Source organism: Spirillospora sp. NPDC052242, assembly GCF_040679555.1.
Taxonomy (GTDB): domain Bacteria; phylum Actinomycetota; class Actinomycetes; order Streptosporangiales; family Streptosporangiaceae; genus Spirillospora.
In genome coordinates, this window is the sequence record NZ_JBFAUZ010000063.1 from 1 (window position 1) to 53401 (window position 53401).

The window sequence follows — 53401 nt, forward strand, 5'->3', positions numbered from 1 at the left end:
TGGGCGCTCAATTTATCCCACTCCTGGTCTCCTTTTTTTTGGTGGGCGGCCAAATCTATAACTCCCCCCGCGGGCCCCCGGGGCCCCGCGCCCCCCCCGCCCCCCCGGGGCTCGCTCGCCGACTCCTACCCAGGGCCTACCCGGCCTCCGGGCGCAGAGCGCCCTACGGCCGCGCGGGGTTCGCCCGCCGCCCCCACCCGCGCGTACCAAGCCGGACGACGCAACCAACACTCGGCCCTCGGGAAGCACGAGCCGGGATCGGGCCGGCGGTCGTCCGGTTGGGAGCCGCCCTCCGGGTCAGGCGCGGGAGGCGCCGTGGCGGTGGTCCTCCTCGTCGTCGGGGCCGCCGGGGACGCGGCACGCGTACTCCAGGAAGAAGGCGGCGCCCACCAGGACGGCCGCGGCCAGGAAGGTCGCGCCGCTGGCGAAGAAGTCGTGCCGGGGGGTCGGCTTGTCGAGGGCGTCGACGACGCTGATCGCGAACCCGCCGAACACGCCCGCGATCACCGCGGCGGCGTGCGCGCTGGCCTTGCCGAGGGCGGCGAGACGCGCGACGGCGAGCGGCTCGACCGGGCGCGTGCCGGGCTTGCGGCGGATGCGGCGCATGACGTTGAAGCCGCTGATCCCCTCGGCGAGGGCCAGCAGCAGCAGCGTCGGCACCGTCGTCCACGGCAGCGGCGGCAGCGCCAGGTAGGCCGTGCGCAGCACCGCCCAGGTGATCACCGCGACGACGACCAGCAGGCCGACGAGGAAGAGCGGGCGCGACGGCTTCATGCAGGCTGCTGCAGGGTCAGGTCCGTCCGGCGGCGCACGGCCGACGGGCCGCCCTCCGCGAGTTTCGCCTCGGCGAGGTCGCCGACGCGGCCGTGCCCGGGCAGCAGCACGTCCGGTTCGATGTCGGCCCAGGGGACGAGGACGAACGCGCGCTCGTGCGCGCGCGGGTGCGGGAGCGTCAGGTCGGGGTCGTCGGAGGCGATGTCACCGAAGACCACGATGTCGATGTCGAGGGTGCGCGGCCCCCACCGGACCTCCCTGACCCGCTGCATGGAGTTCTCGATGTTGAGGACGCGTTCCAGCAGGTTCTCCGGGGGGAGCCGGGTGTCGGCCACGAGGATGATGTTGAGGTAGTCGTCCTGGGGCGGGATCGACTCGCCGGGGGCCGCGTAGGGCGCCGTCTCGTAGACCGGGGAGCACGCGACGAAGTCGAGGCCGGGGGCGTCGAACAGGGCGTCGACGGCCTCCTGGAGGTTGTCCAGGCGGTCGCCGAGGTTGCTGCCGAGGGAGAACACGACCCGGTGGTGGACGAGCATGTGCCCGCCGGTCGCGGTGCGGTCGGGCATGCGGTCGTGCGCGGTCATGGGCGACTCCTCTGGATCGTCACGGCCACGTCCGTGAAGGGGTGCGGCACCGGGGCGTTCGGCTTGTGGACGGTGATCTCGACCTCGGAGACCGCCGCGTCTTCCAGACATATCTTCGCCAGCCGCTCGGCCAGCGTTTCGATCAGGTCGACGGGCTCGCCCCCGACCGCGGCGACCAGCCGGTCGGCCAGCGACCCGTAGTCGACGGTGAGCGACAGGTCGTCGTCCGCCGCCGCCGGGCGGGTGTCCAGGCCGAGGACGGCGTCCACGACGAACTCCTGGCCGAGTTCGCGTTCCGCCGGGAGGCAGCCGTGCCTGCCCCTGGCCCGCAGGCCGCGCAGTTCGATGCGGTCGAGACTCATTCTTCCTCTGTATCAGCGACGTTCAGCACGGGCGAACCATGATGAAGCAGGAGCCGCCATTCTTCTCCGACCCGAACGAACACGTTCGTGGCGACAATGCTTCCCCCCGCGAGGAAACCGGCCTCCGTGTCCTCGTCGGCGGTCAGGACGTTCTCCTTGCACGTGACCACCGCGTGGTCGCCGTACACGTCCGTCTCGACGTCGGTCAGCACGAACTGGATGTAGGTGGTGTTGGCCATGATGAGCGCCCACGACCGCAGCACCTCCTCGCGTCCGCGCAGCATGGTCCAGCCGGGGTGGACGCAGGAGACGCCCGAGGCGTACGGGCCGTCGGCCCAGACGGCCGCCATGCGGTCGTAGTCGCCGGCCTCGAACGCGGCGTAGAACTCGGCGTGCACCTCGCCGACGTCCGCGCGGTTCACCGCAGGGTTCATGGGCGGTCGCTCCCGTGGTCGGCGCCGGGACGGTCGTCGCGCTCGGCGCCCGCGGCCCCGGCGGCCCGCACGGCGGCCGCGACGCGCACGGCGTCGGCGTTCGGACGGACGCGGTGCACCCGCACGCACCAGCCGCCGGCGGCCGCGACGAGCGACGTGATCGCGACCGTGGCGTCGTCGCATTCGCCGAACGGGCGCGGCGTGCCGTCCGCGTCGGTGAGGAGCCGGCCGAGAAAGCTCTTGCGGGACGCTCCGACCAGTACGGGATAGCCCGTGCTCGTAAAGGCGTCCAGGTGCGCCAGTAGCGACCAGTTGTGCCCGGCCGTCGGGTTCTTCGCGAAACCGAGGCCCGGATCCAGGATCACCTTGGCGGGGTCCAAGCCTTCCTGCAGGACGACCTCCACGCGCTGCAGCAGCTCGTCGCGCACTTCGCGGACGACGTCCTGGTACACGGCGCGGGTCTGCATGTCGTGGCTGTGCCCGCGCCAGTGCATCACGACGTACGGGACGTCGGCGCGCGCGACCGCGCGGGGCATGTCGGGGTCGGCGAGGCCGCCGCTCACGTCGTTGACGAGCCGGGCGCCCGCCTCGATCGCGGCCTCCGCGACCTCGGCGCGCATGGTGTCGACGCTGACCGGGACGCCCTCGGCGGTGAGCGCCTCGATGACGGGCACGACGCGGCGCAGCTCCTCCTCGCGGGACACGCGCTGCGCGCCCGGACGCGTCGACTCGCCGCCCACGTCGACGATGTCGGCGCCCTCGGCGACCAGGTTCAGCCCGTGGTGGATCGCCTTCTCGTGGTCGAACCAGGCGCCGCCGTCCGAGAAGGAGTCGGGGGTCACGTTGACCACGCCCATGACGAGGCACCGCCCCGGCGCGGGCAGGCCTGGAACGTCGGCAGTGGTCATGGCATCAACCCTATGTCGTGGTCTCGGTGTTTCGATCTCGCGCCCCGCCCGCCGTCCCGCGCGGCGCACCCGTCACGCCCGTCCCCGCGCCGGGCGGCCTCCGCGCGCTCCCCGAAAGCGCCGGAACGGGCCTCAGCTCGTCGCTGAGACCCGTTCCGGCGTTGAGGTGCACTCGGTATGGGGTCGGGGTCAGGAGCGGCCCAGAATCAGGCTCATCGCCTCGGCCCGCGTCTCGGGGTGATCGCGGAAGTCGCCGCGGACGGCGGACGTCACGGTCCGCGCGCCCGGCTTGCGGACGCCGCGCATCGTCATGCACAGATGCTCGGCCTCGATCACCACGATCGCGCCGCGGGGCTCCAGGACGTTCATGAGCGCGTCCGCGACCTGGCTCGTCAGACGCTCTTGCACCTGCGGGCGCCGCGCGTACACGTCCACGAGCCGGGCCAGCTTCGACAGACCGGTGATCTGCCCCTTCTGGTTCGGCGTGTAGCCCACGTGGGCCACACCGTGGAACGGGACGAGGTGGTGCTCGCACACGCTGTACACCCCGATGTCCTTCACCAGGACCATTTCCTCATGGCCGGCGTCGAACACCGTCGTGAGCGCCTCTTCGGGACGCTGCCGCAGGCCGGCGAACTGCTCGGCGTACGCGCGCGCGACCCGCGCGGGGGTGTCGCGGAGCCCGTCGCGATCGGGGTCCTCCCCGATCGCGAACAGGATCTCGCGGACGGCCTTCTCGATCCTGCCCTGATCGAACCCGGGGGGCGCGTCGGGCAGGGGGGTGTCGTCGAAGGGATCGGTCAACGGGTTCAGCCTTCGCCCTTGAGCGGGTCGGTCGTCTCCGGGCTCGGCACACCGCTCTGCCCGTTGCCCTGGCCGTTCCCCTTGGTGAGGTCGGTGACCTCCTGGGGACCCATCAGGGCGAGCTCCTTCGCCGTCAGCACCGGCGGGCGGTCCGACGGGAGGCGCTTGCCGTACCCGGTGTAGGAGTTCTGGTGCGGCCGCTTCTGGATCGGGGCGAAGATCTGGAGGACCTGCTCCTTGGAGAGGGTCTCCTTCTCCATCAGGTTCACGACGAGCTCGTCCAGGACGTCCCGGTACTCGGTGAGGATCTCCCAGGCGGTGTCGTGCGCCGACTCGATGTAGCGGCGGACCTCGTCGTCGATCGCGGACGCGATGTCCTCCGAGTAGTCGCGCTCGTGGCCCATGTCGCGGCCGAGGAACACCTCGCCCTGGCCCGAGCCGAACTTGCGGGCGCCCAGACGCTCGCTCATCCCGTACTCGGTCACCATGTTGCGCGCGATCGCGCTGGCCTTCTCGATGTCGTTCGCCGCGCCGGTCGTCGGCTCGTGGAAGACGAGCTCCTCCGCCGTCCGGCCGCCCAGCAGCATGGCGAGCTGGTCGGTCATCTCCGAGCGCGTCGTGAGGAACTTGTCCTCCATCGGCAGGGTCATGGTGTAGCCCAGGGCCCGGCCGCGCGGCAGGATCGTCACCTTGTGCACGGGGTCGGAGTTCGGCAGCGCGTGCGCCACCAGCGCGTGCCCGCCCTCGTGGTAGGCGATGATCTTCTTTTCCTTCTCCGACATCACGCGGGTCTTGCGCTCCGGCCCGGCCATGACGCGGTCGATGGACTCCTCGAGGGTGTCCATGTCGATCAGCTTGCGGTCGAACCGCGCGGTCAGCAGCGCCGCCTCGTTGATCACGTTGGACAGGTCGGCGCCGGTGAACCCGGGGGTGCGCCGCGCGATGACGTCCAGGTCGACGTCCGGGGCGAACGGCTTGCCGCGCCCGTGCACCCGCAGGATGCCCTTGCGGCCCTCCAGGTCCGGACGGTCGACGGTGACCTGGCGGTCGAACCGGCCGGGACGCAGCAGCGCCGGGTCGAGGATGTCGGGACGGTTCGTCGCGGCGATCAGGATGACGCCGCCCTTGACGTCGAAGCCGTCCATCTCGACGAGCAGCTGGTTGAGGGTCTGCTCCCGCTCGTCGTGGCCGCCGCCGAGGCCCGCGCCGCGGTGCCGTCCGACGGCGTCGATCTCGTCGATGAAGATGATGGACGGGGCGTTCGTCTTCGCCTGCTCGAACAGGTCGCGGACGCGCGAGGCGCCGACGCCGACGAACATCTCGACGAAGTCCGAACCGGAGATCGAGTAGAAGGGCACGCCCGCCTCGCCGGCCACGGCGCGCGCCAGCAGCGTCTTGCCGGTGCCGGGCGGGCCGTACAGCAGGACGCCCTTGGGGATCTTCGCGCCGATCGACTGGAACTTCGCCGGGTTCTGCAGGAAGTCCTTGATCTCCTCGAGTTCCTCGAGGGCCTCTTCGGCTCCCGCCACGTCGGCGAACGTGGTCTTCGGAGTGTCCTTGGTGATGAGCTTGGCCTTCGACTTGCCGAAGTTCATCACCCGCGAGCCGCCGCCCTGCATCTGGTTCATGATGAACAGGAAGATCAGCACGATGATGACGATCGGCAAAAGGCTGAACAGCAGGCTGACGAACATGCTCTGCTGCGGGACCTCGATGTCGTAACCGCCGGGCAGGTTGCCCGCCCCGGCCTGCTTCTGCAGCTGGTTCTGGAGCTCGAGCCCCTGGCCGCTGACCCAGGAAGCCTGCTGCTGCTCACCGCTCTTGAGCGTAATCTCGATCCGCTGATCCTTGTCGATGATCTTTGCGGACTTCACCTTGCCCTGGGCGATCTCCTGGACCACCTTGGAGGTGTCGACCTTCTCGTACGAGCGGCCGGGGTTGACGCCCCACATGACGAGGGCGACCAAGAGGCCGAACAGCAGGATCCACAGCAGCGGCCCGCGAAAATAGCGCTTCACGTCCATTTATCCGGTTACCCCTTCGGGGCCCGTCCCTCCTGACCAACGTCTGTGTGCGATCCTCGCCCGCCCCGGAGGACGGACGCCACTGCGACCAACGACGGTCCCGCCGTGGCTCCGGACCACCGGTGGCGGTCCCCCTTCTACGGCTCCCCGGCCCTGGGGCCCGGGACATCGACGGTACACCGCTGGGCGCAGAAGACGCAGCCAGCGCTGTCTCCCGGCCCTTTCCCTATACCCGTCAACGACCCTTGCAACGATCCGTCACGGCCACTTGTTCCCTGACGGGCCGTTCCTGCCGGTTCAGGAGCCGTCGCCGCCGTAGACATGGGGCGCGAGGGTCCCCACGAAGGGAAGGTTCCGGTACTTCTCCGCGTAGTCGAGCCCGTACCCGATGACGAACTCGTTGGGGATGTCGAAGCCGATGTACTTCGGGTCCAGTTCCGCCTGGACCGCCTCCGGCTTGCGCAGCAGCGCGCAGATCTCCAGGGACGCCGGCTTGCGCGAGCGCAGGTTGCTGACCAGCCACGACAGCGTCAGCCCCGAGTCGACGATGTCCTCCACGATCAGGACGTGCCGGTCGAGGATGTCGGTGTCGAGGTCCTTCAGGATCCGCACGACCCCGGACGACTTCGTGCCCGACCCGTAGGACGAGACGGCCATCCAGTCCATCGACGCCGGGGTGTGCAGCGCCCGCGCCAGGTCCGCCATGATCATGACGGCGCCCTTGAGGACGCCGACGAGGAGCAGGTCGCGGCCCGCGTAGTCGGCGTCGATCTGCCCGGCGAGCTCCCGCACCTTGGCCTGCAGGTCGTCCTCCGGGATCAGCACCTTCGCCAGGTCGTCGCCCAGGTCCTTCTCGTCCACAACCCCACCCTCGTCATCGTGATCGCGCATCGGTCGTGATCGCGCCCGCCCGGCGGCACGGGCCGACGCCGCGGCGCACCGGACGTCAGCCGGGTCGGACCGGGCCGAACAGCAGCTTCCCATATCGCCTGAAGGCCCTCAGACTCCCGGGCAGGTCCACGTGCCGCTGGCCGCGCCAGGCCGTGACCAGCCGATCCACCGCATCGACATGGACGGCCGCGAGCGTACCCGGTGGACTGCCCGCTTCGACCGCGGCCGTCCGAAGTACGCGCGTCCGGACGGCTCTCGGCAGCTCCGCGAGCCCGTCCAGGCGCACGGCGACGGGGTACCCGTCCTCGGGGGCCCGCAGGTCCGCGTAGGCGCGTGCGGCCAGATCGTCCAGGACGTCCGCGTCTTCGCGCAGCATTCGCGCGGTGCGCGCCAGCGCTTCCGTTACCCCGGGGCCGAGCGCCTTCTCCAGCGAAGGCAAAGCCTCGTTGCGCACTCGCACGCGCGCGTAGGCGGGGTCGTCGTTGTGGGGGTCGTCCCAGGGTTCCAGTCCCATCGCCAGGCAGGCCCGGCGCGTGGTGACGCGATCGAGTTCGAGCAGGGGGCGCAGGTAGCGGACGCCTGCGCGGCGCGTGAAGGCGGGCGGCATGCCGGACAGCGAACGCGTCCCGGATCCGCGCGCGAGGCCGAGCAGGACGGTCTCGGCCTGGTCGTTCAGGGTGTGCCCCAGGAGAACCGCGGCGGCGTCCAGACGGCGTGCGGCATCGTCCAGCGCCGCGTACCGGGCGTCGCGGGCCGCGTTCTCCATCCCGCCCCGTGTTCCCACGGTGACGGCGACGGAACCCACCGGGTCCAGCCCCAGGTCGGCGAGGGTGCGCACCACGGCGTCAGCGCGCGCGCCCGATCCTTCCTGCAGCCCGTGGTCGATCGTCACGGCCCCCGCCGGGACGCCGAGCCTCGGGGCGACGAACGCGAGCGCCCCCGCGAGGGCGAGCGAGTCCGCGCCGCCGCTGCACGCGGCGAGCACCATGCCCGCCGGCCGTCCCGGGGCGCCTTCCGCCGCCCCTCCCGGCGGCGGCAGGCCGGCCAGCACGCGGCGCACCGCGAGGCGGACCGCCGCCACGGCCGGATCAGGACCCACTCAAGCCTCGTTCGCCTCCGGCGGGACGGCGTCGATGGCGCGCGGGCCCACGACGCGTTCCATCCACAGTTCGGGTTCCTTGATCTCCAGGTGGGTGGGCAGGCTCTCCGGAGAGTCCCACACCTTGTTGAAGCCGCTCATGCCGGCCTCGGTGACGACCCGGCGGACGAACCGCGAACCCTCCGCGTACTGCTTCATCTTCAGGTCGATGCCGAGGAGCCGCCGGATCGTCTTGTCCATGCGGCCGCCGCCCTCGCGCCGCCCCTGGAAGCGCGACCGGATCTGCTGCACCGACGGGACGACCTCGGGCCCGACGGCGTCCATCACGTAGTCGCCGTGCCCCTCGACGAGCGTCATCACGGCGGTCAGCCGGTCGAGGATCTCGCGCTGCTCCGGGCTCTGGATGGCGTCGATGAGGTTCGAGTCCCCGCCCCGGACGGCGTCCGCGACGGCCTCGGCCGCGTCCTTGATCCGGTCGAGCATGGCCCCCGGATCGAGATCGGACGCCAAGAGGAACTGGGTCATCTGGCTCTGCACGTACTCGCGCAGCCACGGGACGCCCGTGAACTGGGCGCGGTGCGTCTCCTCGTGCAGGCACACCCACAGGCGGAAGTCGCGCGCGTCCACGCGCAGTTCCTGCTCCACGTGGACGATGTTGGGCGCGACCAGCGTGAGCCGCCCCGTCGGCGCGCGTCCGTCCGGGTCGGGCGGGAGGAACAGCTCGTACTGGCCCAGGACACGGCTCGCCATGTAGGCGAGGATCGCGCCGACCTGCATTCCGGTGACGCGCGACCCGACCGCGTCCACGACCAGGTTCCCGGCGCCGCCGAGCGGCCCCGGCCCGCGCTTCTCGGTCATCTGCTCCATGAGCGGCTCGAGCACCACCCGGAAGCCGTCCACGTTCGCCCGGATCCAGCCGGGCCGGTCCACGATCGTCGCGGGGTCGGGATCGAGTTCGGAGGCCATGCCGGTGAACTCGCGCACGTGCCCGTGCGCCAGCTTGGACAGTTCGCGCAGTTCCGCGACGACCTCACGGGCCTCCGCGTGGCTGACCTGCGGTCCCGGACGGACTAGCCGGGTCCCCGCCTGGACCGCCACATTCCAGTCGATCATTGAGGCGCTCATGTACTCCACCGTACGTTTCGACGCGGCGCCGCAGCGCCTCTCCACGATCGTTCAACGAACAACCGTTCTGGTTATCTCCCGTGGCGCACTCCCCACACGCTCGCGCCCGCACACACCGCTCGGACGGACGTCCTGAAGGCAGCGGACGGGCGCGGATTCAGCAGCCGCAGCGCGCGACCTCGGCGGCCAGCCGGTCGAGCGTCAGCGGGTCCACCCACCCCTTCCCGTCGCCGAGCATGAACGCGAACGCGAGCAGCCGGCCGTCCGCGGCCCGCACCATGCCCGCGAGCGTGCTGACGCCCGCGAGCGTCCCGGTCTTGGCCCGGACGACCCCGGCGCCCGCGCGGCTGGCCTGCCCGGAGTACCGGGGCGGGCCGAGGGTGCCGGAGAAACCGGCCACGGGCATGCCCGTGACGGCGGCGCGCAGGTCAGGGTGCTCCGCGTCGGCGGCGAGCGAGACGATCCGGGCGAGCGCGACCGGCGTGATGCGGTTCGCCGGCGACAGTCCGCTCCCGTCGTTGACCGCGACGCCCTGCCCGACACCGAGTTCGGTCAAGACCTGGATCACCGCCTGCGCGGCGCCCTGGAACGACGCAGGAAGTCCCTTGTTCATCGCCACCTGGCGCGCGACGGCCTCGGCGACGTCGTTGTCGCTCTCCGTCAGCAGGTACTCCACGAGCACCGACATCGGGGGCGACTGCACGGCGCCCAGTTGCTCCGCCTCGCCCGTCCCGGTGACCTTGCGCCCGGCCTTGGCGGAGACCCCGTTCTTGGTGAGCAGTTCCGCGAACTTCGCCGCGGCCACGGCGGCCGGGTCGGCGACCCTGGTCCGCTTGGTCGGGTCCTGCGGCGCGGCCTTCCCCTTGTCCACGGCCAAGGCGGACACGGGAGCGACCTCCCCGTCGGGTATGTAGTTGGGCTTCCAGGTGGGCGCCGCCCCCGGCCCCTGGTAAACGGACGCGTCATAGTCCACCCGGACCTGACCGGTCCCGGCCTTCTTCAGTGCCGCGGCGGTCTGCTTCGCCAGGTCGTCCAGTGACGCGAACTGCGGAGAACCGCCCTCCTGCCTCGCCGGGAGCGCCGTCAGGGTAGGATCCCCGCCTCCGACCAGTACGATGCCGCCTCCGGCGCCCCGCACGACCCGCGTCGTGATCCGGTGCTCCGGGCCGACCGAGGCCAGCGCCGCCACCGACGTCGCCAGCTTCGTCGTCGAGGCGGGCGTGGCCGGCCGGTCACCGCGATGCCCGAACAGCGTCCGTCCGGTGGCGACGTCGACCACGACGGCGCTGATCTCGGTGCCGGCGCCGCGGATCGCCCCGGACAGCCGTCCCGCCAGGACGGACGCGTCCGGCATCGGGCCCGTGCCCGGCTCGGCGGCGGTCGCCCCGGCGGAGGATCCGGCCGACACCCGGACGACGTCCCGCACCGCCACGCTCGGCGGCTGCGGGGACAGATGCCTGGCCGGTGTGAGTTTCACCACTGCGAACGCCGCTGCGACGGCGAAAACGTTAAGGAGGGACAGTGACAACAAGACGAGGGCACGGCCCCGTCCGGGCACGTCGCCGCCCCTCTCCCACTCAGCACTCACCAACGTGCGACATCCTTATATAAGGGAACACCCACACCGTGGGGGCCGGCCTCGCCCGCACAGACCCCCGAAAGACTATTCACTGCGACGCGCAGGGAGCGGAGGACACCTTGGATTTCGACGTCACCATTGAGATCCCGAAGGGTCAGCGGAACAAGTACGAGATCGACCACGAGACCGGTCGCATCCGTCTCGACCGCATGCTCTTCACCTCGACGCAGTATCCCGCCGACTACGGGTTCATCGACCACACGCTCGGTGAGGACGGCGACCCCCTGGACGCGCTCGTCCTGCTGCAGGAGCCGACCTTCCCAGGCTGCCTCATCCGGTGCCGCGCCGTCGGCATGTTCCGGATGACCGACGAGGCCGGTGGTGACGACAAGGTCCTGTGCGTCCCCGCGACCGACCCCCGCATGGAGCACCTGCGCGACATCCACCACGTCCCCGAGTTCGACCGCCTCGAGATCCAGCACTTCTTCGAGGTCTACAAGGATTTGGAGCCCGGCAAGTCCGTCGAGGGCGCCAGCTGGGTGGGCCGCGTCGAGGCCGAGGCCGAGATCGAGCGCTCCCGCAAGCGCGCGGTGGAGCAGGGCGGGCACTGAGCTCCGCCGGGGCCGGCCGCCCCGCCCGCGGTACCGCTCGTCGCAGGCGATCGAGGACCCTTCCGTACGGGACACGCCCTACGGGAGGGTCCTCGGCCGTTCAGTGGGACGGACGGGTCGCGCCGATCAGGTCGCCCCGGTGGATGCCCGCCACGCGCACCCGCGCCCCCGTGTACGGCGCCTCCACCATTCGCCCCTCGCCGATGTAGATGCCGACGTGGTGGATGGTGTCCGGGTCGGACGTGTCGTGGGCGAAGAACACGAGGTCGCCGCGGCGCAGCTCGTCCAGGGGGATGTGAGGACCGGACGTCCACTGCGTGCCCGTCCAGTGGTCGAGGCGTACACCGGCCTTGTCCCACGCGTACATCGCGAGACCCGAGCAGTCGAACCCGCGGATGCCGGAGCCGTGCTCGATGCCGTAGCTGGGGCCGTCCACGGTGCCGCCGCCCCAGGAGTAGGGCGTCCCGAGCCACCTGAGCGCGGCCCGCGCCACGACGTCCCCGCGTGCGGCGGAGGACGGGACGGCTTCGTCCGAACCGGCGGGCGCGGAGTTCGCCTTCTGCACGGCCGACTCGGCCAACGCGAGTTCCCGCGCGCGCTTGAGTTCGGCGGCGCGCGCTTCGGCCGCCCCTAGACGACGTTCGAGTTCTCGCTTACGGGCCTCGATGCGCTCAACGGACGCCTGTTGCCGTTCCACGGCGTCCTCTGCACGGCGCCTCGCCTCGTCCGCACGGTGGGCCGCCTCGCTCTGCCTGGTCAGAGCGTCCTCTGCCTGGCGGCGGAACAGGTCCTCCACGTTCCTGGACGCCTCGACCCGGCGCACCATCCCGGCCCGCTGCTCGGCCAGCATCTCGGCCATGACGGCCCGGTCCATGAACCCCTGCGGGCCGCCGTCTCCCGCCACCACCGACGCCAGCCTGTCGTGGCCGCTGCCGTCCCGGTACATCCGCGCCGCGTACGACGCGAGGTCGGCGCGCGCCTCGGCGACGCGCCGCCCGGCGTCCGCCAGCCGCCGCTGCGCGTCCTGATGGGCCAGGCGCGCGCGCTCCAGCATCACCCGTTCACCGTGGTACCGCTCCACGGCGGCCTGCGCGCCCGCGACGAGCCGATGCAGTTCGCCGTCCGCCGCGGCCAGCTCGGCCTTCGTCCGGCCGACCGCCGCGGCGCGCTCCCGCACGTCCCGCCGGCTCTGCTCGACGTCCCGCGCGCTGGGCGGCGGCTCCGCCGGAGGCCGCGCGGCCGAGGCCGGGACCAGCCAGGTCAGGCCGATCGCGATGCCGGACGACAGAGCGGCCAGGCGCAGTCCAGTACCGCTGGTCCGGAACGTGCGGCCGCGAAACTCCGTCGCGCTCATGATCACGTCCTCCCCCCGACGCGTGATGCGCAGCGCGAGCAATCGATCACGAAGCGTAGTTCAGATGATCAACGGGAGGAACTTTCTGCGCCGCGTTGCGGCGGACCGTTACCCGGACGGGGTCGGACTCTGCCCGGTCGGCGGCGGGGACGTGGGCTCGTCCGTCGGCGACGGCGGCGGGGACGTGACGGGCGGGCTGTTCCCGGACGGCGGCGGCTTCGTCGGCGGCGACGGCGCGGACGGCGACGTGCGAGGCGGCGTCCCGGGAGGACTCCCCGGATGACGCGTCGACGTCCCCTGGACGGACCCCGAAGACCCGGGAGCCCCGCTCTCCGTCAACGATCGGGGAACCGTCCCCGGCGTCTGCCCCGGGACGGGAGCGCCCGATGACGCGCGCCCCGGGTCTGGGACGTCCCCGGACACGGCGTCCGGAGGCGGCGACCCACGATTGTGTCCTGGCCGGGGGCTGGGGTTCGGGCCCACGATCGTCTCGACCCTCTCCGCCTTCCGCCCGTCCGCGTCGAAGGACGCCCAGGCGAAACCCCCGCCACCGATTACGGCGACCGTAGCGACCGCCAGAACGGCGCGCTTCCGCCTCGCGCCCGAAGAAGCGGCACGCGGTCGGGCCGAACGCTCGCCCTGGAGCGGGAAGCCCGCCGCCGTGAAACCCGAAAGGCCCGTGGCGACGAACAGCCGGTACCCGACCAGTTCGGGATCCGTGAAGCAGCTCACCACGCGGAGACGCAGTTCGTCCGGTGGAAGGACGACCGGCAGCAACCCGAACACCTTCGACGCCGACACCGCACGCGGACAGAACGGCTCGCACTGCGCGCACACTTCCGCGTGCCTCAACAAGCGGCCGTCCACGTCCGCACCCGTACTTCTCTGCCTCAGCAGGGCGGCGCGTTCTGCACATCCGTAGGGACCTTGACCTTCGAGCATCTCCGCCGTCAGCGTCTGCTCGAGTTCCATATGCGCGCGATCGAGCGTCTCCTGCACGTTGCCGGGTGCGAGCCCCAGCACCGCGCCCAGTTCCGGGATCGACAGCCCATGCCGCAGGTGCAGGTCCAGAACGTCCTGCGAGAGCGGCGAGAGCGCCTGCACGGCCTTCCAGGAGACGAGCCGCTCATCGACGTCCTCCTGCTCGTGGCTCGCCACCGGCGGGTCCGGCGCGCGGTCCTCCGAAGGCGGACGACGCGCGCACTGCATGCGCGCAATGGCGTACAGCCACGGGCCGAACAGTTCGGGGTCGCGAAGTTTGTCGATGTGCGCTTCCGCCGCGATGAAAGTGTCGCGCAGGGCGACCTGAGCGTCGTCCCGCGCCTGCGTCCGGAACCAGCAGTAGGCGTACAGCCGGTCGCCATAGGCCCGGTATACCGAGGCCGGCGCGTCCGGCTCCCGCACCCGCAGCGCCTCGACCAGTTCTTGGTCGTCCATGACAGAAAGGTAGGGGCTCCAAGACCGCTTTACCGGCAAATTCACAAGATCGGACACGTTACCGAACTCAATTCGACGACCATCATTCCTCCGTTTGGCTTTTACGAAGAAAAGAAACAATCACCCCGCTTTGTCTGCTTACTCGGCTCGATTTGACAGTGTCACGATGACAGTGTCATTATCGGGCCATGGACGGCACCTGGACGATCGGCGAGCTGGCGGACCGCGCCGCCGCGGCCCTCGCGGCCGGCGGCGAGACGCCGGCCAACGGCCGGGTGCGCGACCTGCCCAACGAACGCCTGATCCGCTGGTACACCACGATCGGCCTCGTCGACCCGCCGCTGGGCCGCCGTGGCCGCACCGCCCTCTACGGCCGCCGGCACCTGCTCCAGCTCGTCGCGGTGAAGCGCCGCCAGGCGGCGGGCCGCTCGATCGCCGAGATCCAGGTCGAACTGGCCGCCGCCACCGACGAGTCCCTCGAACGCATCGCCGACCTGCCCACCACGACAGGCAAAGAGCGAGAGCGCTTCTGGCGCGACCGCCCCGACATCTCCCACCGCCCCGCGACCGTCACCGGATACGACACGCCCCGCCCGCCGGTCGTCCAAGGCGTCCGCCTCGGCCCCGACGTCACCCTCCTGCTGGAGGCGTCCCACCTGACCGACGACGACCTCACCGCCATCGCGTCGGCCGCCCGCCCGCTGCTGGAAGAACTGCACCGCCGAGGTCTCACCCGATCCGCCGCCCCTCCACGGAGGTCCCAGTGACAGTGCGCATCCACGAACTGCCCGATCCCCCCGCGCGAGACCCCGAAGGCGGGCTCGGCGCGCTCACCACCGAGAAGGGCAACCTGCCGCTCGACAGTGTCGGCGTCCACGCGACCATCACCGGCCACGTCGCCGGCATCGACCTCGTCCAGGGGTTCCACAACCCGTTCGACGTGCCGCTCGAGGCGACGTACATCTTCCCGCTCCCCGACCGCGCGGCCGTTACCGCGCTCCGCATGGAGGCCGCCGACCGGGTCGTCGAGGGCACCCTCAAGGAACGCGGGCGCGCCCGACGCGACTACGACGCCGCGATCGCCTCCGGCCGGCGGGCCGCGATCGCCGAAGAGGACCGCCCCGACGTCTTCGCCATGCGCGTCGGCAACATCCAGCCGGGCGAGCGCGTCACCCTCCGACTCCGCCTGGTCCAGCCGCTCTCCCGCGACTCCGCCACCGAGGCGACCTTCCGCTTCCCCCTCGTCGTCGCGCCCCGCTACATCCCCGGCGTCCCGCTGGACGACGAGCGCGCCGGGCCCGGCACGTCCGACGACACCGACGCCGTCCCCGACGCGTCCCGGATCAGCCCGCCGGTCCTCCTGCCCGGCTTCCCCAACCCCGTCCGCCTGTCGATCGACGTCGACATCGACCCCGCCGGGCTGCCGCTCACCGACATCGCCTCGACCCTGCACGTCGTCGCCGAGGAGAACGGCCGCGTCAGCCTGCGCCCCGGCGAACGCCTCGACCGCGACTTCGTCCTCCGCCTCCGCCACGCCGAACACGAGAGCGCGTCCCTCGCCCTCGCCCCGGACGAGACCGGCGACGAGGGCACCTTCACCCTCACCGTCCTCCCCTCCGGGGAGACCCGGCCCCGCCCCCGCGACCTCGTGCTCATCCTCGACCGCTCCGGCAGCATGCAGGGTTGGAAGATGGTCGCCGCCCGCCGCGCCGCCGCCCGCATCATCGACACCCTCCGCACCGAGGACCGATTCACCGTCCTCTCCTTCGACAACGTCATCGACACCCCCCGCGGCCTCGACCTCGACCTCGCCCCGGGCACCGACCGCAACCGGTTCCGCGCCGTCGAACACCTCGCCGGGCTCGAGGCCCGCGGCGGCACCGAGATGCTCACGCCGCTCCTCAAGGCGGGACGGCTGCTCGACGACCCGTCCCGCGACCGGGTCCTCGTCCTCATCACCGACGGCCAGATCGGCAACGAGGACCAGATCCTCGCCCGCCTCGGCCCGCAGCTCCATGACGTCCGCGTCCACACCATCGGCATCGACCGCGCGGTCAACGCCGGCTTCCTCAACCGCCTCGCCGCCCTCGGCGGCGGCCACTGCGAGCTCGTCGAATCCGAAGACCGCCTCGACGCGGCGATGCGCGACCTCCACCACCGCATCGCCGCCCCCATCGCGACGAACCTCACCCTCGACGCCGAACTCGACATCGTCCCCGACTCGGTGGCCCCCCGCCTCGGCGCCCTGTTCCCGGGCGTCCCCCTCGTGGTCTCGGGCCGCTACCGGGGCCGCCCCGGCCCCGTCACCCTCAACGGCACGAAACCCGACGGCACCGCATGGACCCGGCACGCTCCCCCGGTCCACACCACCGACCGCGCCGCCACGGCCCTCTGGGCCCGCGCCCACCTCCGCGACCTCGAAGACCGCTACACCGTCGGCGAAGACCTCGAAAAGCGCATCATCGACACGTCCCTCCGCTTCGGCGTCCTGTGCCGCTTCACCGCATTCGTCGCCGTCGACTCCGAGGTCACCGCCGACGTCCGCACCCCCCACCGGGTCGTCCAGCCGGTAGAGCGCCCCTCCGGCTGGGGCGCCCCGGCACCTCGCCGAGCCGCCCGCCCCCTGGCGGCCGACTACGGCCGAACCGACGACCTCGACCTCCCCGACTTCCTCCACGCCGGCCCGCCCCGCGCCGCTCCGCCGCCCGCCCCCGTCGCCCCGGCGTCCATGCCCGCCCCGGCCTACGGCGCCGCACCCGCCGCACCCCGACGCGCCGCGCCCCGCCCCTCCGGCACGACCTTCAAGGACGAGATCGCCCGCGCCCTGGAACGGCTCCGCGCCGTCCCCGACACCCCCCACGACCGCCGCGCCCACCTCCTCAACGACCTGCTCCCCGCACTCGAGTCGATCGTCCGGCGCATGGAGGCCCAGTCCCAGGACGCCACCGCCCTCGCCGCACTCCGCGACGACCTCCGCACCCTGACGACGACACCCGACGCGGACGTCCAGGCCCTCTGGACCCGCGCCCTCGAAACCCTCGCCGACCACACCCCCCGCCGCCCGTTTTGGAAACGCGGCAGATGACCACCCCCGTCGCGACGGTCGCCCACCCCCGACCGTCGCGACGGAACCACCCGCACCGTCCCCACACGAAACCTGCACCCCCGCCCCAGGCCCGTGGAGGCAGGAACCGCTGGGCCAGGTGAGCACGGCACGACCGCGCAGCGCGGCACCACACACCCAGCAACGACCTGCCCACCGCCCCGCCGAGCGCCCACGAGGTCGCACGTCCGAGCAGGGACCGGCAGGGCGACTCCAGGACCGCGCGGAGGCTGCCGGTCCCGGTGTGGACGAGCGCGATACCGCGGATCCCGGCGGCGGATGCCGGGCACGACACGAACCAGAGCCTTGAAAGCCGGGGCACGTGGGGGCCGGTGCGGCCGCACGCGTGACGGCTGGCGGCAGCGCCGGCGGGCGCCGCGCCGGAACTGTGCAAGGCGAGCCCGATCGCAGCCGCTATGCAGATCGGACGCCCAGCCCTACGTGGGTAGGCCACCGAGGGCAAGTCCATGTGGCCGGCGCTGATGAACGCGATCGGCGCCGCGCGCGCCTGACCGGCCTCACCCGTCCCGCAGTCCGGCCCCTCCCCCGGATACGCCGCCGGGCCCCTCGCCGGGACGGTCTGCGGGACGGTCCGTGGCGTGGTCGGTGGGCAGGTCGCCGCATCCGCGGCGGCGCCACCGAAACCCACGACGGCGGGCGGGCGGCTCGATGAGGACGGTGACGCCCGAACGGTGACGCCGGGACGGTACAGCGCTCACGGGCCTCCACGACCTACGTCCACCCGGAGATCGTCACCGGACGACCTCACAGGGTTCATGTCAACAGACACCACAACACGACGTCGCTAGCGCATGTACGCGCCATCAGAGAGCGGTCTGCCATGAACCGCGACAGCCGTCCTCACCGGCACTTCCCGTGCAGCAATCAACGCCTCGGAGAGTTCCGAGAGGCGGACGAGAGGCGGACCAGACGGTCACGGGAGGGGCCACGGGAAGGGGAGGCGGTCCCCGCGGGGACCGCCTCCCCCTCCCGGTCAGGGACGGGTGGTTCGGGCGGGTTCAAGTGGTTCAGGCGGTTCGGGTCCGGCGGGTCATGCGGAGTAGCGGGATCAGGTTGAGGGCGAGGCCGATGACGGCGACGGCGCTGACGAGGTTGACGCCCGGGTGGAAGCCGCCGAAGTCGCCGCCCTCGTGGGCGGCGCCGGCGACGAGGGCGGTGACGACGGCGAGGACGAGCGCGGCGCCGACCTGCCCGGACGTCTGCACGAGGCCGGACGCGAGGCCCTGCTCGGAGTCGTCGATCCCGTCCGTGGCCTGGGCCATGATCGAGCTGAAGCCGAACGCGAAACCGCCGCCCAGCAGGATCATCGTCGGCAGCACGGTGACGGTGTAGTGCGGGGCGTTCCCGGCGGTCGCGAGGAACCAGACGTAGCCGAGGCTCAGCGACGTCATCGAGCTGATGATCAGCGGCGGGGTGCCGTACCGGTCGATCAGGCGGCCGACGAACGGGGAGCCGAAGGCGACGATGAGGCCCGCCGGGAGGAGGCCGAGCGCCATCTCGAGGGGGGACCAGCCCAGGACGTCCTGCAGGTACAGCGTCATCATGAACTGGAAGCTCAGGTACGACCCGAACAGCGCGACGATGCTGAGGTTCGCGCGGACGATCGTGCCGATGCGCAGGATCCCGAGGCGGATCAGCGGGTGCCGCACGCGGTTCTCGGTGACGACGAACCCGACCAGGAGCGCCGCGGCCGCGACGATGGACACGACGGTGAGCGGGTCCAGCCAGCCGCGTTCGGGCGCCGACACCACGGTGTAGACGGCGAGCAGCATCCCGCCGGTCAGCGTCACCGCGCCGACGAGGTCGTGGCCGCCGCCCGCGGCGGGGCGGTCGCGGGGAATCAGCGCGATGCCCGCGACGAGGGCCAGCAGGGCCAGCGGCACGGGGGTCAGGAACGTCCAGCGCCAGCCGAAGCTGGTCAGCAGGCCGCCGAGGATCAGCCCGGACGAGTACCCGCTGGCGCCGAACACGGAGAACACCGAGAGCGCCCGGTTGCGCGCGGGCCCCTCGTGGAACGTGGTGGTCAAAATGGACAGGGCGGTCGGGGCGGTGAACGCCGCCGCGAGGCCCTTGACGAAACGGGTGACGATGAGCAGCGCGCCATTGTCGACCAGGCCTCCCACCAGTGACGCGACGGCGAAGACGGCCAGCGCGATGAGGAAGACCCGGCGGCGGCCGAGGAGGTCGGCGGTGCGGCCGCCGAGCAGCAGAAGGCCCCCGTATCCGAGGACGTAGCCGTTCACGATCCACTGCAGTGACGTGGTCGAAAGCCCGAGTTCGGCACCGATCGACGGCAGCGCCACGCCCACCATGGACACGTCGAGCCCGTCGAGGAACAACACGGCGCACAGCACCGCGAGGACGCCCCACAGCCGGGGCGTCCAGGTCTGTTCGGCCGGAGCGCGAACGGCTGAGGCAGGTGAGGTGTCGGTGATAGTCACGTCGCAGGAGAGTACATGCACGTGCATCCAATGTCCACGCATAAAATGCAGATGCATCTAATGCGCATGCATGGTACGATCCGCGCCATGGAGTCGGAGGCCGCTCTCGTCAGCCGCTGGCGCACGCTGGCGACCTGCTACAACACCGTGGCGTGCAACCTCGATCGCGCCCTGCAGGACGCGCACGGCCTCAGCATGAGCGAGTACGAGACGCTGGACCGGCTCGTCGAGGCGAACTGCGAGAAGCGCCGGATGCAGGACATCGCCGCCGACATGTACCTCAGCCAGAGCGCCCTCTCGCGGACGGTCGCCCGGCTCGAGAAGCACGGCCTGGTCGAGCGCGCGATCTGCCCGGACGACCGCCGCGGCGTCTTCGTCCACCTCACCGACGAGGGCCGCGAGCGGCACGCCGCCGCCCGCGACACCCACCTGAAGATCCTCGCCGAGCATCTCGAACCGGCCCGCTGACCCGGCGCGTAGGCCCTCGACATGACGGACGAAATCGCCCACTGGAACTGGGTGTACGACTACGACGAGGACTCGTCGCGCGGCTTCGGGTTCGGACGGTTCGTCCTCCGCGCCGACGGCGTACTCCTACGGTCCCACGGCGACCACGGCGAGACCTGGCGGGAGGTGTCCTGGTGGCCCGGCGAAACCGACCCCCACCGCGCCGCCCGCCTACTGTGGCAGCGCGGCTACGAACTCAAGAACGGCCCCGAGCCCTCTCCCTGAAAACCCACCCTCCCTCACCGAGCCCGTGAACCACGTCGGCGGCTCCCAAGCCCCCGTCACCGCGGCACCTTCTGGAGCAGTTCCGCGGTATAGGCGGCGAGGCGGGCGGCGTCGCCGGGGTCCAGGGTCTTGATGGACGGGTCGACGGTCTTGCCGCGGTCGACGGCCGTGAGCGGGGCCGCGGGAGGCCGGTCGATCCATCCGTTGATCGGCCGGACGGAGTCGGCGACGGGACGGGCGAAGAAGCGCGCGAGCAGCTTGATCGTGTTCCGGACGGCCGGGTTCGGGTGGCCGTCGGCTCCGCTCTTCGTGAATCCGGGGTGATAGAGCACATAACGGACCTTGCTCTCCTCGCCGGCGAACGCCGCGCCGAGCAGGTCGTTCGCGCGGCCGGCCTGCAACTGCGCGCGCACCTGCCGGTAGCCGCGCGTCAGCTGCGGATCGTCCCAGTGGATCCGTCCCGCGGTGTTGCCGACGCCCGCCACGTTGACGATCACGGGTACCGCAGCCGCGTCGAGGAGCGGCCGGAGCCGATGACCCAGCAGATATCGGCTCAGGTAGTAGAGGGCGAACGTGAACTCCAGCCCGTCCGGCGTCTCTTTCCGCTCGGGACTGACCCGATTGGCGAACAACGCCAGTGCGTCAATCGCCTGGTACTGCTCGGAAATGAGCGCGACGACCCTTTCGTTTTCGGCGATCGAGGACAGATCCGCCCGCAGGAACCGCATGTTCGGGTCGGCGGCCTCGTCCAGCAGTGCACGTCCCCGAGCCTCGTTGGCGCCGATCACGGTGACATGGTTGCCTCTCGCCGACTGCTCAAGGGCGACCGCTCGTCCCATTCCGGTGGTACCGCCGCTGATGACGACGTTCTTGGACGGCTGGTCCGGCATGGAATCGCTCCCTAGGGTCGAAGGCGGCGATTCCGATCATGGATCGCCCCGTCGGAGGACGAAAGAAGGCAGTTTCATGTCCGGTACGCACACCGGTGTTCCCTCGGTACTGGCGCACGACCTGCCTCGCCCGGTACCCGCCGCCGAACTGGCCGCGTGCCCGGTCGGGGACGTGTTCCGGCGAATGGGCGACAAGTGGAGCATGCTCCTGGTGATCCTGCTCGGGGCCCGTCCGCACCGCTTCAACGAGCTGCACCGCGCCGTCGAGGGCATCAGCCAGCGCATGCTGACCCGCACGCTCCGCGGCCTGGAGGCCGACGGGCTGGTGCGGCGCGACGTCCACCCGACGGTGCCGCCCAGCGTCGAGTACAGCCTGACCCCGCTCGGCCGCACGCTCCTGGAACCGCTGTCCGCACTGGCCGACTGGGCCGTGCGCCACGAGGCGGAGATCAACGAAGCCCGCTCCCGCCACGCGTCAGCGCAAACGCAAGAGGCCCCTCCCGAGTGATCGGAAGGGGCCTCTGAGCAGAGCCGCCTATCGGAATCGAACCGATGACCTATTCATTACGAGTGAATCGCTCTGCCGACTGAGCTAAGGCGGCGTGCCGTGCGGGCACGGCGGGATGAAGTCTACCGGGTCTCGGGGGGTGCTTGCGCACCCGTTTTCAGCGGCACACGGTTCCGGCCTTCGGGGGCTGGGCGGTGACGAGGTAGTTGTCGGTGGCGCGGCTGATGCAGGGGTTCGCCTGGAGGTAGGCGGTGTGGCCGTCGCCGTCGAGGGTGAGCAGGACGCCGGACTGGAGCTGGTCGGCGAGGCGTTCGGACCACGCGTAGGGGGTGGCGGGGTCGCGGGTGGTGCCGATGACGAGGATGGGGGCGGCGCCCTGGGCGGTGGCGGGGGCGGGGGCCTTGTCGGTCTTGGCCGGCCAGTAGACGCAGGGGAGGCCGCCCCAGACGACGAACTCGCCGAAGAGGGGCGCGGACTTCTCGGCCTTCGCGACGGCCTTCGCGTAGGCGTCGACGTTCGGCGGGTTGGGCTTGTCGACGCAGTTCACGGCCATGTTCGCGTCGGTCTGGTTGCTGTAGGAGCCGTTCTCGCGGTCGACCATCTGGTCGGCGAGGGCGAGGAGGACGGTGCCGTCGTCCTTCTGCATGGCCTGGGCGAGGCCCTCGCGGAGGGTGGGCCAGTAGTTCTTGGCGTAGAGGGCGGTGGCGATGCCCATCGTGGCGAGGGATTCGGTGACCTTGCGGCTGTCGCCGCGGGCGGTGAGGGGCTTGTTGTCGGTTTCGTCGAGGAGCTTCTGGAGGTTCTTCGCGGCCGCGTCGGGCGAGTCGCCGAGGGGGCAGCCGGGGGTGGCGGTGCAGTCCTCGGCGAAGGCGCGGAAGGCCGTCTCGAAGCCCTTCGCCTGCTCGACCAGGATGTCGGTCGCGGAGAGGCGGGGGTCGACGGCGCCGTCGAGGACGAGCGCGCGGACGTTCTTCGGGAACTGTTCGGCGTAGGAGGCGCCGAGGTAGGTGCCGTAGGACGCGCCGTAGTAGGTGAGCTTGTCGTCGCCGAGGGCGCCGCGGAGGACGTCCATGTCGCGGGCGGCGTCGGCGGTGCCGACGTGCGGGAGGGTGGTCTTGGCCTTGGCGCCGCAGGTGTCCGCGAACTGCTCGCTGCGGGTGGCGAGGGTCGTGCGCTCGGCGGGGTCGTCGGGGGACGAGTCGGTGGCGAAGAAGCGGTCGAGTTCGGCGGTGGTGTTGCAGCGGACGGGTCCGCTCTCGCCGACGCCGCGGGGGTCGAAGCCGACGATGTCGAAGCGGGCGCGCAGGTCGGCGCCGAACGCGGCGGCGGCCTGGCGGGCGAAGCCAATGCCGGACGCGCCGGGACCGCCGGGGTTCGTCAGGAGGGAGCCGATCCGTTCGGACTTGTTCCGGGCGGGGAGCCGGGTCACCGCGATGCCGATCTTCTCGCCGCCGGGCTCGGCGTAGTCGAGCGGGACCTGGACGGTCGCGCACTGGAAGCCGCCGCCGCAGTCGCGCCATTCGGGGCGCTGGTCGTAGAAGGAGCCGAGGCCCTCGGGGACGCGGCTCGCCATCGCCGCCTCGTCGGCCCCGCCGTCGCAGCCGGTGGCCAGCACAAGGGTCAAGGCGATCGTCGCGCCGATGGTCTTCGCTGCCCGCACTCCGGCCCCCGTCTCGTCGTCGCGGCTCGTATGCCGATGCCTACGCTACGTCGACCGGAGGTCCGGGGCCACTTCTTCGACCCCCGACATCGCCATTGCTCAATGGCACGTTCTCTGATGGTGTGATGCCTGTCGCTTTCGGCCGCCGGGCCTTGAACGCCGCCCATGGTTACGCGACCGTAGGTTACGCGCTAGTAGGTTCCGTTTGGGGGGAGGCGACGTGACCAAGCTTTCGGCCGCGGCGCGGTTGCTGACGACGCCGCTGCTGCCGGACGACTACCTGGGGCTGATCAATCCGCTCTGGAGCACCGCCGAGCCGCGGGGACGCGTGGAGGCGGTGCGGCACGAGGCGCCCGGGGCCGCGACGCTGGTGATCAGGCCTGGACGGGCGTGGCGGGGGCACCGGCCGGGGCAGTGGGTCCGGGTCGGGGTGGACATCGGGGGCGTGCTGCACCGGCGGACGTTCTCGCTGTCGTCGCCGCCGCGCGCGGACGGCCGGATCACGGTGACGGTGAAGGCCGCGCGGGACGGGTTCGTCTCGAGCCACCTCGTGCACCGGATCCGCCCGGGCGCGGTCGTCCGGCTGGGGGCGGCGGAAGGCGACTTCGTGCTGCCGTCGGCGCTGCCCGAGCGGCTGCTGTTCGTGACCGCGGGCAGCGGGATCACGCCGGTGATGGCCATGGTGCGGGACCTCGCCGAGCGGGCCCCGGACGCCGACGTGGTGCTGCTGCACTCGGCCCGGACAGCCGACGACGTGATCTTCGGGGCGGAGCTGCGGCGGCTGCGGCACCGGCTGCCGCGGCTGCGGTTCCGCGAGCGGCACACGCTGGTCGAGGGCCGGTTCACGCCGGACGACCTCCCAGCCGACTGGACCGGACGGGACGCCTGGGCCTGCGGCCCCGAGGGGCTGCTGGAGGTGCTCGCGGGACTGTGGCGCGACGCCGGCGTCCCGGAGCGGCTCCGGGTGGAGCGGTTCCGGCCCGTGCTGGCCGCCGCGGGCGGCGCGGGCGGCGTCGTCCGGTTCACGCGGAGCGGCGTCGAGGTCGAGGCGGGCGGCGGGACCACCCTGCTGGACGCCGGGGAGGGCGCGGGCGCGCTGCTGCCGAGCGGCTGCCGGATGGGCATCTGCCACGGCTGCGTCGGGCGGCTCGCGGCGGGACGGGTGCGCGACCTGCGCACGGGACGGGTGCACGGGGACGAGGGCGACATCGTCCAGACGTGCGTGAACGCGGCCGCCGGGCCGGTGGAGATCGAACTGTGAGGAGCACGCCGATGACCACGAACGTGAACACCGTGACGCCGTCCACCGGGCATCTGACGGACGCCGACCTGGAGGCGATCGCCCGGGAGCTGGACGCGCTCGGCGCGGAGATCACGGCGGACCTCGGGGACCGCGACGCGGCCTACATCCGGCGGGTGATCCGCTGGCAGCGGGGGCTGGAGATCGGCGGGCGGGCGATGCTGCTGGCGTCGTCGCTGCCGCCCGCGTGGATCGCCGGGACCGCGACGCTCGCCGTCGCGAAGATCCTCGAGAACATGGAGATCGGGCACAACGTCATGCACGGCCAGTGGGACTGGATGCGCGACCCGAAGATCCATTCGACGACGTGGGAGTGGGACAACGTGTCCCCCGCCGAGCAGTGGAAGCACTCGCACAACTTCGTGCATCACACGTTCACGAACGTCCTGGGCAAGGACAACGACGTGGGCTACGGGATCTTGCGCGTGACCCCGGAGCAGGAGTGGCACTGGGCGATGGTCCCGCAGCCCCTCTACAACCTGCTGCTCGCGATGTTCTTCGAGTACGGGGTGGCGCTGCACGACCTGGAGATCGACAAGATCCGGGCGGGGACGCACGACCCGGCGGAGACGCGGCGGAAGCTGCGCGGGATCGGCCGCAAGATCCGCCGCCAGTGGGCCAAGGACTACCTGGCGTTCCCGCTGCTCAGCGGGCCGCAGTTCCTGTCGACGCTGGCCGCGAACTTCACCGCGAACGTCGTCCGGAACGTGTGGGCGCACTCGATCATCTTCTGCGGGCACTTCCCCGGGGACGTCGAGGTGTTCGAGGAGGACCGGCTGGACGGCGAGTCGCGCGGCGAGTGGTACGTGCGGCAGCTCGCGGGGTCGGCGAACATCACCGGCGGGCGGTTCTTCCACCTGATGACCGGCAACCTGAGCCACCAGATCGAGCACCACCTCTTCCCCGACATGCCGAGCAACCGGCTCGCGGAGATCGCGCCGCGGGTGCGGGCGCTGTGCGAGAAGTACGACCTGCCGTACCACGCCGGTCCGCTGTCGCGGCAGGTCACGAGCACGTGGAAGAAGATCTTCCGGTACGCGCTGCCGACTACTTGACGACCGCGGGACTGTACGTGGGCGGGTCGCCGAGCATCCCGCGGTGGGAGCGGGGCCGCGACCCGTCGACGTCGGTGACGCCGAGCTCCGCGCCGAGTTCGGCGCCGATGAGGACGCGTCCCGTCCACGCCATCGGGTCGGCCGAGCGGGCGAGGGCGTCGATCACCCGGCCGCTGAACTCGGGCGTCTCGGCTCCGGCGGCGAACGACTCGTACCGTTCGGGGACGCCGTCGAACATGGCGCGGTTGCGTTCGGTCTTCAGCAGGCCCATCCAGAGGGAGATCACGGCGACGCCGTAGGGCCGGAAGTCCTCGGCCATGTCGTGCGCCATCTTGTCCACGGCGGCCTTCCCGGCCCCATAGGCGGGACCGTGCATGTAGCAGCGGCCGCCGAACGAGGACGTGTTCACGACGAGGCCCCCGGCGTCCTTGATCAGCAGCGGGGCCGCGTAGTAGCTCGCGACGTACGCCGAGCGCATGCCGACGTCGAACATGCTCTGCAGCGCGAGGGGCTTCTCCCAGAACGGGCCGTCCAGGGTGAGGCCGTCGGGGATGGTGAACGCGTTGTTGACGAGGACGTGCACCGTCCCGTGGTCCCGTTCGACCTGCTCGAACAGCGCCCGGACCTGCTCGTCGTCGGAGTGGTCGCAGATCACCGGGACGCCGGTGCCGCCGCGCTCGTCGATCTCCGCGGCGGTGCCGGCGACCGTACCCGGCAGGTCCGCGTGGCCCTCGGCGCGCGTCCGTCCGGTCACGTACACGGTCATGCCGGCCGCGCCCAGGGCGAGCGCGATGCCCTTCCCGGCGCCGCGGCTGGCACCGGTGACGACCGCCACCCGGTTCTCGGTCATGCGCCCCTCCTCGCGAGGAATTCCAGCATCGTCGCGGTGGTCTCCGCGGGTTTCTCCATCTGCATCATGTGCCCCGCCGACTTGATCATCCGGACGTCCCGGACGTCCGCGTGGTGGTCGCCGAGCCGGTTCAGCGGGTCGTCGCCGTGCCAGCCCTCCAGGTCGGCGTCCTGCTCGCTGCCGATGAAGTAGTACGGCACGGTCGTCCGGCCCTCGTAGGACTTGCGGTGCTCCCAGGCGAGGTCCATGGCCCGGTACCAGTTGAGCCCGCCGGTGAAGCCGCTCGCGCTGTACTCGGCGACGTAGAACTCCAGCTCCGCCTCCGTCAGCCACGGCCACGGAAGCGGCGGCGTCTCGGGCAGGGCGTCGATGTAGGACGTCCCCGGAGGCTTCTTCCACACGTCGAGGTAGTGGTAGTCGCTGGAGAGCGCGTAGAACACCTTGCGCAGGAACTCGCGGGGCGCGGCGGCGAGGTCGCGGTCGGCGACGCCGGGCGCGTTGAAGTAGTGGATGTGGTTGAAGTGCCGTTCGGCCTGCCGCGCGGCGAGCGTCAGCGGCGACTCCTTCGACGGCGTGAAGAACGGGTTCTCGAGCGCGATGATCGCCTCGACGCGCTCCGGGTGGTGGTACGCGAGGTCGTACGCGGCGAACAGGCCGAAGTCGAGGCCGCTGAACACCGCCCTGTCCTCCCCGAGGTGGTCGAGGAGGCCGACGACGTCGCCGACGATGCTCGCGGGCCCGTACTCGCGGTGGTCGGCGGGGCCGCTCGTCCGGCCCATCCCCCGCATGTCCGGGGCGACGACGCGGAACCCGGCGTCCGCGATCGGCCCGATCTGGTGCCGCCAGCTGAACCAGAGGTGCGGGAACCCGTGCAGGAGGACGACGAGCGGGCCGCCGCCCTGCTCCACGTAGTGGACGTCGAGGTCGTTGATGCGCGCGTACCGATGACTCCAGCCGGCCATGCCGTGGTCCCTCCGGTGCAGGTGCCGATCACCGGAATCTGCACGACGACGCCGCCCCGCGGCAGTGCGGTGTCTCGCTCAGTGGGAACCCGCCTCAGAACTCCCCCCGTCCGGCGCGTCGCCGTAATGGGCGTCGTGTTGCTTGCGGGGGGAGCAGACGGAGGCGGAGGGGCAGGAGCAGCGGCGGGAGCCGACCTTCACGGTGACGCGGTCGCCGGGGACGTTGTAGCCGATGACCTGGCCCTCGCCCTCCGGGGTGCTGACGCGGGAGCCGAGGCGCGGGGCCTTCTCCTTGAACTCCATGTAGAGCGGGTGCTCGTACTTGAGGCAGCACATGAGGCGGCCGCAGGCGCCGGCGATGCGGAGGGGGTTGACGGGGAGGTCCTGCTCCTTGGCCATGCGGACGGAGACGGGCTCGAAGTCCTTGAGGAACGTGGCGCAGCAGAGGTCGCGGCCGCAGGGGCCGATGCCGCCCTGCAGGCGGGCCTCGTCGCGGGGGCCGACCTGGCGGAGTTCGACGCGGGCCTTGAGGGTGCGGGCCAGGTCGCGGACGAGCGCGCGGAAGTCGACGCGGTGCGGGGCGGTGAAGTAGATCTTGACGACGTTGTCGGCGTCGAGGAAGTCGACGCCGATGACCTTCATCGGGAGTTCGTGGCGGCGGATGAGGCGCTTGGCGGACGTGCGGGCCTCGGCGCGGCGGCGGCGGTTCGCCTCGTCGCGGGCGAGGTGCTCGTCGGTGGCGGGGCCGCCGCACTCGGGGAGGCCGTCGATGTCCTCGGAGACCCACTGCGGGGCCCACACGCATTCGGCGACCTCGTGGCCGGAGTCGGTGGGGACGAGCACCTTGTCGCCGACCTTCGGGGTGTGCGAGCCGGGATCGAGGTAGTAGAGACGGCCGTATCTGGTGAAACTGACTGCCATCACCATGCCCACGGTTTCGCTCCGTTCGCCCGGTTCCGTGCGTCCACCTTAGGCGTCACCAGGCGGCGTCGGCGAGGTCCTTCCCGGGGAGGGGGCCGCCGGCGGGGGTGTGGACGTCGCCGGCGAGGGCCAGGAGCGCGCCGTTCTCGGCGGGATCGAGGGCCGTCAGCTCGGGATCGTCCTTGATCGGGTGCTTCCAGATGATCTGTCCGGGCTCGCCGGTCGCCGTGAACGCCTGCAGCACCAGGTTCGCGTCCTGCACGCGTCCGGTGACGATCGTGGTGCCGTCCGGGCGCAGGAACGCGGCGGACGTCCCGGACGGCAGCGTCGCGAGGGCCCGGCTGGACGTGAGGTCGCCCGCGGGGGCGGCGGTGTCGATCGTCCGGACCTGGGGGGCGCCGGACGCCGTCCAGGAGAACGCCAGCGTGTCGCCCGCCCAGGACAGGCCGCTGATGCGGCCCTGGAGGGTCGTGGGCCACGCCTTGCGGGCGCCGGTGCCGGGGTCGAGGACGGTGACGGTGCCGCGGGTGCCCTCGTAGGTGACGTACGCGATCCGGCCGTCGGGGGCGACGGCGAGGTCGGACCACGCGGCGGACTCGCCGGGGACGGCGGCCTTCGGGAGCGGGGCGAGCTCCTCGACGCGGCCGTCGTCGTCGAGGCCGAGGCGCTGGAACGTCACCCGCCCGTCGCCGGACGACGCCGCGACGTACGAGCCGTCGGGGCCGGACGCGACGCGGGTGAAGCGGCGGCCGGGCGGCGGCGCGACGGGCGGGCCGGTGTCGGCGCCCGTGCCGGTGTCGCGGACGACGAGCGCGGAGCCGTCCGCGACGACGCCGACGACGAAGCGGGGGCCGGTCGGCGCGGCGTCCGACGCGGCTTTCGCGCTGCGCGACTTCTCGGCGCCCTGGTGCCGTTCGAGCACGTCGAAGCCGCCGCCGACGACCAGCACCACGCCCGTGGCGACGCCGATCGGGACGAGCCCGCGCCACGCCTCGCGCAGCCGTGAGCCGCGCGCCGGTTCCTGGTGCTTCCCGTGCCTGCCGTCCATGGGGGTGACCCGCACCTGCCTCTCGTTGCCGAACCCCTCGTTTCTATCTCATGTACGGGAGGGGGATACGCCGGAAATGGGGAGTTACCGGTTCGAGGCCGAACTTCCGCCGAGGGCGGCGCGGACGGCGTCCATGAGCGACGCCCGGTAGGACGCGCCGAACAGCGCGACGTGGACGAGCAGGGGGTGCAGCCGGTGCAGGGGGACGCGGGCGCGCCAGCCGGGCGCGAGCGGTGCGGCCTCGTCGTAGGCGGCGAGGATCCGGTCGAGCAGCGGGGCGCCGAACAGCGCCAGCATGGCGAGGTCGGTCTCGCGGTGCCCGCCGTGCGCCGCCGGGTCGATGAGCACCGCGCGCCCGCCCGTCCACCGCACGTTGCCCGACCACAGGTCGCCGTGGATCCGGGACGGCGGCTCCGCCGGCCCCGCGAGGGACTCGATCCCGTCGACGACCCGCTCCACGAGCCGGACGTCGGCGCCCGCCAGGTGCGGCGCGGCGAGCGGGACGAACGGGGCGAGGCGGCGTTCGGCGTACCAGCGGGGCCACCCGCGGCCGTCGGGCGTGTTGTCGAGCGGGAGGTCGGCGATGAACCCCGGCCAGGGCGCCCCGTAGGCGTCCGGACGGGCGGTGGTGTGCAGGGCGGCGAGCTCGCGGCCGAGGCGTTCGGCGGCGGCCGGGTCGGGCGGCGCGGACGGCAGCCACGGCAGGACGAGCAGGTGCTCGTCCGCCGCGACGACCCCGGCGACCGGGGCGTCCGGGCCGGTCTCCCCCAGCCAGCGGAGCCCGGCGGCCTCGGCCGCGAACACCCCGGCGGACGGGGCGTCCGCGGCCCGCGCGAGGGCCTTCACGAACACGTCGCGGCCGTCGCCGAGGGACGCGCGGTGCAGCGTCCACGCGTGGCTCGAACCGAGGTCGTGCAGGCTCACGACGTCCGTGCCGAGGAGGCGTGCGAGCCGTTCGCGGACGCCCGGCACCGGTCAGGCCGCCTTGAGGCCCGCGCGGATCTCGTCGAGGAGGCCGGGCATCGCGGCCTCCACCATCTCGAGGACGAGGTCGAAGTCGGCGCGGCCCCCGTAGTAGGGGTCGGGGACGTCGAGGTCGCCGCCGGCGGCCGGGTCGAACTCGCGCAGCAGCCGGACCTTCGCGCGGGACGCCTCGTCGGGGGCCATCGACCGGAGGGCCCGCAGGTGGCCGTCGTCGAGCGCGAGGATCAGGTCGTACCGGGCGAACCAGAGGGCCTCGAACTGGCGCGCGGTGTGCGCCGAGCGGTACCCGGCGCGCCGCAGCGCCGCGATCGTCCGGTCGTCGGCGGCGTCCCCGACGTGCCAGTTGCCGGTGCCGGAGCTGTCGACCTCGACGTCCAGCCCCGCCTCCTCCACGTGGTGGCGCAGGACGGACTCCGCCATCGGGGACCTGCAGATGTTGCCCGTGCAGACGAAGGTCACTCGGTACGGCATGCCCCCATGATGCCCGACGTCAGCCCTTCCCCTCGATGACCACCTGGTCGACGCCCGGGAGGCCGGTCACCGCCCGCCGCACGGCGACGGCGCCCTTCCGCACGGCGGCGTCGTTGCCCGCGCCCCGCACCCAGACGCGGTACATCTCGGGGAGGTCGCCCGCGCGGACGCTCATCTCGAACTCGGTTTCCGAGGCGAACCGCTTCCTCCACCGCTCGTACGCCTCCATCCTCGACTCGAAATCGACGTGCTCCACGATCGACATGGCCTCGAGCCGCTTGCCGATCATCTGCGCCTCCCGCGGCGTGGCGTCCCGTCCGCGGCACGCCTCGTTGGACGACGTGCGGGTGCAGAGGTACACCGAGACGTGCACCGACGTCGGGGCCCGGACCGTGGACGGCGACGGCGACGCGGCGGGCGAGGCGGCCGCACCGTCCGTCCCGTCGAGGACGCCGCCGGCGAGGGCCGCGCCGCCCGCCGCCACGGCGACCACCGCGGCCGCCGCGACCATCGGGACGATGCGCCGGAACGTCCGGGTGCGGCGCCGCTCGGCGAACCGCGGCGGCGGGACGTCCCCGGGCCGCAGGGTCTCGCCGACGGCGTCCAGCGCGTCCTTGAGACGCTCCTCGGTCCGGTTCACTTCTCCTCCTCCAGGAGCCGGCCGAGCGCGGTGAGCGCCCGGGACGTGGTCGACTTCACGGTGCCGAGCGCGACCCCCATCGCCTCGGCGGTCTCCGCCTCGGACAGGTTGCCGTAGTAGCGCAGGACGAGCGCCTCCCGCTGGCGGCGCGGCAGCCGGTGCAGCGCGGCCAGCACCTCCCGGCGGTCCTCGCCGATCATCGCCTCGGACTCGGCGGACCACACCGGCGGCTGGTGCAGCGTGCGGAACGGCCGGCGGCGGCGCAGCAGCGCCGTCCGCGACCGGTTGAGGACGGCCGACCGGACGTACGTCAGCGCCTTGTCGCGGTCGCGCATCCGCGGCCAGGCCGCGTAGAGGCCGGCGAAGGCGTCCTGGACGACGTCCTCGGCGGTGCCCCGGTCCCCGACCATGATCAGCGCGAGGCGGGTCAGCCCCAGCGCGTGCCCCCGGTACAGGTCCGTCACCGCGGCGGACGCGTCCTCGTCGGCCGCGTCCGCCCTCGTGCCCGCCCGTGGCTCGGCGAGCGCCGTGTCAGCGTTCATGTCCCAGAGACACCGCGGGCCCCTCCGGGTTGCCTCCGCGCGGCGCTTTTCGTCAACCGGTGCGGAGCGCCATGGTGAGGGCCTCGACGGCCAGCAGCGGGTTGACGTTCGCGTCGAGCCGCTCCCGGCACTCCATGATCGCGTCGAGGCGGCGGAGGGTGCCCTCGGGACGGGTCTGCGCCGCGGCCGTCCGCAGCTCGGGGGCCAGCTCGGTGTTGACGAGCTCGCTGCCCGCGCCGAGCTGCAGGGTGAGGACGTCCCGGTAGTAGGACGCGAGGTCGAGCAGCGCGCGGTCCAGCGCGTCCCGTTTCACCCGGGTCGCCCGGGACTTCTGCCGGTCCTCGAGCTCCTTGAGCGCCCCGGCCGTCCCGCGCGGCATCCGGCCCTTCGCGCTCTCCCCGAGGGCCTGCCGCAGTTCGGCGGTCTCCCGCCCGTTCAGCTCCTCGGTCGTCGCCTTCGCCTCGGCCTCGGCGGCCTTCACCAGCGCGTCCGCCGCCATCGCCGCCGGTCCGACGGACGTCAGGCGGCGCGGCACCGCGAGCACCTGCGCGCGCCGCGCGCGCGCCTCCGGGTCGGTGGCGAGCCGCCGCGCGCGGCTGATGTGCCCCTGCGCGGCCCGCGCGACGACGTCGGCGGTCTCGCGGTCGACGCCGTCCCGCTGGACGAGGACGTCCGCGACCGCGTCGATCGGCGGCGTCCGCAGCGTGACGAGCCGGCAGCGGGACCGGATCGTGATCAGCAGGTCGTCCGGGGACGGCGTGCACAGCAGCCACAGCGTGCGCGGCGGCGGCTCCTCGATGGCCTTCAGCAGCGCGTTCGCGGCGCCCTCGGTGGCGCGGTCGGCGTCCTCGAACAGGACGATCTGCCAGCGGCCCACGCTCGGCGACGAGCCCGCCCGCAGCACCAGCGCCCGCGTCTCCTTGATCCCGTACGACAGGCCGGACGGGCGGACGACCTCGAGGTCGGCGTGCGTCCCCTGCAGGACCTGGTGGCACGCCGCGCAGTGGCCGCAGCCGCGCGGGATCTCGGTGCACTGCAGCGCCGCCGCGAACGCCCGCGCCGCCGCGGACCGTCCGGACCCGGGCGGGCCGGTGAACAGCCACGCGTGCGCGACGCCGGTCCCGCCGCCGGCGCCGTCCGCGGCGGCGGACAGCTGCGCGACGACCGGGTCCTGGCCGACCAGGTCGTTCCAGACGCTCATGGCCTCAAGGCTACGGGCCCGCCGGGGCTCACACGTCCCTGATCGCGGGGAACGTGTGCGTCGCGTCCTCGGTGCCGAGCGGGATCGGGTCGGGCAGGATCTCCCGGATGCGGTACTGGATCTCGCGGCTCAGCTCGGCCTGCGGGCGGGACGCGTCGAGCACCAGGTAGCGGTCGGGGTCGGCGTCGGCGAGCGCCCGGAACCCGGCGCGGACCCGCTCGTGGAAGTCCTGCGACTCGGACTCGATGCGGTCGGCGGGCGCCGACAGCCGGGCGAGGCCGGTGCGCGGCGGCACCTCCAGCAGCACGGTCAGGTCCGGGACGAGCCCGCCGGTCGCCCACTCGTTGACGCGGGCGATCTCCTCGACCGGCTGCTCCCGGCCGAACCCCTGGTAGGCGAGGGACGAGTCGACGTACCGGTCGCTGACGACGATCGCGCCGCGGTCCAGGGCCGGAACGATCACGTTGGTGACGTGGTCGGCGCGGTCGGCGGCGTACAGCAGGCTCTCGGCGCGGATCGACAGGCCGGTCGTCTCGCGGTCCAGCAGCATCGCGCGCAGCCGCATGCCGATCTTGGTGGCGCCGGGCTCCTGCGTGGTGATCACGTCGTAGCCGTGGTCGCGGAGCCAGATCGCGGCGAGCCGGGCCTGGGTGGTCTTGCCCGCGCCCTCGCCGCCCTCGAACGCGATGAACACGCCCCGGTTGCGGACCGCCGGGGCCTCCTCCGCCTCCGCGGGCTCCTCCCCCGGCGGGACGTACACCTCGCCGCGCAGCGCGGCCCGCAGGTCCGGGACGAGCGGGACGCCGCGGCGGTCGTCCGCCCGGCGGTACGCGAGCAGGCCGGCGAGGAGCGCGACGACGGCGGCGACCAGCAGCGCGGCGGCCGTCCCGGCGAGGTCGTAGACGCCGCCGCCGAGGTCGATCCGGGTGTCGCCGATCGCCCCGGCCAGCGGCGGGACGGCCGCGACCGCGACGAACGCGGTGACGAGCGCGACGGCCCGCGGGTACGCGGGGCTCGGCGGCTCGGGCGCCTCGCCTTCGGGCGCCTCGCCTTCGGGCGCCTCGGCGGCGGCGGAGGCCGCCAGGACGGACGTCCCGCAGGCCCACGCGGCGCCCGCGGCGACGCCCGTGAACGCGGTCGCGAACACCGCGACCGGCAGGTTGGCGACCAGCGCGGTCACGGCCAGCGCGAGCCCGCCCGCGACGACCGCGAGGCCCAGCAGCCGGCGGCGGCTGAACGGGCCGAGGACGCGCGGGCCGAGGAAGATCCCGAAGCCGAGACCGGCGGTCAGCGCGAGCAGCACGGCGCCGTACCCGGCGTCGCCGCCGCCGAGACCGGCCGCGTGCAGCCGGGCCGCGCCGACGACCGCCCCGGACGCGAGGGCCGCGCCGGTGACCGCGGCGCCGAGGCCGCGCGGCGCGCCCGTCCGTCCGCCGCGCCCGCCCCGGACGATCAGCGCGAGCGGCGACGGGACGTGCCGCGGCGCGGCGCCCGCGACCTCCTTGATCAGCGCGACGGCGACGGCCCCGAGCAGGAACACGGCGGCGTTCGCGTACAGGACGAGGTCGGTGCGGTCCCCGGCGCCGTCGAACAGCCCGGCGCCGAGCAGCGCGAGAACGGTGAACAGCGCGGCGGCGACCGGCGCGGCGGCCGACACGGTGCGCAGCGCCGACCGGCGGGCGGCGGCCCGCAGCCCGTTCGTCCCGCCGCCCGGCGCGTCGTCCGGCAGGCCGTCCGGGACGAGCGCGGGCGGGGCCGCGAGCGCGAGCGGCGTCCACAGCAGGCCCAGCAGGCCCAGCAGGAACGCGGCGGCGAGCGTCCACGGGAGGGAGTCGAGCAGCGGCACGGTCAGGACGATCGCGAACCGCAGGGCGTCCGCGGCGAGCAGCACGACGCGGCGGTCCGCGCGGGCGGCGAGCAGGCCCGCCAGCGGCGCGAGGAGCACCGCCGGGAGCAGCAGCAGGCCCAGGACGCCGCCGACGGCCTGCGCGCGCGCGGCGACGTCCTCGTCCTGCGTCAACATGACGGCCGACGCCGTCAGGGCCGGCACGGTCAGCCATTGCCCGACCGCGGACAGCGACAGGGCGAGCCGGAGCCGCCGGAACGGCCCGATCTCCGAAAGCGACGAAACGCCCGGCTGCGGCGCGGCGGGGTACGGCCGGGTGGCGTCCGTTCTGGTCATGTCCGTCAGAGTATCGGCGTCCTTGTCGCTATGACCCCGACTTCGCCGAGGACTTCGCCGAGGACTTGGCCGACGACTTCGCGGCGGGCTTCGCGGGCGTCCGCTTCCGGGGCGCGGCCTTCTTCTTCCCGCCCCCCGCGGCGACCTTCTCACGGCGCTCCGCCAGCAGCTCGGCGGCGCGCTGGATCGTGATCGACTCGACCTCGTCGCCCTTGCGCAGGCTCGCGTTCGTCTCGCCGTCCGTCACGTACGGGCCGAACCGGCCCTCCTTGACGACCACCGGCTTGTCGCTCACCGGGTCCTTGCCGAGCTCGCGCAGCGGCGGCGCGGCGGCCGCCCGGCGGCCCCGCTGCTTCGGCTGCGCGAACAGCTCCTTGGCCTGCTCCAGCGTGACCGTGAAGAGCTCCTCCTCCGACCCCAGCGACCGGCTGTCCGTCCCCCGCTTGATGTAGGGGCCGAACCGTCCGTTCTGGGCCGTGACGGGCTCCCCGTCCAGCTCCCCGACCGTCCTCGGCAGCGACAGCAGCTTCAGCGCGTCGTCCAGGGTGATCGTGTCGAGCGACATCGACTTGAACAGCGACCCCGTCCGCGGCTTCGGCGCGTCCGCCTTCTTCGTGCGCCTCTTCTTCTCGCCCTCCGCCGGCGCGGGCGGCTCCGGCAGGACCTCCGTGACGTACGGGCCGAACCGTCCGCTCTTCGCCACGATCGTGTTCCCGGTCTCCGGGTCGACGCCCAGCTCCCGGTCACCGCTCGGCTGCGCGAACAGCTCCTCGGCCTTCTCCGCCGTCAGCTCGTCCGGCGCGATGTCCTCGGGGATGTTGACCCGCTGGCCGTCCCTGTCCAGGTACGGCCCGTAACGCCCGACCCGCACCATGATGTCGGTGCCCTTGACCGGGAACGAGCTGATCCCCTTGGCGTCGATGTCGCCGCTCTCGCCGAGCAGCCGCTTCAGGCCCTCCGCGCCGTCGTCGCCGTAGTAGAACCGGTTCAACCACGGGGTGCGCTCGGCGTTCCCGCGCGCGATCTCGTCGAGACCGTCCTCCATGTGCGCGGTGAAGTCGTAGTCGACCAGGTTGCCGAAGTGCTGCTCCAGCAGGTTCGTCACCGCGAACGCCAGGAACGACGGGACGAGCGCCGTGCCCTTCTTGAACACGTACCCGCGGTCGAGGATCGTCCCGATGATCGACGCGTACGTCGACGGGCGCCCGATCTCCCGCTCCTCCAGCTCCTTGACCAGGCTCGCCTCGGTGTACCGGGCCGGCGGGCGCGTCGAGTGCCCCTCGGCCTCGACGTCCTCCGCCGTCAGCCGGTCGCCCTCCGCCAGGTTCGGCAGCCGCCGCTCCTGGTCGTCCCGGTCCGTCGACGGGTCGTCGGCGCTCTCCACGTACGCCTTCAGGAACCCGTGGAACGTGATCGTCTTACCGGTCGCGCCGAACTCGGCCGTCTCGCCGCCCGTCGACTCCCCGGTCACCCGGATCGACACCGACTGCCCGACCGCGTCCTTCATCTGGCTCGCGATCGTCCGCTTCCAGATCAGCTCGTACAGCCGGAACTGGTCGCCCGACAGCCCCGTCTCCGCCGGCGTCCGGAACGTGTCGCCCGCCGGACGGATCGCCTCGTGCGCCTCCTGCGCGTTCTTCACCTTCGACGCGTAGACCCGCGGCTTGTCCGGCACGTACTCCCCGCCGAACAGCGACGCCGCCTGCCGCCGCGCCGCCGTGATCGCCGTCTCCGACAGCGTGATCGAGTCGGTCCGCATGTAGGTGATGAAGCCGTTCTCGTACAGCTTCTGCGCCACCGACATCGCGTACTTCGCCGAGAAGCCCAGCTTGCGGCTGGCCTCCTGCTGCATCGTCGTCGTCCGGAACGGCGGGTACGGCTTGCGCGTGTACGGCTTCCGCTCGACCGACTTGACCTCGTACGGACGTCCGCGCAGCCGTTCGGCCAGCGCGCGCGCGGCGTCCTCGTCGAGGTGCAGGGCGTCGCGGGTCTTCAGCATGCCGTCGGACGCGAAGTCGCGGCCCTGCGCCACCCGCTTGCCGTCCACCGACACCAGACCGGCCTTGAACGAGGTGGGCTCCTCGTCCTTGCCCGTCCCGAACCGCGCCGCGATGTCCCAGTAATGCGCCGGGACGAACGCGATGCGCTCCCGCTCGCGCTCCACCACCAGCCGCGTCGCCACCGACTGCACCCGGCCCGCCGACAGCTTCGGCATGACCTTCTTCCACAGCACGGGACTGACCTCGTACCCGTACAGCCGGTCCAGGATCCGCCGCGTCTCCTGCGCGTCCACCAGCCGCAGGTTCAGCGTGCGCGGGTTCGCCGCCGCCTGCCGGATCGCGTCCTTGGTGATCTCGTTGAAGACCATCCGGTGCACCGGCACCTTCGGCTTCAGGACCTCCTGGAGGTGCCAGGCGATCGCCTCGCCCTCCCGGTCCTCGTCCGTCGCGAGGAAGAGCTCGTCCGCCTCCGCCAGCAGCTTCTTGAGCTTCTGCACCTGCTGCTTCTTGTCGGTGTTCACCACGTACAGCGGCTCGAACTCCTGCTCGACGTTCACGCCGAGCTTCGCCCACGGCTCGCCCTTGTACTTGGCCGGCACCTCCGAGGCGCTCCCGGGCAGGTCCCGGATATGGCCGATACTGGACTCCACGATGTAGCCACGGCCGAGGTAACCCGCGATCGTCTTCGCCTTCGCGGGCGACTCGACGATCACCAGGCGGGTCCCGGCCCCGTTCTGGCCACTCTTCGCAGTGCCGTTCTTGGCTGGCACAGTCGCTCCAACCTCGCTGTCCTGGTACTCAGGGATTTTCCTACACAGGCTTCCTACAACGTCGCGTGACGGCGCGTTCATGCCCGCGGGTCCCCGCCACCGATCCGATGGGCCCGCCCCGCCCGTCCCGGACGGCGCAATTCCCACCACCGCGCCTCCGACAGGATGACATGCCGCCGCCGCCCGCGCGGACCGGGTCGCCACCGTACGACGGCGATCCGCGGCCGGACCAGGTAATAATGGTGGCAATGGCGGAGTACACCTACCTCGTCCTCTCACTGCCGCGCGGCACCACACGCGACACCGCCCGGCAGATCCTCACCGAGCACGCGGAACGCGGCGGCTGGGAAATCGATCGTCTGCGCCTCTACCCGGACGGGCGGCGCCGTATTCAACTGCGCCGCAAGGTCATCCGCGCGGTGCGCACGTTCTGACGCCCCCGAGGGCGGGCAAGGCTCCGCCCGCCCCGGTCCGCGCCTCCGGGGCGGGCAAAGCACGTGCGGCTCACAAGAGCCGCGCCTACACATGGTGACCGTACCACCACACTTCGCATGCGCGGCGGTAAAATCCCGGGAAAGTCAGGCGCGATCAAGAAACGTGTCGAGGACCCGCACCCCGAACTTCAGCCCGTCCACCGGCACCCGCTCGTCGATCCCGTGGAACATCCCCGAGAAGTCCAGCTCCGGCGGAAGCCTGAGCGGCGCGAAGCCGAAGCACCGCATCCCCAGCCGCGCGAACGCCTTCGCGTCCGTCCCGCCGCTCAAGCAGTACGGCACCGGCAGCGCCCCCGCGTCCTCCTGCAGCAGCGACGCCTCCATCGCCGCCACCAAGGCCCCCTCGTACTCCGTCTCCAGCGCCTGATCGTGATGGACGAACGAACGCTCCACGCCCGGCCCCAGCAACTCGTCCACCGTCGCGAAGAACTCGTCCTCGTGACCCGGCAGGAACCGCCCGTCCACCTGCGCCGTCGCGCTCTGCGGGATCACGTTCGTCTTGTACCCCGCGTCCAGCCGCGTCGGGTTCAGCGTGTTCTTGAGCGTCGCACCGATCATCCGCGCCAGCGGCCCGATCTCCTCCAGGCACGCCTCCGGCCGCTCCGGGTCGAACTCCACCCCGTACGCCATGCAGGCCCGCTCCAGGAACGCCCGCACCGTCTTCGTCAGCCGCACCGGGAACTCGTGCGACCCCAACCGCCCGACCGCCGCCGCCAGCGCCGTCACCGCGTTGTCCGGATGCACCATCGACCCGTGCCCCGCGGTCCCCGACGCGGTCAGGTTCATCCACGCGATGCCCTTCTCCGCGGTCTCGATCAGGTACATCCGCCGATCACCCGGAACCGTCAGGCTGAACCCGCCGACCTCCCCGATCGCCTCCGTGCACCCCTCGAACAACTCCGGATGCTCGTCCACCAGCCACTGCGCGCCCCACTTCCCGCCGGCCTCCTCGTCCGCCAGGAACGCGAGCACCACGTCCCGCGGGGGCCTGCGCCCCTCCCGGAGCCGCTGCCGCACGACCGCGAGGATCATCGCGTCCATGTCCTTCATGTCGACGGCCCCGCGACCCCACACGCACCCCTCGGCGATCTCCCCGCCGAACGGATCCCGCGTCCAGTCCTCCTTACGAGCGGGGACCACGTCCAGGTGTCCATGCAGCAGCAGCGCGTCCCGCGAGGGATCCTCCCCCTCGATCCGCGCCACGAGGCTCGCACGTCCCGGATGACTCTCGAAGATCCGCGACTCCAGCCCCACCTCCGCGAGCCGCTCGGCCACGTACTCTGCAGCCGCCCGCTCCCCGGGACCCGAATGGTCCCCGGGGTTGCTCGTGTCGATGCGGATCAACTCCTGGCAGAGCCGAACCACCTCGTCCTCCGCAGTCGCCGCACTCCCTCGACCGCTCGCAGTCGCCTGCACGTCCTCACCCCCGGGTGTCCGCACGTCCCGTCCATGGTGCCCCGTCCGTCCCCGTCCCCGCGACTCACGAACGGCGTCGCCGCGAGTCCCCAACCTTTGGTATCGTGAACCCCGCCGCAGCCGCAGGGCTGCGTGCGAACCCGGGTCCGGGTGGCGGAATAGGCAGACGCGCTAGCTTGAGGTGCTAGTGCCCTTCACGGGGCATGGGGGTTCAAGTCCCCCCTCGGACACAAACCAGCAACACACGTGGAGGCCCCGAATCCCGGGCCTCCACTTTTCTTTTCTGCACCCGGCACGTCACAGCCGACCTCCACCCGGTTCGGACGCGAGCCCCGCGTCACCAAGCCCGTGCCCCATGCGATGGACGTCCCTCCGGAGCACCTCCGATCGAGGCCGCCGTCCCGCCGCAGGCGAAGGACGCCAGCGGCGCTGCGCGGACGAAAAAGGTTATTAATGAGCTTCCGGGGCTAGAGGATGTTAATGTTGCACTCTCTTCAGAGGGTGAATGGCAGGTGCTCTTCAATGGACATAATAGAGCCGGCGGAAGCCCGCATCGAGGACGCGAGCAACATCTTGGTCGCGCCTTCGACGCTGCAGGACAATGACTCGATCAGGGATTTCTTCGGGTCTGTGATCACGCCCGAGAGCCTTGCTTCGGGTTCCTCCGACCTCTCCCGGAAGAGCGTCTACCTGTGCGGCGACGTGTCCGCGATCAGCGGTCGCCACCTGCATGCGGCGGCCCGGGTGTTCGTCGTCCGGGAGCTGTCGCACGGTTACCGCGAGGACGTCGACGCGCCTTGGAGCGTCGTCGGCCTCGGCCGAGTCCCCGTCCGCGTCCACGGCGCCGGCGTCTACTACCGCCGCTTTTTCGACCTCGACGGCGATCACTTCAACCGGATCCGTGCGGAGCACGCGTTCCAATCCCTGACGGAGTCCAACAAGCCGGGAACGGCCCATCGCAGCGGCATTTACCTGACGCCCGTCACGCAGAACGGTGACGAACTGCATTTCCGCCTGCTCCGGTGCTCCACGAATCTCTCGGGGCCGACGGAAGGTTTTCGCCCGACCGACACGCAGATCGTCGAGGCTCTGAACCGCGAGGCCGCCACCGTCTTCCGGAACCACGCACCGCTGAACCACGTCCTCGCTCAGACCTACCACAACACTCCCGCCACGGCCGAGCGCAAGCAGTCCAAGGCCAAGATCTCGTCCCATGCCGACAAGACCAAGGACATGCCCGTCAACGGCGTCATGGCCTTCTGCACCTTCTATGACGGGCTCGACGAGCTGCAGCCCATGGCCGAAGACCCCTTCGACTTCGGTGTGAAGGGCACCAGCGGGTTGACCAAGCTCCACTTCCGCCTCAAGGAACCCGGCGAAGATCGCGACGGAACGTTCCCCTCGCAGTTCACCGTGACGCTCTATCCCGGCTCTGTGTTCTTCATGCCGCTGTCCACGAACCGCCTGTACACGCACGCGATCCGGCCCTCGATGTTGGACGCCGCCCTGCTCCCGACCCGCCTGGGATACGTGGTGCGCTGTTCGAGCACCGAGGCCGTCCACAAGGACGGCCACACGTTCCTCAAGAAGGACGGGGGCCTGGTGAAGCTGGAGCCGCCCACGCAAGAGGGCATGAACGAGCTGCGCAGGCTGTACGCCGAGGAGAACGAGACGTCGTCCTTCATCGATTACGGCGACGAGTTCCTCTTCAGCATGAACACGGGAGACTACGTTGCCCCCCGAGCGTAAGATCGCGGACGAGATCCGCACGTACACCCTGCCGAGCGAGGAGAACCTCTTCACGGAGCTGTACGCGTCGACTCGTTGGGAAGACGTGGGGAAGGGCCGGCGGGGCGCCGTGCTCACCAGGGTCGACGAGGCGGACGGGGTGCCTCTCGTCCGCACCACTACTCGGTACGGCGACCCGGCGCAGCGGTTCCGGACGGTGCACGAACGGCTGGCGCAGCGGGTTCAGGAACGTGCGGCGCTCCCGGTCGGCTTCAACAACGCCCTCATCGAGACCTACACGAACGCCTACAAGACCATGGGCGGCCATTCCGACCAAGCCCTCGATCTGGCCGACGGGTCGTTCATCGCCGTCTACTCCTGCTACGAACACGCCGGGGCGACCCCCTCGAGGAAGCTGATCTTCGAGTGGAAGGAGTCCGGTGACGGGAAGTTCGAGGTCCTCCTCGCACACGACAGCGTCGTCGTGTTCTCCGTCGACTCCAATCGGCGGCTCAAGCACAAGATCGTCCTCGACACATCCGTCGAGACGGCGGACAACCCGTGGCTGGGCGTGACCTTTCGGACGTCGAAGACCTTCGTCCGCTTCCGCGGCGGGCACGCGTTCCTCCCGCAGGGTGCGCGCCTCACGTTGGCCGACGAGGAGCAGAGGCGCGAGTTCTACCGGCTGCGGCGCCGCGAGAACAACGAAACGGACTTCGTCTACCCCCCGCTGACGTACACCGTCAGCGAGAGCGACCTGATCCCGCCCGTCTGACCTTGCCGTGAACCACCGGCTCAACGAGGCGGGAGGCGGGCACCGGGCTCCGGTCGTCGGTGCCGGGTGTCCGATGATCCCCGGAGACCCCGCGTCGTTCTCGGTACGCCGGGGCTATGCGGAACTCGGGCCGTTCCGGATCGGCGCGAACCACGGATCTTTCGGGAAGACTTGAGTGAGGCGTTCGGAAACGGCTGCACGGACTTCCGCTCCGGCATGACGCACGATCGGCTCCCAACAATGTTCCCTGACCGCAGGATGATGCGTCGCGTCCGGGCACATCAGGACGGCGATGACCCGAATGGGCCACAGGAGTTGCCGCACATCGCCGCCGGCCAGTAACGCCGCGAAGCTGCCGGCGCCCGACGCCGCGGCGATGCTCGCGAGCACATGCCGCCAGGCCCAATGAACCGCTGATCCGATCGCTCCCGCCCGGCCCAATTCGTCCGGCAGAGACTGGTCGAACTTTTGATGGAGAGCGTCTTCCACGGTGTTAAGCATCCGCATCTGGACCTCTTCGTACCCTGCGAGCGCTCCGGCGATCTGCGCGAGCAGTTCATACCAGAAATGCTCCTTCCGGCCCAGGTTTGGAATTCTTCCATTCGTTGCGGGCCGAGGTGTTCGGCGACCTCGCGCAGCACCCTCCCCTGCACGGAAACGCCGTGGGCGTCCTCGAACGCCATCGCCTGCGCCGTTCTGGCGCACTCGAGCAACTCGTGATCGCGGTGCAGCCAGTGGATGACGTCCGCACGGGCGCAGCCGATCGCGGCCTGGGCGCGCGTCATTCCCGCCGGTCTCGCTTCCCAGTCGTTCAGAGAGTCCGTGCGTCACAGTGGTCGCTGAGTGCGCGGTTGAGGAGTTGGTCGCGGATGGAGAGGTCTCGTCGAGCAGCACCCACATCCGCTCGTTTCGTTCTTCCGGCTCTTCATATGCGAGATCATCGGCGACCCGTTCCAGGTCACCTCCGGCCCAGTGGCGTGCGCACCACCTTGGAAGAAGGAATCCTCGAACACATAGAAGCTGTATATGAGGCAGGGCTCTCCAGGCGCGGCGATCGGCGTTCCCTTGGAGGCGTTTGTCACGACGATGGTTCTTGAGGGAGTTGGTCGACGCAGGAGTATTTTTCGATCGCTTCCGCAGTCGGCTTGTAGTCGTTCTTGTTCAGGCGACTTCCGAAGTTCTGCTCGAAGACGTCGTCCCACTTACCGCTCTTGACATACGCCAGGAGAGCCGTTTTTATCTGCTCACATTCCTTGCGATGCCCTAGAGGCATCCCGATGCCCCATCTTTGCTTCTTGTCCGAGAATCCTGCCACCGAAGCCGCTGGTACGACGTACAGGTTCTGATCGGCGTGGGCGAAGCCCTGCAGTAGCAGTTCGTCCGAGAAGACCGCGTCGACTTCGCCGCTCCGGAGCTTGTTCACGCATTCGCCGGCGCTGCTCGGCGAGTTGGGAAGCTGCCCGCCCGCCTCTTCGATGAGCTCTTCCGAGGTGGTGCCGTCCCAGGTGCAAAGCTTCATCCCCTCGAGATCGGACATGCTCGTCGGCGCGGGGTGGCCCGAGCGCAGCAGGAACCCGGTGCCGGTCGTGGCGTAGGGGCCGACGAAGTCGGTGCCGACGTCGTCCATCCGCTCCTGAGTGATCGAGTAGGTCGACACGATGAAGTGCACGTTGCCTTCCTCTGCCCCCGCGAACGCGGTCAGGCGCTGCCTGGAGCTCAGCGGCTTGAACTCCGGTCTCTTGCCGAGCGCCTCGGCGGCCATCTCCGCGATCGAAATATCCAACCCGGAGCGTTTCGAGTATGTGTTTTCCTTGTAGCCGGTACCGGGCTGGTCTTCCTTTGATCCGAAGAACGCGACGTCGCCCGGAGGCCAGAACGTCGGCTGCGGCGCGGCGCGTTCTTTGCCGTCCGACGCCCCGGACGGCCCTTGCGTCAGCAGGTACCCCGCCGCCGCCAGAGCGAACAAGGCCAGCGCGGAAACCCCGGCCTGGACATGACGGCGATTGACCCATGAACCGGCTCTCCCGGTTGACGGCGGGGGCGTTTCCCGTTGTTCCACGGCATGCGGTTCCGGGTTTTCCGAACGGGTTTCCGGTGGCGCGCCGGGCGGCGCCGCCGGTGAGTCGGACGGGCCGTCCCCGAGCGGCCGGGCCGCCGCCGGCGCGGGGAGCCAATGGCGCCGGATGAGTTCGGTCGTCGCCTCCCGGGGGGTCAGCTCGCCGACGAGCCGGACGAGCAGCTTCTCGGCGGTCGGCCGTTCGGCCGGGTCGGGATCCAGCGTGGACCGGACGATCGGCACGAGTTCCTCCGGCACGCCCGTCAGGTCGTAGTGGGCCTGCCTTGCCCGGGCGGCCAGTTCGTGCAGCGCGCCGATGCCGAACGGGTTCCTCCCGGTCGCGGCGTAGGCGACGAGGGCGCCCCAGGCGAAGATGTCGACGGCGGTGCCGACCCGTCCCTCGAACGCGAACTCGGGCGCCACGTAGCCGGCGGTGCCGATGACGCTGCCCGGCTGGGTGATGGGGAGGTGGGTGTCCAGGGCCCGCGCGATACCGAAGTCGATCACGCGCGGCCCGTCGGCGCCGAGCAGGACGTTGCCCGGCTTGAGGTCGCGGTGCACCAGGCTGACCGCGTGGATCGCGACGAGGGCGGCGGCCACTCCCGCCGCGAGGCTGTGCAGCGCGTCCGGCGGGAACGCGCCGTGCGCGTCGATGTAGTCGGAGAGGGACGGCCCCTCGATGTACTCGGTGACCAGGTAGGCGAGCCCGCCGGTGCTGCCGTGGTCGAGTACCCGCGCGGTGCAGAAGGACGCGACGCGCCGGGCGTACGCCACCTCGGAGTCGAAGCGCGCGCCGTACTGCGGGTCGCCGGTCAGGCGCGGGTTGATCACTTTGACGGCGCCTCTCTGCCCGTGCGGGTCCCGCCCCAGGTAGACGACGCCCATGCCGCCCTGGCCGAGCCGGCCGAGGAGTTCCCAGCCGCCGATGGAGGCGGGGTCGTTCGTCTCGAGCGGGCCCGCGGCAGGGGCGGCGTCCGACCACCTCTGGGGGTTCGATGAGCTCACCAACCGGTCACCTCCAGCTGAAGTGTTCACGGCGGCATATAAGATCACCGTGAGCATTGGTGCCGCACGAGCTGCGTCGTCCCGGCCCATATCCCGAACTCGGACCGCAGGTACCGGGACGGCCACGGCACGAGCAGCCGATTCGTCCGGTCCTGCGGCGAGAACGCTCGTACGGTCAGGGGTTTCTCACGCATCTCGCGAGGTCTTCCAGTGAGACGCCGTGTGCTCGCCTATGGTTCACGAAACCGAGGAAGCAATCGGGCGCGCTCCGAGCGCACTTCCATAACCTGGCCGTTTTGACGGAGTGGTCATTACTCGATATCGGGAGCCGCCGTCAACACCTTCCCGAGATCTACGTGTCGGCGCACGATTTGCGGTTCGGCGACGCGGCCCTGTCCGACTCGAACCGGGCAACGGCGTCTTCTCGCGACAAGGATGCAGATGGGGGAAATGCCGCAGCTATTGCGGCCGGCCCATCGACCGGACGAGGGTCAGCCGGTCGGCTCGTCCGCGGTGACCAGCCAGCCGAGCCGTTCGGACATGCGCCGGGCGCACGCGACGACGGCGCGCACGTGGTCGGAATCGTCGGCCGCGCGCCACAGGATCGACCAGGGATGGAACGAGGCCGGTTCGGTGAGCGGGCGCCAGATCGTCCCCGGGAGCACGGAGTGCAGGAGGACGGCACGCAGTAGAGCCAGCGGCCCTGGGCGACCAGAGAGGACGCGGCGCGTGCCGGCGCGGCGCGGCCGATGCCCACGTCGAGGCGCCCGTCCACGAGTCGCCGGTACTGCTCGGGGACGCCGGCCTCCACCTGGTGGATCACGAGGTCCGGATAGAGCGCCTGGGCCTCGTGAAGGATCTGCGGCATCGAGTCGTAACCGGCGTCGATGATGCCCACCCGCAACGCCGGGGAGCTTCCCTGCGCGGTGCGGGCGACCTGGGCGGCGCGCTCCACGTGAGCGAGGATCTGCCGTGCCTCGACCAGGAAGGCGGCCCCGGCCGGGGTCAGGGCCACATGGTGCGTGGTGCGATCCAGGAGGCGCACGCCCAGCTCCCGCTCCAGCCGCTGCACCTGCCGGCTCAGCGCCGACTGCACGATGTGCTCGCGGACGGCGGCGCGGCCGAAATTGAGCTCCTCGGACACGGCCACGAAATAGCGGAGCTGGCGCAGTTCCACATCTCCCACCTTCTGAGCTGGAACGGCGAGACCTGCCCACGGCGGCCTACATTGCGGCCGCATCGCGCCATGGTCGCCGTCGACGGTCATCGCCTCGGCTGATGACTCTTGCCAGAATTGCCCGATTCGGCCCGGCCGTAGAACGAGGTCGACTGGCGAGTGAGCGCTCCCCGTACCGAGCGGTCGCGTTCATTTGGGTCAGCGAGATTCCCCGCGGAGCGGAGGGTCAGGACCGCGATCGCTCCACACAGCGGCGGTGTATGGACGAGGACGATGCCGGCGCTCGGAAAGGAAGGTTCTTAACGGGCCGCTGCTTTGCGAGACCGACCGGCGGTCCTCGAACTCATGGCTCGTTCAGGAGTCCGCTTATGGGCATCAGCGCCCGGATCATTCACCCGAGTCAACCGGAGGGCGGCACTCGATGCCGATAGCCGGCGGCATCGCCCTCCTGACGGCCGGGGCGATCATCGCCTTCGCCGTCACCGGATCCCTGCGGGGCATCGATCTGCATGTGGTGGGCACCATTCTGATGGTCGCCGGTGCGGCCCTGCTGCTGCTTCCGCTGCTCGGGCCCCGCACGCCGCGCCCGAGAGGATGGGGCGCCCGCAGCCGGCAGGACGCCATGGACGACGCGGCCGACGCGGCCGACGCGCGGCGAGGGGCACTCGATGACCATGAAAGATGAATACCTCCGGCTGATGAAGGGGCTCATCGGCGGCATGGCCGTTGCGCTGGTTCTCGTCTGCGTGCTCATCGCGGTTGTCGCCGTCGTCGGTCCCTGACCGGCCGCAGGTCGCCCGCGGCCGGTCCCGCTCCCGGTCAGGCCGCGGCTTCGGCGGGGAGGTTCCGGCCGGGGTGGACGGTGAGGATGCGGCCGAGGCCGGTGGCGCGGAGCAGCGCGGCGACCTCCGCGCTCGGGGCGGCCAGGCGGAGGGTGACGCCGAGCCCGGCGGCGCGCTGCCGGACGCCGATCAGCACGGCGAGTCCGGCCACGTCGGCGGACGTCACCTCACTCAGGTCGAGAATCAGCAGGCGGCCGCTGTGCCGCAACGCGGCGATCAGGTGCTCGCGCAGCGCCGGGGCCGCGGCGCCGTCCAGGACGCCGGACAGCGCGACGATGGTGTGACCGGGACGTCGGTGGGCGGGCATCCGCACCTCCTCGGGGGCGCGGCCCCCGGCGGCAGGCGAGGCGGTGGTGAAGGCGGCCATGACGGTCTCCGATCGCGGTGGTGTGGTGGTGCCGGATCAACGCGGCGCGAGGTCGTCGCGCAGTCGGCCGCCCTCGGCCTCCCAGGCGTTCTCCGAGTCGTTCCGGACGCCGCCCCGGCCCGTCGGGCCGGGGGGTTCGGCGAGGGCGGCCAGCAGGTCGGGGGTGTGCAGGTGGTTGGCGGGGTGGGACGCCAGTTCCATCACCGCATCGGCTCCGGCGGGGGTCGTGGAGACCGGGACGGTCAGCAGATCGACGCGCCGGCCGTCGGCGTGGATCGCCGTGAGCAGCCCGGCCGGCAGGGAGTCGAACCAGCTCAGCCGAACCACGCGGGTGTCGGCCGGGCCGTCGATCCGCAGCCGGCGCGGCCGGTCGTCCCAGTCGTCCACCCGCAGCAGGACGTGGGTGACGGGGCGGTGGTCGTCGATGGGGCCGTGGTCTTGCAGAGCCAGGATCAGGCCCGGGAGCTCGGCGACGGGGTCGGCCGAGCGGGGCCACCAGGCGCCGTCCAGCGCCGTCCGCGCCGAGCCGGGGGGCGCCGCGGGGCGCAGCCGCAGCCGTGGAGTCGAGGGCGGTGACGGGCTGGTCGCCGTGCGGCGTTCGGTGGTCCGCATGTGCGGCACCTTCCTTGGAGAATCGTGCGATGCGGCGGGCCCGGTGCTCATCGGATGCGCTTGCGGGCCGGCGGGCGCAGCTGCGTGAGGCGAGCCGCGGCGAGGATGAGCGTGACCACGATTTCGTGGCCGCGCTCGCGCACCCGACCGGTCCGGCCTGCGGATCTGCTGATGCGGGGCCGGCGCGAAGTCGGCATGACTCCCCCTCTCGGGGGTGAGCCGGTGTGGTGGATCGTCCCTCAGAACGAGGACGCCTCCGTTGCCGGATATTTTAATCCTACTCGACAATTTAGCAGTATTCTCAAATTCTTGAATTTGATTTTCGGGGCACTTTTTCGGAATCCAGGGCCAGGATTCCTCGCCCTGCGGCGGCGATCATCGGGCCGACACGGACCCCGCGATGTCATCCGCGCTGCGCGGGTTGCGGCGGGGGTCAGGGGGTGGCGGGTTCCAGGGGCGGCGGGAGAGGGTGGCGGACGGCTCGGGGGAGGGTCGGGTAGGTCTGGAGGCCGTGTTCGGCGTCGTCGAGGACTCGTGCGACCTTCGAGCGGGGAGCGGCCAGGCGCATGGAGACGCCCAGGGACAGTGCGCGGTGCCAGGCGCCGAGCAGGGCGGACAGGCCGGCGGCGTCGCAAAACCACAGGTGGGACAGGTCGAGGACGAGGGTCTTCTGTTCGGCGTCCAGGAGTGCCAGCAGTCCTTCGTGGAGTGCGGGCGCGGTCACCATGTCGAGTTCGCCGTGCAGGGCGACGACGGTGTACGCGGGCTGGCGCACGACCGACAGGACGACTCTCGGGTGGATGTCGATGTGGCCTTCGGCCGTGTACGTGGTGCTCATCATGTCGCTCCGGCTGCGGGACGGTTCGCGGGCGGGCGTGGCGCCTCGCGGGACGTCGGCTCGGACGATCGCCGTTCGATCGTCCACGCCCGAAGGACCCGCGGCACTCCTGACGTTACGCCGCATATCGCCCGTCCAGCGGCAATGTGCCGCAAAATCTGCGGGCTCGCGGCCGCCTCGGGACGTCCGAAACGTCCAGCGCGGGTACCGGCCGTACGTATTCCGGGTGATGCTCAGGGAAAGGGCCTAGTGTTCGACCTGGGGGGAACAGTGCACAGTCAGGCGGACGACCCGGCGGTCGGGGTTCACGGCACCCTGGTCGAGGCGATGAACTCGGGTGTCCTGGCCACCGATGCCGCCGGCCGGATCACGGCCTGGAACCCCCGGGCCCAGCGGCTGCTGGGCTACAGCCGGGAGGAGGCGCTCGGCAGGGACGCCCACCGGCTGCTCCACCGGGACGCCGAGGGGTGCGTCCCCCCGGAGCGGGACTGCCTGCTGACGCGGGCGCTGCGCACCGGGGTTCCGGACCATGGGGACGGCGTGAAGCTGGCGCGTCGGGACGGGGGGCTGCTGACGTGCTCCTGGTCGTCCGCGCCGATCTACCCCGGGGGGCCGTCCATGGCCGGGGCCGAGGCGGCGGCCGGGCTCGTTCTCGTGTTCCAGGACGCCGCGGAGCGTTCGGTGATCGAGGACGAGCTGCGGGAGCGCATGACCCGGATGCGGCGGGCCATCTCCCGGCTGGAGCTGGTCGCCGAGATCACCACGGTGCTGTCCTCGACGCTGAACGAGGGGGAGGTGCTGCGGCGGCTCGTCCGGCTCGTGGTGCCCGCGCTCGGGGACTGGGCGGAGGTCGACCTGCTGGTCTCCGACGGGCGCGTCGAACGCGTCGCGACGACGCATCGGGAGTCCACGCCCGACGACGACGCCGCTCTGGAGGGGCCGCTGCCGCCCCTTCCCCGGACGCCCCGCGGTGCGCTCGCCCGGGTTCTGCGGGGCGGCGCGACCGTGGTGGTCGGCGAGGACGACCGGCCGGAGCCCGATGAGCCGCTGGACGCGGCCCGGTGCGATCTCTTCCGCGTCATGGGCACCCGCAGCGCGATCATCGTTCCGCTGACGGCCCGGGGCGAGGTCTACGGGGCGCTGACGCTGGGCCATTCCCGCTCCGGCCACCGGTACGGGACGGAGGACAGGCTCGTCGTCGAGGACATCGCCCGCCGCGTCGGCCTCGTGCTGGCCAACGTCCGGCTGTTCACCGCGCAGCGCAACACGGCGGAGGCCATGCAGCGCAGCCTGCTTCCCCCCTTGTACCAGCCGGGTGATCTCCAGTTGCAGGCCCGGTACCTGCCCGCCACCGAGGCGAGCCGGCTCGGCGGCGACTGGTACGACGCCTTCGAGCTGTCCGACGGCGCCACCGGCCTGGCCATCGGGGACGTCGTGGGCCACGACCTGCAGGCGGCGGCCCGGATGGCTCAGCTCCGCAACATGCTCAGGGCCTTGGCCTGGGATCGGCCCGCTCCCCCCAGCTCGGTGCTGGAACGGCTGGACGGTGCGATGGAAGCCGTGAGCGAGGCCGAGACGGCCACCGCGGTGTTCGCCCGGATCGAACGGACGGTCGCGGGCCACCGGCTGCGCTGGTGCAACGCCGGCCACCTCCCGCCGCTGCTGATCACGCGGGACGGCGACACGCTGTTCCTCGAGGAGCACGGGATGCTGCTCGGCGATCCCGAGTTCGCCGGGCCCCGCCCCGACGGCGTCCGCGCCCTCCCGCCGCTGTCCACCCTCCTGCTCTACACCGACGGCCTCGTCGAGACGCGGGACTCGGACTTGAGCGACCGCCTCGTCGGCCTGCGCCGCCACGCGTCCCGGCTGGCCCGGCTCCCGCTGCCCGAGCTGTGCGACCGGCTCATCGAGCGGATGTCCCCCGGCCGCGAGGACGACGTCGCGCTGCTCGCGCTCCGCGTCCAGGGCTGAGGCGCCTCCCTCAGAGCGCTTCGCTGATCCAGCTCCAGGTGCCGTCGTTGTGTTCCGCGCGGATGAGGTGCGCGCCGCTGGAGTCGGCGAGTTCGGCGATGGCCCGGGCCAGCCGGCGGTGGAAGTCGGGAGGCGGGCGGCCGCTCCCGGACGATCCTTCCAGCAGTGTCACGCTGACCTTCGCCTCGTCGCGGAGCTGGGCGGTCAGCCGGCCGGTGCCGTCCATCCGGAACATCACGATCGCGTCGGCGCGGACCATGTCGCAGCCGTCGGCAGCCGAGATCCACACTTGGGGCGACGCTCCGCCCATGATGATCGTCTCCTGAGTCGGTGGCCCTACCCCTTCAACATAGGCGACGCCGCTCGCCACGGGGCGATCGCGGGCGAAGGGCGTAGACTCGGGGGCGAACGAGGAGTTGTCGACGCGGGCGGCCATGCACGCGTCCCCCTGGTTCCTCGATACCCGGTCTCTCCGGAGATCCAGAAGGTTCGGCGCCGATGCCGCCGCGAGATCCCCGTCCGGGCGCGGACGCCCGACCGTCCCGGAGATCACCGCCGTCCGGGGCCGTCATGTCGACTTCCAGAGCCGCGCGGCTCTCGGATCGGAGAGGCAGCATGCCCACCGCCCGCACCGTCCGGAACCGCGAGCGCTTCGCGGGGCACGCTTCTCGGGATCGCCTGCGAGGCGGTGGGACGGCGTGAGCGGCGATGACCGGTCGTTCATCGGGTGGGGGCCGGTGCGGGCTCCGCGCGCCCTGGAGGACCGGGAGCGGGTCGCCGCGTCGTTCGACCTGATGGAGGCGGCCCTGAACGGGACCCGCCCGGCCGGCATGCTGACGCTCGTGGTGGAGCGCGCCCGGCTGCTGGCGCACGTCCCGCTGGCGTTCGTCGCCCTGCCCGACGCGGACGGCCACACGCTGCGGATCGAGGTCACGGCGGGCCCGGACGGCGACCGGGTGCGCGGGTCGACGGTGCGGCTCGGCCGGTCGATGCTCGGCCGGGTGTTCAGTTCGCGCCGTGCCCTGTCCGCGCGGGTCGCCGACGACCAGACGCCCGGTGTGCTGCCCGCGGGGCCGATCCTGATCCTGCCGCTGGAGACGGGCGAGGCCACCCGGGGCGTGCTCGCCGTCCTCGGACGTCCGGGCGCGCAGCCGTTCAGCCCGACCACGGCGCACCGGCTGCTGCTGTTCGCCGACATGGCCGCCCGCCTGATCGAGCTGGCCGAGGCGCGCCGCGCGATCGACCGGGGCGCCGACGAGCCGCACACCGTCCTCGCCTTCCCTTCGCCGCGGACCGTGCCGGGCCGGACGGACTAGGGCGCCGCCCCTCGGGAGGGGCGGCGGGGCTCGTCGCTAGTCGGGGCGGCGTTCGCGCTGGAGCCGGGCGTTGATGCGCTGGGCTTCGGCGAGCTGGTCTTCGAGGATGATGATGCGGCAGGCCGCGTCCAGCGGGGTGCCCTGGTCGACGAGGTCGCGGGCGCGCTGGGCGAGGCGCAGCTGGTAGCGGGAGTAGCGGCGGTGCCCGCCGGGCGACCGCTGCGGCACGAACAGCTTGGCGGTGTCCAGGCTCCGCAGGAACGCCGGGGTCACGCCGAGCATCTCGGCGGCGCGGCCCATGCTGTAGGCGGGGTAGTCGTCGTCGTCGAACTTGTCTTCGAGCTTGTCGTCGGGTGCGGCCCCTTGCGGACCGTGCGGCGGCGGCTGGTCGCCGGTCCGGGCCGGCTGGGGTGCTTTCACAAAACCTTCCGTACTGCTCTGGGAATGGTCGGCCGGGAAACGCAACGGGGGCCCCGGCGCCGATTGCGGCGCCCCGGGCCCCCCGGGACAAACCAAAAAAACGGAAAAGAAAACGAC

At 71.7% G+C, this 53401-nt stretch carries 50 protein-coding genes, 2 tRNA genes and 1 pseudogene; 15 read left to right on the forward strand and 38 right to left on the reverse strand.

What is annotated here, in order from left to right; translation table 11 throughout:
• Positions 1–297: 297 nt before the first annotated feature.
• From AB0L25_RS36085 to dacB, 11 genes are all read right to left on the reverse strand, one after another.
• Complete coding sequence (locus tag AB0L25_RS36085; RefSeq protein ID WP_500177513.1) at positions 298–774, reverse strand: DUF3180 domain-containing protein; 477 nt, start codon at positions 772–774, stop codon at positions 298–300.
• Positions 771–1358 (reverse strand): 2-amino-4-hydroxy-6-hydroxymethyldihydropteridine diphosphokinase, encoded by a 588-nt coding sequence (gene folK, locus AB0L25_RS36090; RefSeq protein ID WP_500177514.1) that lies wholly within the window; start codon positions 1356–1358, stop codon positions 771–773. Before folK ends, AB0L25_RS36085 begins: the two co-directional genes overlap by 4 nt.
• Positions 1355–1720, reverse strand: a complete 366-nt coding sequence (folB, locus tag AB0L25_RS36095; RefSeq protein ID WP_500177515.1) for a dihydroneopterin aldolase — start codon at positions 1718–1720, stop codon at positions 1355–1357. Before folB ends, folK begins: the two co-directional genes overlap by 4 nt.
• Positions 1717–2154 carry a nuclear transport factor 2 family protein gene (locus AB0L25_RS36100; RefSeq protein WP_500177516.1) on the reverse strand — a complete coding sequence of 146 codons (438 nt, stop codon included), beginning with the start codon at positions 2152–2154 and terminating at the stop codon, positions 1717–1719. Before AB0L25_RS36100 ends, folB begins: the two co-directional genes overlap by 4 nt.
• Positions 2151–3062 carry a dihydropteroate synthase gene (folP, locus tag AB0L25_RS36105; protein WP_500177518.1) on the reverse strand — a complete coding sequence of 304 codons (912 nt, stop codon included), beginning with the start codon at positions 3060–3062 and terminating at the stop codon, positions 2151–2153. The genes AB0L25_RS36100 and folP overlap by 4 nt, the downstream gene beginning before the upstream one ends.
• 189 nt (positions 3063–3251) lie before the next feature.
• Complete coding sequence (gene folE / locus AB0L25_RS36110; protein ID WP_500177520.1) at positions 3252–3866, reverse strand: GTP cyclohydrolase I FolE; 615 nt, start codon at positions 3864–3866, stop codon at positions 3252–3254.
• 5 nt (positions 3867–3871) lie between these two features.
• Positions 3872–5890 carry an ATP-dependent zinc metalloprotease FtsH gene (ftsH, locus tag AB0L25_RS36115; protein ID WP_500177522.1) on the reverse strand — a complete coding sequence of 673 codons (2019 nt, stop codon included), beginning with the start codon at positions 5888–5890 and terminating at the stop codon, positions 3872–3874.
• A 297-nt stretch (positions 5891–6187) separates the two neighbouring features.
• Entirely contained in the window at positions 6188–6751 is a 564-nt protein-coding gene (gene hpt, locus AB0L25_RS36120; protein ID WP_500177524.1) for a hypoxanthine phosphoribosyltransferase, read from the reverse strand.
• Positions 6752–6836: 85 nt separating this feature from the next.
• Positions 6837–7880, reverse strand: coding sequence for a tRNA lysidine(34) synthetase TilS (gene tilS / locus AB0L25_RS36125; protein WP_500177525.1), 1044 nt, complete (start codon positions 7878–7880; stop codon positions 6837–6839).
• Positions 7881–8993, reverse strand: coding sequence for a zinc-dependent metalloprotease (locus AB0L25_RS36130; RefSeq protein ID WP_500177584.1), 1113 nt, complete (start codon positions 8991–8993; stop codon positions 7881–7883).
• A gap of 169 nt (positions 8994–9162) precedes the next feature.
• A complete protein-coding gene (dacB, locus tag AB0L25_RS36135; protein WP_500177526.1) occupies positions 9163–10482 on the reverse strand; it encodes a D-alanyl-D-alanine carboxypeptidase/D-alanyl-D-alanine endopeptidase in 1320 nt (439 codons plus the stop codon).
• Positions 10483–10703: 221 nt separating this feature from the next.
• On the opposite strand from dacB, the gene AB0L25_RS36140 reads away from it, so the two are divergent.
• Positions 10704–11195 carry an inorganic diphosphatase gene (locus tag AB0L25_RS36140; RefSeq protein ID WP_500177528.1) on the forward strand — a complete coding sequence of 164 codons (492 nt, stop codon included), beginning with the start codon at positions 10704–10706 and terminating at the stop codon, positions 11193–11195.
• Positions 11196–11295: 100 nt separating this feature from the next.
• Here the strand turns inward: AB0L25_RS36140 and AB0L25_RS36145 are convergent, their stop codons facing one another.
• The gene (locus AB0L25_RS36145) at positions 11296–12549 is read right to left on the reverse strand and encodes an NlpC/P60 family protein (RefSeq protein WP_500177530.1); all 1254 of its coding nucleotides are present in this window, start codon (positions 12547–12549) and stop codon (positions 11296–11298) included.
• Positions 12550–12657: 108 nt separating this feature from the next.
• On the reverse strand, positions 12658–14043 hold the full coding sequence (locus AB0L25_RS36150) for an RNA polymerase sigma factor (RefSeq protein WP_500177532.1): 1386 nt from the start codon (positions 14041–14043) through the stop codon (positions 12658–12660).
• 131 nt (positions 14044–14174) lie between these two features.
• On the opposite strand from AB0L25_RS36150, the gene AB0L25_RS36155 reads away from it, so the two are divergent.
• Together AB0L25_RS36155 and AB0L25_RS36160 are read left to right on the forward strand one after the other, a co-directional pair.
• Positions 14175–14753 (forward strand): MerR family transcriptional regulator, encoded by a 579-nt coding sequence (locus tag AB0L25_RS36155; protein ID WP_500177533.1) that lies wholly within the window; start codon positions 14175–14177, stop codon positions 14751–14753.
• The gene (locus AB0L25_RS36160; RefSeq protein ID WP_500177534.1) at positions 14750–17071 is read left to right on the forward strand and encodes a VIT domain-containing protein; all 2322 of its coding nucleotides are present in this window, start codon (positions 14750–14752) and stop codon (positions 17069–17071) included. Before AB0L25_RS36155 ends, AB0L25_RS36160 begins: the two co-directional genes overlap by 4 nt.
• A 1046-nt stretch (positions 17072–18117) precedes the next feature.
• Here AB0L25_RS36160 and AB0L25_RS36165 read toward each other — a convergent pair.
• A complete protein-coding gene (locus tag AB0L25_RS36165) occupies positions 18118–19551 on the reverse strand; it encodes an MFS transporter (protein ID WP_500177536.1) in 1434 nt (477 codons plus the stop codon).
• 87 nt (positions 19552–19638) lie between these two features.
• On the opposite strand from AB0L25_RS36165, the gene AB0L25_RS36170 reads away from it, so the two are divergent.
• Positions 19639–20019 carry a MarR family winged helix-turn-helix transcriptional regulator gene (locus tag AB0L25_RS36170; protein ID WP_500177538.1) on the forward strand — a complete coding sequence of 127 codons (381 nt, stop codon included), beginning with the start codon at positions 19639–19641 and terminating at the stop codon, positions 20017–20019.
• Between the two features lie 21 nt (positions 20020–20040).
• The gene (locus AB0L25_RS36175) at positions 20041–20283 is read left to right on the forward strand and encodes a hypothetical protein (RefSeq protein WP_500177540.1); all 243 of its coding nucleotides are present in this window, start codon (positions 20041–20043) and stop codon (positions 20281–20283) included.
• Between the two features lie 56 nt (positions 20284–20339).
• Here the strand turns inward: AB0L25_RS36175 and AB0L25_RS36180 are convergent, their stop codons facing one another.
• A complete protein-coding gene (locus AB0L25_RS36180; protein WP_500177541.1) occupies positions 20340–21173 on the reverse strand; it encodes an SDR family NAD(P)-dependent oxidoreductase in 834 nt (277 codons plus the stop codon).
• 76 nt (positions 21174–21249) lie between these two features.
• Here AB0L25_RS36180 and AB0L25_RS36185 point away from each other — a divergent pair, with 76 nt between their 5' ends.
• Complete coding sequence (locus tag AB0L25_RS36185) at positions 21250–21681, forward strand: winged helix-turn-helix transcriptional regulator (protein WP_500177542.1); 432 nt, start codon at positions 21250–21252, stop codon at positions 21679–21681.
• A 21-nt stretch (positions 21682–21702) separates the two neighbouring features.
• Here the strand turns inward: AB0L25_RS36185 and AB0L25_RS36190 are convergent.
• Positions 21703–21775 (reverse strand) — tRNA-Thr (locus tag AB0L25_RS36190).
• Between the two features lie 63 nt (positions 21776–21838).
• Entirely contained in the window at positions 21839–23341 is a 1503-nt protein-coding gene (locus tag AB0L25_RS36195; protein WP_500177544.1) for an alpha/beta hydrolase, read from the reverse strand.
• Positions 23342–23561: 220 nt separating this feature from the next.
• On the opposite strand from AB0L25_RS36195, the gene AB0L25_RS36200 reads away from it, so the two are divergent.
• A complete protein-coding gene (locus tag AB0L25_RS36200) occupies positions 23562–24602 on the forward strand; it encodes a ferredoxin reductase (protein WP_500177546.1) in 1041 nt (346 codons plus the stop codon).
• 11 nt (positions 24603–24613) lie between these two features.
• Positions 24614–25696 (forward strand): fatty acid desaturase family protein, encoded by a 1083-nt coding sequence (locus AB0L25_RS36205; RefSeq protein ID WP_500177547.1) that lies wholly within the window; start codon positions 24614–24616, stop codon positions 25694–25696.
• Here the strand turns inward: AB0L25_RS36205 and AB0L25_RS36210 are convergent.
• From AB0L25_RS36210 to topA, 11 genes are all read right to left on the reverse strand, one after another.
• A complete protein-coding gene (locus tag AB0L25_RS36210; protein WP_500177548.1) occupies positions 25689–26546 on the reverse strand; it encodes an SDR family NAD(P)-dependent oxidoreductase in 858 nt (285 codons plus the stop codon). The genes AB0L25_RS36205 and AB0L25_RS36210 overlap by 8 nt on opposite strands.
• Positions 26543–27508, reverse strand: a complete 966-nt coding sequence (locus AB0L25_RS36215; RefSeq protein WP_500177549.1) for an alpha/beta hydrolase — start codon at positions 27506–27508, stop codon at positions 26543–26545. Before AB0L25_RS36215 ends, AB0L25_RS36210 begins: the two co-directional genes overlap by 4 nt.
• Before the next feature lie 78 nt (positions 27509–27586).
• Positions 27587–28435: a PSP1 domain-containing protein gene (locus tag AB0L25_RS36220; protein WP_500177550.1), complete on the reverse strand. Its 849-nt coding sequence runs from the start codon at positions 28433–28435 to the stop codon at positions 27587–27589.
• A gap of 49 nt (positions 28436–28484) precedes the next feature.
• On the reverse strand, positions 28485–29492 hold the full coding sequence (locus AB0L25_RS36225; protein WP_500177551.1) for a WD40 repeat domain-containing protein: 1008 nt from the start codon (positions 29490–29492) through the stop codon (positions 28485–28487).
• A 69-nt stretch (positions 29493–29561) separates the two neighbouring features.
• Positions 29562–30449 carry a fructosamine kinase family protein gene (locus AB0L25_RS36230; protein WP_500177553.1) on the reverse strand — a complete coding sequence of 296 codons (888 nt, stop codon included), beginning with the start codon at positions 30447–30449 and terminating at the stop codon, positions 29562–29564.
• Positions 30450–30452: 3 nt separating this feature from the next.
• Complete coding sequence (locus AB0L25_RS36235) at positions 30453–30932, reverse strand: low molecular weight protein-tyrosine-phosphatase (RefSeq protein ID WP_500177555.1); 480 nt, start codon at positions 30930–30932, stop codon at positions 30453–30455.
• A 19-nt stretch (positions 30933–30951) separates the two neighbouring features.
• A complete protein-coding gene (locus AB0L25_RS36240; RefSeq protein WP_500177556.1) occupies positions 30952–31572 on the reverse strand; it encodes a permease-like cell division protein FtsX in 621 nt (206 codons plus the stop codon).
• Positions 31569–32114: a SigE family RNA polymerase sigma factor gene (locus AB0L25_RS36245; RefSeq protein WP_500177558.1), complete on the reverse strand. Its 546-nt coding sequence runs from the start codon at positions 32112–32114 to the stop codon at positions 31569–31571. The genes AB0L25_RS36240 and AB0L25_RS36245 overlap by 4 nt, the downstream gene beginning before the upstream one ends.
• A 52-nt stretch (positions 32115–32166) precedes the next feature.
• Positions 32167–33315, reverse strand: coding sequence for a DNA polymerase III subunit delta' (locus AB0L25_RS36250; protein WP_500177560.1), 1149 nt, complete (start codon positions 33313–33315; stop codon positions 32167–32169).
• Positions 33316–33343: 28 nt separating this feature from the next.
• Positions 33344–35497, reverse strand: a complete 2154-nt coding sequence (gene tmk, locus AB0L25_RS36255; RefSeq protein ID WP_500177561.1) for a dTMP kinase — start codon at positions 35495–35497, stop codon at positions 33344–33346.
• Positions 35498–35525: 28 nt separating this feature from the next.
• Positions 35526–38267 (reverse strand): type I DNA topoisomerase, encoded by a 2742-nt coding sequence (gene topA / locus AB0L25_RS36260; protein WP_500177563.1) that lies wholly within the window; start codon positions 38265–38267, stop codon positions 35526–35528.
• A gap of 248 nt (positions 38268–38515) precedes the next feature.
• Between topA and AB0L25_RS36265 the strand changes: the two genes are divergently transcribed.
• On the forward strand, positions 38516–38701 hold the full coding sequence (locus AB0L25_RS36265; RefSeq protein ID WP_021596264.1) for a DUF5703 family protein: 186 nt from the start codon (positions 38516–38518) through the stop codon (positions 38699–38701).
• 144 nt (positions 38702–38845) lie between these two features.
• Here the strand turns inward: AB0L25_RS36265 and AB0L25_RS36270 are convergent, their stop codons facing one another.
• On the reverse strand, positions 38846–40177 hold the full coding sequence (locus AB0L25_RS36270) for a M20/M25/M40 family metallo-hydrolase (RefSeq protein WP_500177565.1): 1332 nt from the start codon (positions 40175–40177) through the stop codon (positions 38846–38848).
• Positions 40178–40321: 144 nt separating this feature from the next.
• On the opposite strand from AB0L25_RS36270, the gene AB0L25_RS36275 reads away from it, so the two are divergent.
• From AB0L25_RS36275 to AB0L25_RS36285, 3 genes are all read left to right on the forward strand, one after another.
• A tRNA-Leu gene (locus tag AB0L25_RS36275) sits at positions 40322–40407 on the forward strand.
• 292 nt (positions 40408–40699) lie between these two features.
• The gene (locus AB0L25_RS36280; protein WP_500177567.1) at positions 40700–41926 is read left to right on the forward strand and encodes a hypothetical protein; all 1227 of its coding nucleotides are present in this window, start codon (positions 40700–40702) and stop codon (positions 41924–41926) included.
• The gene (locus AB0L25_RS36285) at positions 41910–42680 is read left to right on the forward strand and encodes an alpha-ketoglutarate-dependent dioxygenase AlkB family protein (RefSeq protein WP_500177568.1); all 771 of its coding nucleotides are present in this window, start codon (positions 41910–41912) and stop codon (positions 42678–42680) included. Before AB0L25_RS36280 ends, AB0L25_RS36285 begins: the two co-directional genes overlap by 17 nt.
• Before the next feature lie 114 nt (positions 42681–42794).
• Here AB0L25_RS36285 and AB0L25_RS36290 read toward each other — a convergent pair whose 3' ends face one another.
• From AB0L25_RS36290 to AB0L25_RS36305, 4 genes and pseudogenes are all read right to left on the reverse strand, one after another.
• Positions 42795–43187, reverse strand: coding sequence for a hypothetical protein (locus tag AB0L25_RS36290; protein ID WP_500177570.1), 393 nt, complete (start codon positions 43185–43187; stop codon positions 42795–42797).
• 571 nt (positions 43188–43758) lie between these two features.
• Entirely contained in the window at positions 43759–45741 is a 1983-nt protein-coding gene (locus AB0L25_RS36295) for a serine/threonine-protein kinase (protein WP_500177572.1), read from the reverse strand.
• Between the two features lie 491 nt (positions 45742–46232).
• Positions 46233–46406 carry a hypothetical protein gene (locus AB0L25_RS36300; RefSeq protein WP_500177587.1) on the reverse strand — a complete coding sequence of 58 codons (174 nt, stop codon included), beginning with the start codon at positions 46404–46406 and terminating at the stop codon, positions 46233–46235.
• A 101-nt stretch (positions 46407–46507) separates the two neighbouring features.
• Positions 46508–47008: pseudogene (locus tag AB0L25_RS36305) on the reverse strand (LysR family transcriptional regulator); the annotation flags it as partial.
• 331 nt (positions 47009–47339) lie between these two features.
• On the opposite strand from AB0L25_RS36305, the gene AB0L25_RS36310 reads away from it, so the two are divergent.
• The gene (locus tag AB0L25_RS36310; protein ID WP_500177574.1) at positions 47340–47603 is read left to right on the forward strand and encodes a hypothetical protein; all 264 of its coding nucleotides are present in this window, start codon (positions 47340–47342) and stop codon (positions 47601–47603) included.
• Between the two features lie 134 nt (positions 47604–47737).
• Here the strand turns inward: AB0L25_RS36310 and AB0L25_RS36315 are convergent, their stop codons facing one another.
• The 3 genes from AB0L25_RS36315 to AB0L25_RS36325 all read right to left on the reverse strand — a co-directional run bounded on the left by AB0L25_RS36315 (position 47738) and on the right by AB0L25_RS36325 (position 49664).
• A complete protein-coding gene (locus tag AB0L25_RS36315; RefSeq protein WP_500177576.1) occupies positions 47738–48127 on the reverse strand; it encodes an STAS domain-containing protein in 390 nt (129 codons plus the stop codon).
• Positions 48128–48163: 36 nt separating this feature from the next.
• On the reverse strand, positions 48164–48739 hold the full coding sequence (locus AB0L25_RS36320; RefSeq protein WP_500177578.1) for a DUF5994 family protein: 576 nt from the start codon (positions 48737–48739) through the stop codon (positions 48164–48166).
• Between the two features lie 433 nt (positions 48740–49172).
• Positions 49173–49664, reverse strand: coding sequence for an STAS domain-containing protein (locus AB0L25_RS36325; RefSeq protein WP_500177579.1), 492 nt, complete (start codon positions 49662–49664; stop codon positions 49173–49175).
• Positions 49665–49847: 183 nt separating this feature from the next.
• Here AB0L25_RS36325 and AB0L25_RS36330 point away from each other — a divergent pair, with 183 nt between their 5' ends.
• Positions 49848–51548 carry a SpoIIE family protein phosphatase gene (locus tag AB0L25_RS36330; RefSeq protein WP_500177581.1) on the forward strand — a complete coding sequence of 567 codons (1701 nt, stop codon included), beginning with the start codon at positions 49848–49850 and terminating at the stop codon, positions 51546–51548.
• A 10-nt stretch (positions 51549–51558) separates the two neighbouring features.
• Here the strand turns inward: AB0L25_RS36330 and AB0L25_RS36335 are convergent, their stop codons facing one another.
• The gene (locus AB0L25_RS36335; RefSeq protein WP_500177582.1) at positions 51559–51984 is read right to left on the reverse strand and encodes a hypothetical protein; all 426 of its coding nucleotides are present in this window, start codon (positions 51982–51984) and stop codon (positions 51559–51561) included.
• A 262-nt stretch (positions 51985–52246) separates the two neighbouring features.
• Here AB0L25_RS36335 and AB0L25_RS36340 point away from each other — a divergent pair, with 262 nt between their 5' ends.
• Positions 52247–52864 carry a GAF domain-containing protein gene (locus tag AB0L25_RS36340; protein ID WP_500177583.1) on the forward strand — a complete coding sequence of 206 codons (618 nt, stop codon included), beginning with the start codon at positions 52247–52249 and terminating at the stop codon, positions 52862–52864.
• 36 nt (positions 52865–52900) lie between these two features.
• Here AB0L25_RS36340 and AB0L25_RS36345 read toward each other — a convergent pair whose 3' ends face one another.
• Complete coding sequence (locus AB0L25_RS36345) at positions 52901–53164, reverse strand: MerR family transcriptional regulator (RefSeq protein ID WP_500177586.1); 264 nt, start codon at positions 53162–53164, stop codon at positions 52901–52903.
• Positions 53165–53401 lie beyond the last annotated feature (237 nt).

Bases quoted from the DNA above. Each gene is read 5' to 3' on its own strand.
- AB0L25_RS36085 (WP_500177513.1), bottom strand. From the start codon at position 774: ATGAAGCCGTCGCGCCCGCTCTTCCTCGTCGGCCTGCTGGTCGTCGTC.
- folK (WP_500177514.1), bottom strand. From the start codon at position 1,358: ATGACCGCGCACGACCGCATGCCCGACCGCACCGCGACCGGCGGGCAC.
- folB (WP_500177515.1), bottom strand. From the start codon at position 1,720: ATGAGTCTCGACCGCATCGAACTGCGCGGCCTGCGGGCCAGGGGCAGG.
- AB0L25_RS36100 (WP_500177516.1), bottom strand. From the start codon at position 2,154: ATGAACCCTGCGGTGAACCGCGCGGACGTCGGCGAGGTGCACGCCGAG.
- folP (WP_500177518.1), bottom strand. From the start codon at position 3,062: ATGACCACTGCCGACGTTCCAGGCCTGCCCGCGCCGGGGCGGTGCCTC.
- ftsH (WP_500177522.1), bottom strand. From the start codon at position 5,890: ATGGACGTGAAGCGCTATTTTCGCGGGCCGCTGCTGTGGATCCTGCTG.
- AB0L25_RS36130 (WP_500177584.1), bottom strand. From the start codon at position 8,993: ATGATCGACTGGAATGTGGCGGTCCAGGCGGGGACCCGGCTAGTCCGT.
- AB0L25_RS36145 (WP_500177530.1), bottom strand. From the start codon at position 12,549: ATGAGCGCGACGGAGTTTCGCGGCCGCACGTTCCGGACCAGCGGTACT.
- AB0L25_RS36155 (WP_500177533.1), top strand. From the start codon at position 14,175: ATGGACGGCACCTGGACGATCGGCGAGCTGGCGGACCGCGCCGCCGCG.
- AB0L25_RS36170 (WP_500177538.1), top strand. From the start codon at position 19,639: ATGGAGTCGGAGGCCGCTCTCGTCAGCCGCTGGCGCACGCTGGCGACC.
- AB0L25_RS36175 (WP_500177540.1), top strand. From the start codon at position 20,041: ATGACGGACGAAATCGCCCACTGGAACTGGGTGTACGACTACGACGAG.
- AB0L25_RS36180 (WP_500177541.1), bottom strand. From the start codon at position 21,173: ATGCCGGACCAGCCGTCCAAGAACGTCGTCATCAGCGGCGGTACCACC.
- AB0L25_RS36185 (WP_500177542.1), top strand. From the start codon at position 21,250: ATGTCCGGTACGCACACCGGTGTTCCCTCGGTACTGGCGCACGACCTG.
- AB0L25_RS36205 (WP_500177547.1), top strand. From the start codon at position 24,614: ATGACCACGAACGTGAACACCGTGACGCCGTCCACCGGGCATCTGACG.
- AB0L25_RS36210 (WP_500177548.1), bottom strand. From the start codon at position 26,546: ATGACCGAGAACCGGGTGGCGGTCGTCACCGGTGCCAGCCGCGGCGCC.
- AB0L25_RS36215 (WP_500177549.1), bottom strand. From the start codon at position 27,508: ATGGCCGGCTGGAGTCATCGGTACGCGCGCATCAACGACCTCGACGTC.
- AB0L25_RS36220 (WP_500177550.1), bottom strand. From the start codon at position 28,435: ATGGTGATGGCAGTCAGTTTCACCAGATACGGCCGTCTCTACTACCTC.
- AB0L25_RS36235 (WP_500177555.1), bottom strand. From the start codon at position 30,932: ATGCCGTACCGAGTGACCTTCGTCTGCACGGGCAACATCTGCAGGTCC.
- AB0L25_RS36245 (WP_500177558.1), bottom strand. From the start codon at position 32,114: ATGAACGCTGACACGGCGCTCGCCGAGCCACGGGCGGGCACGAGGGCG.
- AB0L25_RS36250 (WP_500177560.1), bottom strand. From the start codon at position 33,315: ATGAGCGTCTGGAACGACCTGGTCGGCCAGGACCCGGTCGTCGCGCAG.
- tmk (WP_500177561.1), bottom strand. From the start codon at position 35,497: ATGACCAGAACGGACGCCACCCGGCCGTACCCCGCCGCGCCGCAGCCG.
- AB0L25_RS36265 (WP_021596264.1), top strand. From the start codon at position 38,516: ATGGCGGAGTACACCTACCTCGTCCTCTCACTGCCGCGCGGCACCACA.
- AB0L25_RS36280 (WP_500177567.1), top strand. From the start codon at position 40,700: ATGGACATAATAGAGCCGGCGGAAGCCCGCATCGAGGACGCGAGCAAC.
- AB0L25_RS36290 (WP_500177570.1), bottom strand. From the start codon at position 43,187: ATGCGGATGCTTAACACCGTGGAAGACGCTCTCCATCAAAAGTTCGAC.
- AB0L25_RS36310 (WP_500177574.1), top strand. From the start codon at position 47,340: ATGCCGATAGCCGGCGGCATCGCCCTCCTGACGGCCGGGGCGATCATC.
- AB0L25_RS36315 (WP_500177576.1), bottom strand. From the start codon at position 48,127: ATGGCCGCCTTCACCACCGCCTCGCCTGCCGCCGGGGGCCGCGCCCCC.
- AB0L25_RS36320 (WP_500177578.1), bottom strand. From the start codon at position 48,739: ATGCGGACCACCGAACGCCGCACGGCGACCAGCCCGTCACCGCCCTCG.
- AB0L25_RS36335 (WP_500177582.1), bottom strand. From the start codon at position 51,984: ATGGCCGCCCGCGTCGACAACTCCTCGTTCGCCCCCGAGTCTACGCCC.
- AB0L25_RS36345 (WP_500177586.1), bottom strand. From the start codon at position 53,164: ATGGGCCGCGCCGCCGAGATGCTCGGCGTGACCCCGGCGTTCCTGCGG.